The sequence below is a fragment of the Rhodococcus sp. P4_E4 genome, from assembly GCF_056401575.1.
Map to the genome: position 1 here is coordinate 114447 of NZ_JBFUJB010000006.1, position 56320 is coordinate 170766.

Here is a 56320-nt window from a genome sequence, read left to right on the forward strand (position 1 = left end):
TGGCTGAGTCCACATCGGCCGCCAAAGCGTCGACGAACGCCTGCTGACCCGGGTGACCGATCACGAGTGCATTGCCCGCTGCATTTTCGGCGACGGCCAGCGGGCCGAAGTCCCAAGGGCCGTTCCAGGATTCGCCCGCCGTTCGGGCTCCGTCCAGTCCGACGATCGACCCGTCCGCAAGAACCGACCACTGATCGCCGCGTTTCGCGAGCGTCATGGACACTGCCTTGCGAGTGGGCAATGCGTCAACGCCGTCGAGGGCGTATCGCAACAGAACCTGCGCATTCCAGACCTCGACGTCTCCGTCCGGTGCACCGGTTCGCGGCGCCGGTGTCAGGCCGCCGCTGGGAATCTCGTATCCCCAGTCGGAGAAATCGAGCGCTCCCGCTGCGGTGGCTCGTCGAACTTCCGCTTCGAGCACACCGGGTGCCGCAGCACTGTCGACGAACTTCGCCAGCCCCGAGGGATCGTCGGACATCTGCGCCGCAGCCCATGCATCGAGAAATGCTTGTACCTGCGCGGTGCGTTCGGCGTCCTGCTCACTGGCCGCATTTTCGTCGGAATCGGACCTGTTCGTCAGGAAGATCGTCAAACCTAGAACGAGCACCACGGCAACGCCGAGCGCCACGAGGGCTGGATACTCCCAACGGCGTGGTCGATCTGCGCCGACGTCGGGCGTCGTCATCGGTTCAGTCGGCACGGTGCCGAGTGTAGGAGAACTCGACTCGACGCTTCACGGCGGCTGGCCACACGCCGCTCGGGCGCAGCAAGCCGTCAGTAACGACGCGCAGTGGAGAACTCCATGCCTGCCATCGACTGAACCTTCACCGGTACGCCGAACGTCGACGCATGCAGAATGTTTCCGTCGCCGGCGTAGATGCCGACATGCGAGTTGTCGCTGTAGAAAGTCACGACGTCACCGGGCTGCAGTTGGTCCCTCGACACCGGTACACCGCCCTGCGCCTGCGCTTGGCTCGAACGCGGCAGAGTCTTCCCGATTTGCTTGTAGGCCCATACGACCAGACCTGAGCAGTCGAACTCGTTCGGGCCGGTCGCGCCCCAGACATACGGGTCACCGATCCGCGTGAGGCCTGCCTGCAGAGCAGCAGCACCCGAACCAGGCGTCAAGTTAGCTAGAATTTTGCTGAGATCGACGTCCGGCGGGAATGGCGTACCGCTCAGTTGGTTACGCTCGTCGTCGGTGAGGCTCTGGAAAGCTTTGGTCACGTCGGCGATCTGCGTCTGCAGTTCACTCTGCTTGCGCTGCAAATCGTCACTGAGTGCGCGGGCTTGATCGGCGGCGGTCCGCGCTTCTTCGGCCGAACGCTTCGATGCTTCCGAGGCGGCACGCGCTTCGGCAGTGGCTTGGTTGAACTGTGAGACCTGCACTGCCGCGTCGTTGGAAATCACGTCCAGCGCGGACATCTGATCGAGCAACTGCTGCGGCGAGTCGCTCACCATCAACGCAAAGAGGCGATTGGTCCGCGCACCCTGGTAATTCGCTGTGGCAATACGGTTTACCGCCGGAGCGAACTCGGCGACACGTGCCGAAGCCGCGTCGAGAAGACCCTGATCGGCTGCCGAACGCGCGTCCGCATCATTCGCGACCGCCAGCTTCGCGTCGAGGTCGATCTGTGCGTTGTGCAGCGCTTCGTTGGTCTGCTCGGATACCCGGGAGAGTTCACCGAGCTTGTCGAGCGCCTCGGTGGGGTTGGTGATGACGGGGTCGGCACCGGCCTGCATCGAAGGCCCTGCGACGAGTCCGAACGCCAGCACTCCCACTGTCAATGCGGCGCGTACTCGACTGTTGTTTTTCGATGAAACCACGGAATGCAACTCTCCGTCTCGGTGAAGCGACGTCGACCGGGGCCGGTCGACGATCTGTTAGCTGGCTGTCAACTATCCACAGTACCTGTCTCGGCCGCACAATGTCTCGATAAGGTTACGGAACGGCATACGTTTGTGTCTACTCGCCGGTAGGCGTGTCGGGGTGAAGTACCGGGCGAATTGTCGCGAAACGAAAATGTGGGCCTCGAATCAAAGATTCGAGGCCCACATTCGAAGATCCGGAGCTCCCCCGAGCTCCGCCGCCTTGCAGCGGCGGATCGTTCCGACCGTCTACCGGAGACAGCCGTCGAGCGTGTTCAGAAATCAGTAACGGCGAGCACCGTCGTACGGCATCGAGGACACCGGTGCGAGCTTCACGGGCTGACCAGCGGTCGACGCGTGGATGACATTGCCGTTGCCGGCGTAGATGCCCGAGTGCGATCCGCCGTAGAAGGAGATCACGTCGCCGACCTGAAGGTCGGACTGTGAAACGGCAACGCCGGCTGCGGCCTGGTCGTAGCTCGTGCGAGGCAGGTTCAGACCAGCCTGCTTGTATGCCCACTGGACCAGACCGGAGCAGTCGAATGCGTCCGGGCCCGATGCGCCGTACACGTACGGGGAGCCCAGCTTGCTCTCTGCGGCGCGAACTGCCTGCTCACCAACACTGGAGATGGGAGCGGCCGGAGCGGCCGGTGCGATGTCGGTGATGCCCGGGATGACCGGCAACTGAGGAATAGAAACGCCCGGAACCTCGAAGGTGCCGACGCCGGGGATGGTGATGGGGTCTGCCGAGGCAGGTGCAGCGGTTGCGGCAAATGCTCCGACTGCGAGCGCGCCGGCTACTGCCAACTGCGCTGAACGCTTGAAACTCTGTGACGCCACTTAAGGGGTGCTCCATTTCTTCCATTCATCCGCCGACCGAGTTAGCTGACGGGTTCGGGCTGGGAAGATCAGCCCTACCCGCGTGGTCCGCAGCGATCATGCGTGCTGCACCCCAGGCGGGATTCACCCCAGTGGAAACTTGGGTTCCCGGTTCGGGTTCCTCGCGGAGATCCCGATTAGGCGGTTCCTGACGATGCCGGTCCTGTTTGGTCCGGCAAGACTTCGTTAGGTCTCAGGAAGGTTACGAAATGATCGCGACGATGTCGACCGCTTCGTGACAATCGCGCCCGATTCGCCGGAAATCATGCTGCCGCGCCCGCGATACGCCGGACGGGTCACGAAGAGATAACAACAGGTCTGTTCGGCGAGGCTCACCTGGCCCGCAAACCTGCGCTTGCTACCCACTGGCAAGGGTCACCAAACCCGACAATCCGATCTTCCATGCAGTTCAACGCCGATTACTTGAAACTAGAACTCGTTTCGATCAATCAGGCGGTTTCGGCGACTGATCGCCGTAGCAACACCCTCACGAATCGCCCTACCGGTAAGTAGGTAGGAGACCGCATTCGCGAGTTCCCACCGCAAGTGTGATCCTCGTCTCTCATACTTTTGTCGGGGGTCAATCCGTTGCTTTCCCAATGGAAGTCGCAGTGAGCCGGATTCCGCGTATGCACTCTCGAATTCGTGTCGGGGGGTCCTTCTACTGTCTGCGGTGTGAGTCCCGCCTCGGCCCGAGAATTTCCGTCTCCGTCCCCGTTCTCCGACGGGGAGAAGTTCGACGTCGGGCGGCAACTGAGCTTCGACGAGCTGGACACACCGCTGAGCGAAACGACGTTTGTCGTCGTCGACCTCGAGACCACAGGTGGAAGCGCCGACCAGGACTCCATCACCGAGATCGGCGCCGTCAAGATCCGCGGTGGCGAAGTGCTCGGTGAAATGGCAACACTCGTCGACCCCGGCCGATCGATTCCGCCGTACATCGTCGAACTGACCGGAATCACCACCGCCATGCTGATCGGCGCACCTCCCATCGAACGTGTCCTACCCGCTTTTCTCGAATTCGCCGAGGGTGCGGTGCTGGTGGCACACAACGCGCCCTTCGACATCGGCTTCCTCAAAGCAGCGGCGTCACGCAGCGCACGCCCGTGGCCGGCGTTCCGTGTGCTGTGCACTGTGAAGCTCGCCAGGCGCGTGCTCACCCGCGACGAGGCGCCTTCGGTCAAACTCTCCGCACTCGCCCATCTCTTCCAGGTGACCACCCAACCGACGCACCGCGCGCTCGACGACGCGCGTGCGACCGTCGACGTCCTACACGGGTTGATCGACAGAGTCGGGAACCAAGGCGTCCACAGTTACAGCGAACTCGTCGACTACCTGCCCAACATTTCCTCACATCAGCGGGCCAAACGGTCCTTCGCCGCAAACCTGCCGCGAAGCCCGGGTGTCTACCTTTTCCGAGGCCCTTCGGACGAAGCCCTCTATATAGGAACTGCTACCGACCTTCGACGCCGCGTCCGCAACTACTTCACCGGTTCGGAGACCCGCGGCCGGATGAAGGAAATGGTCGCGCTCGCCACCCGTGTGGACCACGTCGAGTGCGCCCATGCGCTCGAGGCAGGGGTGCGTGAACTACGCCTACTGAGCGCGCATGCACCCCCGTACAACCGTCGCTCCAAATTCCCCAAAAGAGGATGGTGGATCACTCTCACCGACGAGGCGTTTCCCAGACTGTCCGTGGTTCGCACGCCTACGGCCGATTCGATCGGCCCGTTCACCTCTCGCGGCGACGCAGTCGAAGTCGCCGACACCGTCGCAGAGTTCAGCCGCCTACGCACGTGCACCAAACGTCTCGGGCGCGGCGCCGTTCACGGCCCTGACTGCCCCGCTCGCGAACTGGGGGCGTGTCCCGCCTCCTGGGCACCGGAACTCACTGCGGAGGACTACGCGGCCGCCCCTGAGACTGTGCGTGGATTCTTCCGGGGAACCAACGACGCTCCCCTCCAACAAATGCAGGCGCGAATAGACGAGCTGTCCGCACACGCGTTGTTCGAGAATGCTGCTCGTCTGCGTGACCGAACGGTCGCAGTCTCTACCGCAGTGCGGCGCACTCAGCGACTCGCAGCAGTCGCGGCGATCGAACAACTAATTCTCGCCCGTCCCACCGGGGACGGCGGCTGGGAGCTGTCGGTGATCCGTTCCGGACGTCTCGCGTCCGCCGGGCTCGCCAGACGTGGAACTCACCCGATGCCCGTCGTCGACGCCATCACCGCGGCCGCCGAAACCGTCCTACCGGACGACGCACCGTTCCGCGGCGCGTCACCCGAAGAACTGGGCCTGATCGCACGGTGGCTCGCATCGGACGGTGTCCGAATCGTGTCGGCGACATCCGGCTACGTCGAACCTGCGGGCGGCGCCGGCAAGTGGGAAGCCTGGTGCCGACTCGCGCGGGCCGGTACCGAATCCGAACATCGATGACGTAACGACGGAGCGACACCCCTAAGCTCGATCGAAACCACCGGGTCATCACAACCCACCGGGAAATCGAGGAGAGAAATGATCAACGCCATCGTCATGATTCACGCCGAGTCCGCTCGGATCCCGGAAACCGCGCAGGCCGTCGCCGACCTGTCCGGAGTCACGGAGGTCTACTCGTGCGCAGGTGACGTCGACTTGATCGCCATCGTGAAGGTACGTGACCACGCCCAGATCGCCGACGTGGTCACCGGAGGAATCAACAAGGTGCCCGGCGTTCTCCGAACCGCCACACACATCGCCTTCCAGTCATTCTCCAGCGCAGACGTCGAGGCCGGTTTCTCGCTGGGCGAGTAGCTCGTCGATCAGGCTTGGTCGGCCAGTTCGGCGGTGAGTGCCGCCCACTTGTGAAGCAGTTCAGCGCCGGCGCCGCTGTCGATCGCGGCAGCGGCTGCAGTCATCCCGGCGGAGATCGCACCCTCGAGATCGTCACCGACACCGTTGAACGCCGCGATGGCCGCTCCCGCGTTCAGCAAGACCGCGTCCCGGACCGGCCCCTTCTGTCCGGAAAGCAGCGTTCGGGCGACGGTGGCGTTGAATTCGGCGTCTCCTCCGCGCAACTCTTCGAGAGGAACGCGGTCGATTCCGAGGTCGCGCGGATCCAGCGTGACAGTTCGCACACTTCCACCGCCGACGATGTGAACCGTCGAAGTCGTCGATGTGGTCAGTTCGTCGAGTCCGTCGTCTCCACGCACCACCAACGCTGAATTACCCCGCTGCGCAAGGACTCCCGCGACAACCGAGATCAGCTTCGGAAATGCGCACCCGATCAGCCCGGCACGCGGACGAGCCGGATTGGTCAGTGGACCGAGCACGTTGAACGCCGTCGGGATGCCGATTTCCTTGCGAGGCACCGCCGCAAAGCGCAGTGCGGGATGGAAGACCGGCGCGAAACAAAAGCCGATGCCGACCTCTTCGACGCACCTCGCAACCTGCTCCGGGCCGAGGTTGATGCGAACGCCGAGCGCCTCGAGCACGTCGGCGCCACCGCTCTTGGACGAAGCAGCGCGGTTGCCGTGCTTGACAACTCGCACACCGGACGCGGCAACCACGATCGAGGCCATTGTCGAGATGTTCACCGTGTTGGAGCGGTCACCACCCGTGCCGACGATGTCGACGACGTCGGAATCGACGGGCACGCGCCGGGAGTGTTCGAGCATCGCGCCGGCGAGCCCTTCCAACTCCCCGGGGGTTTCGCCCTTCATCTTCAGCCCGACGCCGAAAGCGGCGATCTGAGCGGAAGTGGCATTGTCCGACATGATCTCGCCCATCGCCCACCGACTGTCGGCTTCCGACAGATCACTGCCGTCCGTGAGCAGACCGAGAATCATCGGCCACGACCGCACCACTGCACTCGAATCGACGTTCACGGCGTTGGATGCGTCGGTGCCGGCCATAGTGCCTTGGTCCCCTGTCGTTCATGTGGGCTGGATTTCGAACTGTCGTTTCGTGCTGTCGTTTCGAGCTGTCGTTTCGTGCTGCCATTTTGTGCTGCCGATGACCCTCGCAGCCTAGTCAGTGAGGTAGCAAGGAAACCGAATAGGGCCGCTCAGGTCTTTCGGCGACCGCGTTTGGGCGTCGCCTCCGCAAGAATCGGGGGCTGGAGCGCGTCCCACCCGGCGACCGAACCACCGAGTCGCTGCGCCAGACCGGCCATTCGTGATCGCTCCTGGGAGCAATGCAGGGCGTCGAGGATTTGGACACGCTCGAAGATGACGCGAAACGAATTCTCGACCGCCTGAGTCACGTCCTCGGGCCGACTCGCGCCTCGCACATATCCGTCCTGAGCGACGATGTTCTCGGCATCGGCAACCGAGTCCTCCGGAAGGTCGAGATGGTGCCGCAGAACCACTTCGGACTCCGCCCGAAACTCCGGCTCGGTGGAGCCGGCACGTTCGAGAGCGGTCGAACTCGCCTCGGCGTCGTCGAAGCCCTCGGCAACGACGACCAGATCCGACCGCCCTGCGTCGAGCGGCGTCGGAATCTTCGTGCCGAAAATTCTCAGGAACCACGGTCTACTCTTGTGTGTAGCTGCCATCGCGCCAGCATATTCCGACCACGCCACCAGCGCGTTCGCCGCCCGATCCCGCGAACTCGAGCCGAGCGACGCGCCGATGGTGGACCCGAGTGGTCGTCTCTTACGACGAAGCGTCATACTTCTGTCTGTGACGAGCGCAGTAGGGACTTCAGGATCGGCAATCACCCAACGCGTGCACTCGCTGAACCGGCCGAATATGGTCAGCGTTGGCACCATCGTGTGGTTGTCAAGTGAGCTCATGTTCTTCGCAGGGCTCTTTGCCATGTACTTCGTGGCACGAGCTCAGGCGAACGGAAATTGGCCGCCGGAGCCAACCGAATTGAACCTGTATCTGGCCGTGCCGGTGACCTTGGTGCTTATCGCATCTTCGTTCACCTGCCAGATGGGTGTCTTCGCGGCTGAGCGTGGCGACGTCTTCGGACTTCGTCGCTGGTACACCATCACCTTGATCATGGGGGCGTTCTTCGTCTCCGGCCAGGGTTACGAGTACTACCACCTTGTGCACGAGGGCACCACGATTTCGAGCAGCGTGTACGGCTCGGTGTTCTACATGACCACCGGCTTCCACGGTCTGCACGTCATCGGCGGTCTCATCGCCTTCGTCTTCTTGATCGCACGTACCCGGGTCAGCAAGTTCACGCCCGCCCAGGCCACCGCCGCGATCGTTGTTTCGTACTACTGGCACTTTGTCGACATCGTGTGGATCGCGCTGTTTGCCACGATTTATTTCATCCGTTAATCAGCTGTACGCCCCAGGCAGCCCCTGACGTCCAGTTCCGTCCCGACATACCAAAGGGATACAGATGAGTTCATCCCCCCCTCCCGCATCCGATAACTCAGCGAATGCCGCGAAGTCGCGTCGCCAGCGGAAAATCCGCCGGCGCGTTACCGGCGCGCTCGTATTGATGATGGGATTGATCAGCGCAGGTTTCCTCGCTTCGGCGTTGACACCAGCTCCGCAGGTTGCGACCGCCAGCGACGATTCAGCAGCCCTGATTCGTGAAGGCAAGCAGCTCTACGACACGTCATGCATCACGTGCCACGGCGCGAACTTGCAGGGCGTGCAGGACCGCGGTCCCAGCCTCATCGGCGTCGGCGAAGCAGCCGTGTACTTCCAGGTCTCCTCTGGTCGTATGCCCGCAGCTCGCAACGAGGCCCAGGCTGCACGCAAGGACCCCAAGTTCGATGCTGCGCAGACCGACGCCCTCGGCGCTTTCATCCAGGCCAACGGCGGCGGCCCGACGCTCATCCGCGACGAGAACGGCGAAATCGCCCAGTCCTCGCTGCGCGGTGGCGACATCGGACGCGGCAGTGAGCTCTTCCGGCTCAACTGCGCGTCGTGCCACAACTTCACCGGCCGCGGTGGCGCACTGTCCTCGGGCAAGTACGCCCCGGTCCTGGATCCGGCCAGCGAGCAGCAGATCTACGCTGCCATGGTTACCGGCCCCCAGAACATGCCGAAGTTCTCGGATCGTCAGCTGACGATCGAGGAGAAGAAGGACATCATCGCCTACGTCAAGTCGTCGGGCGAGTCGAAGGACCCCGGTGGGTACGGGCTCGGTGGCCTCGGTCCGGCCTCTGAGGGTCTCGCCATGTGGGCCGTCGGAATCATCGCTGTCGTCGGTGCAGCATTGTGGATCGGAGCAAGGTCATGAGCGACGCTGGCCAGCATGGCGGCGATACGCCTAAGAAGTACACAGATGAAGAGCTCGACGCGATGTCACGCGACGACCTGGTCAAGCTGGGTACCAATCTCGATGGCGTCGATGTCGTCTACCGCCGTGATCGTTGGTCGGTAAAGGGCACCAGGGCGGAAAAGCGCGCCGAGCGCAACGTCGCCTTCTGGTTCGGCCTCGCCGGCGTTTCGGCGATCGCATTCATCGCGATCTACCTGTTCTGGCCCTGGGAGTATGCAGGCGCCGGTGACGAGAACTACGGCAAGTACAGCCTGTACACCCCGCTGATCGGCTTGACCATGGGTCTGGCGATCCTCGGCGTCGGCATCGGTGCCGTTCAGTTCACCAAAAAGTTCATCCCCGAAGAGGTCTCGATCCAGGACCGCCACGACGGTGGATCCACCGAGGTCGATCGTCGCACGATCGTCGCCGAGCTCGGCGACACCCTCGATACGTCCACCCTCCCCCGCCGCAAGGCCATCAAGCGCAGCTTGATGTTCGGCGGTGGCGCACTCGGCGTCATGATGGTCATGCCTCTCGGCGGACTCATCAAGAACCCGTGGGCCAAGGGCGACGACTCACCCCTGTGGGTGTCCGGCTGGACCCCGAACTACCCGGGCGAGACGATCTACCTGCGTCGTGACACCGGCCGTCCCGAGGACATCGTCCTCGTTCGCCCGGAAGATCTCGATGCCGGTTCGATGGAAACGGTCTTCCCGTTCCGCGAGTCCGACCGTGGCGACGAGCACGCTCTGCTCGCAGCACTGCGCGGCATTCGTAACTCGGTGATGCTCATCCGCCTCCGCACGGAAGACACCGCGCGTGTCACCAAGCGCAAGGGCCAGGAGAGCTTCAACTACGGCGATTACTTCGCGTACTCGAAGATCTGCACCCACCTGGGTTGCCCCACCTCGCTCTACGAACAGCAGAGCAACCGTATTCTGTGCCCCTGCCACCAGTCGCAGTTCGACGCACTGACCTACGGCAAGCCGATCTTCGGTCCCGCTGCTCGCGCACTTCCGCAGTTGCCTATTACAGTGAACGAAGAGGGCTTCCTGGTCGCCGACGGTGACTTCATCGAAGCACTCGGCCCGGCATTTTGGGAGCGTCGACCGTGACCACAACAACAACCAAACCGTCCAAGATCAGCGCGGCAGCGGCTGGACAAGCGGAGGCTATGGACTCCCGCTACCACCTCGCCGCAGGCATGCGCCGGCAGATCAACAAGGTCTTCCCGACGCACTGGTCCTTCATGCTCGGCGAGATCGCGCTCTACAGCTTCGTGATCCTGCTGATCTCCGGTGTATTCCTGACACTGTTCTTCGATCCGTCGATGGCACACGTCGTCTACCAGGGCGCGTACCAGCCGCTTCGCGGTGTCACGATGTCTCGCGCCTACGAGACGACCCTGAACATCTCCTTCGAGGTGCGCGGCGGTCTCTTCGTTCGCCAGATTCACCACTGGGCTGCACTGATGTTCGCGGCGTCGATCATCGTTCACCTCGCTCGCATCTTCTTCACCGGCGCATTCCGTCGTCCGCGTGAAGCGAACTGGGTCATCGGCTGCCTGCTGCTCATCCTGGCGATGTTCGAAGGCTTCTTCGGCTACACCATCCCCGACGACCTGCTCTCGGGCACCGGCCTTCGCGCCGCCTTCGGTGGTATCACGATGAGTATCCCGATCGTCGGTACCTGGATGCACTGGCTGATCTTCGACGGCGACTTCCCCGGCGACCTCATCATCCCGCGTCTCTACGTCGCTCACGTGCTGCTGTTCCCGGGCATCATCCTGGCTCTGATCGCCGGCCACCTCGCGTTGGTCTGGTACCAGAAGCACACGCAGTTCCCCGGCCCCGGCCGTACGGAACAGAACGTCGTCGGCGTCCGCATCCTCCCGGTCTTCGCAATGAAGGGTGGCGCGTTCTTCGCCATGACCTTCGGCGTGCTCGCACTGCTCGGTGGTCTGTTCCAGATCAACCCCGTCTGGAACATCGGTCCGTACAACCCGTCACAGGTCTCGGCAGGTTCCCAGCCCGATATCTACATGATGTGGACGGACGGCCTTGCTCGACTGTGGCCGGCGTGGGAGATCTACCTGTTCGGCCGCTACACGATCCCTGCAGTGTTCGCCGTCGCCCTGATCATGGGCCTCGTCTTCGCACTGTTGATCGCGTACCCGTGGATCGAGAAGCGTCTCACCGGAGACGACGCTCACCACAACATCCTGCAGCGCCCGCGCGACGTGCCGGTCCGTACCGCTATCGGTGCGATGTCCATCGCGTTCTACCTGGTGCTCACGATCTCCTGCATCAACGACATCATCGCGTACCACCTTCACATCTCGCTGAACGCAATGACGTGGATCGGCCGTATCGGCATGGTCATCCTTCCGCCCATCGCGTACTTCGTGACGTACCGGTTCTGCATCGGCCTGCAGCGCAGTGACCGTGCAGTCCTCGAACACGGCATCGAGACCGGCATCATCAAGCGGATGCCGAACGGCCAGTACATCGAGATCCACCAGCCGCTCGGCCCCGTCGACGAGCACGGACACCCGATCCCGCTCGAGTACCAGGGTGCTGCTGTCCCGAAGAAGATGAACAAGCTCGGCCTCGCCGGCAAGCCCGGTAGCGGTAGCCTGATCACCGCTGACCCAGTCGAGGAGAGCGAGGCTCTCGAAGCCGCTCATCACGAAGCTGAGCACGAGCAGCTTCAGATCCTTCTGGACTACCAGAACCGAACCAACGGCAAGTCCGATGGTTCCAGTGGAGAACTCCACTAAGGACGACAGTTGACCAGTGAGGCCCCGAACCGCATTCCGGTTCGGGGCCTCACTCGTTCTCTGAGCGATTCAGCATGACAACCTTCAGTGGGTCACCACTCCCCCGGTTCGACGTCTGAGCGCCGACAACAGCGGGCACTACGCCTTTGCTAGACCTCGAGCACAGTTGAATAGTGCTCCACCGTCGGGAACGGCTCGTAGAAGTGGTGGAGAAGTTCTCGCCACTTCTCGTATCCCGTGGACTGACGGAACCCGATGGTGTGTGACTCCACGTCTTCCCACTCGACGAGCAGGAGATATCGCTCCGGCGATTCCAGGCAGTGCGAGAGCCGCAACCTGACGAATCCGGGGACCTCGGAGATGATGGTTCGGGCTACATCGAACGCGGCCTCGAATCGCGCTGACTGCGACGGATCGACCTGCAGGACGGCATGTTCGAGGATCATCTACGGAGTGTTGCACGTTCTCGGGAGTCCCCTCGAGGCGTTGCCGCCTGGTGAGATACTCGGACCATGACATCCCATGCACGCGGCACCTTCGAGATCGATCTCCGCCCCGCCGATCCTGAGCTCTCCGGACGCGTCGGGCGCTTCGAGTTCGACAAGACGTTCATCGGCGGCGTCGAAGGCACATCGACCGGACTCATGCTGTCCGCGGGCGATCCGACAACCGGTGAAGCGGGCTACGTCGCTTTGGAGTTTGTCACCGGGCAGGTCGACGAAGCTGTGGGATCGTTCGCACTGCAGCAGTTCGGTCAGATGATCAACGGAACGCAGAAGCTTCTGTACGAGATCGTGCCGGGGTCCGGAACCGGTGAGCTGAAGGGCATCTCAGGCACTCTCGAGCTAGAGATCGTCGACGGTCTGCACCGCTACGACCTCGAATACTCGCTCCACGACTGACAAAGAGCGGTTGGGTAATCGGCACCCTCGTACCGCAACTCGCAGATACGACAACAAAGGCGCCGTACCCGGGTGGGTGCGGCGCCTCTGTTCGAGTGCGGGTGAAACTAGTGCTTCTCAGGTCCGGTGTAGTACTCGAACACCAGGCCTGCGGCTGCGGCGAGCACACAGACAACTGCGACTGCGATGAGCCACGGCTGGAAGTACGCCAGCGACACTGCCGCGAGTGCAGCTGCGGCGGCAAGCAGGATCGGCCAGAAGCTACCCGGGCTGAAGAAGCCCAGTTCTCCTGCACCATCCGAGATTTCTGCGTCGTCGTAGTCCTCGGGACGGGTGTCCAGACGACGGGCAACGAAGCGGAAGTAGGTACCCACGATGAGCGTCAGACCTGCAGACAGGACGATGGCCGTCAGTCCGGCCCACTCGATACCTGTGCGTGACAGAGCGGTGAACACTCCGTAGATGATCGCGACGAGAATGAAGAACATCGTCAGGATCTCGAAGAGCTTGGCTTCGATCTTCATATCAGCACTTGTCCTTGTTCAGTGAAGAGGCTGGCCGGCTCAGTTGCCTGCAGTGGCGACGGTTGCCTGACGGTACTCGCGGTCGGTGTTGAACGGCGTGGTCGACGTAGCCACCGGCGACTGACCGATTGCCTGCAGGGCCTCGGCGGTCGTCAGACCACCCTTGCCCTCCGCGTCACCCTTGCGCAGTTCGATGTACTTGGCGAAGTCCTCGGGCGAAACCGCACGAACCTCGAAGTTCATCATCGCGTGGAACGTGCCACACATTTCTGCACAACGCCCGACGAACGCGCCTTCCTTCTCGATCTCACTGATCTGGAAGATGTTGTCCGAGTGGTTCTCCTTGGGGTTCGGGAGAACGTCGCGCTTGAACAGGAACTCAGGCACCCAGAAAGCGTGGATGACGTCCGAGGAAGCGAGTTCGAACTGGATCCGCTTGCCGGTGGGCAGAACGAGGATCGGGATCTCCTGGCTGGAGCCGACAGTCTCGATCTTGTCGTAGTGCAGGTAGCTCAGGTCCTCGGTGCTGTTGCCGTGGATCGGGCCGGGAACTTCTTCGCCGTGATCGTTGACAGTGGAGCCCTCGGCCTTGGCAGCCTCTTCGGCTTCGACGTCGATGCCGTTGTACTTGGCACTGCCGTCACCGAACTCGATGGAGCGGTAGCCGAACTTCCAGTTCCACTGGAATGCCGTGACGTCTACGACGACGTCAGGGTTGTCCGTCTTGTCCAGAACATGGTTCTGGACGATGACGGTGAAGTAGAAGAGAACCGCGATGATGACGAAGGGAACTGCCGTGTAACCGAGTTCGAGAGGCACGTTGTATGCCGTCTGACGCGGGAATTCCGGCGAGTCCTTCTTCTTGCGGTGGAAGATGACGGCCCAGAAGACCAGTCCCCACACCAGCACACCCATGACGAGGGCGGCTACAACCGACCACGTCCACAGCTCACGCATGCGCGTCGCCTCCGGGGTGATGCCCGAAGGCCACCCGAAACGAAGCACTTCGTTGTCGATGGAGCAACCCGACAGCAGCAAGGCAGCAATGCCCAGAGATACTGCCAGCCCCGCTCGCCGAAGGATCCGACCTTGCGCCACGTTCACGCCTTCCTGATCGCCACAAAATTCAACTAGGGCATGCCCGGAGGGAAGGCCCAATTACTACGCAGCGTAGACCAAAGCCGGGCGCTATCCATCCTCGGGTCCTCGCCCGTGTCGCGGCGGACGTCACACAGCTCTCTCAGGTGCTGCTCAGGAACGGCTCAGGTCGTTTCGGCGACGCACATCACGTCGATTCGTTCCGCCGCGATCGGCAGGGACGTCGATCTGCGGCATACTTTCGACAAGAGTTCGTTGACCTCTCCCCGACACTCGTGTCCGGGAGCCTTCTCTACAAAAATTCTGAATCGAGGAACCGGACGCTGTGTGTGGACTGCTCGGGCTACTGACATCTGGCGGAACCAGCGAGGACGCCGTCTCGCGGGTCGACCAGGCGATGCATTGCCTTCGTCACCGCGGGCCGGACGAACACGGGACGTGGAACGACGACCACCTCGTCTTCGGGTTCAACCGCCTGGCGATCATCGACATCGCTCATTCCCACCAGCCGCTGCGTTGGGGCCCGCCGGAGAACCCGGAGCGTTATGCGCTCACGTTCAACGGCGAGATCTACAACTACCTGGAGATCCGCGCCGAACTGGCCAAGGACCACGACGCCAAGTTCTTCACCGAGGGCGACTCCGAGGCCATCGTCGCTGCATTCCACTACTGGGGTGAGGATGCGGTCCGGCGCCTACGCGGAATGTTCGCGTTCGCGATCTGGGACACCGACACACGCGAGCTGTTCATCGCGCGCGATCCGTTCGGGATCAAGCCGCTGTTCATTGCTACCGGCGCCGGCGGCACCGCGTTCGGCAGTGAGAAGAAGAGCCTGCTCGAACTCACCGATCTGATCGGCATCGGTACCGAGCTGGATCCGCGCGCCATCGAGCACTACACCGTTCTGCAGTACGTACCGGAGCCGGAAACACTGCACAAGGAGATCCGACGCCTGGAGTCGGGCAGCTTCGCCCGGGTGCGTCCGGGCGAGGAACCCACGTTCACGAGGTACTTCACGCCGAAGTTCCCGGCCAAGCCTTTTGCACCTGGCACCGAGAAGGCGCGCTACCAGGAAATCGCCGAGGCACTCGAGGATTCGGTCGCCAAGCACATGCGCGCCGACGTCACCGTCGGTTCGTTCCTGTCCGGCGGTATCGACTCCACGGCGATCGCGGCACTGGCGATGCGCCACAACCCCAACCTGATCACCTTCACGACCGGTTTCGAACGTGAGGGCTATTCCGAGGTCGACGTCGCTGCAGAATCTGCCGCGGCGATCGGCGCGAAGCACGTCGTCAAGGTGGTCTCCCCCGCCGAGTTCGCCGCTGCCATTCCCGAGATCGTCTGGTACCTCGACGACCCGGTAGCCGATCCGGCATTGATTCCGCTGTGGTTCATCGCCAAGGAAGCCCGCAAGCACGTCAAGGTCGTGCTGTCCGGCGAGGGTGCCGACGAGCTGTTCGGCGGCTACACGATTTACCGTGAGCCGTTGTCGCTCAAGCCTTTCGAGTACCTCCCCAAGGGATTGCGTCGGGCTGCGGGCAAGTTGTCCGAACGCATCCCGGACGGTACTCGCGGCAAGAGTCTGCTCAATCGCGGTTCGTTGACCCTCGAGGAGCGCTACTACGGCAATGCTCGTAGCTTCAACGACGCTCAGCTCCGCGCCGTCCTTCGCGATTTCCGCCCCGAGTGGACTCACCAGGACGTCACCGCGCCGATCTACGCGCAGTCACGGGACTGGGATCCGGTTGCCCGGATGCAGCATCTCGACCTGTTCACCTGGCTGCGCGGCGACATCCTCGTCAAGGCCGACAAGATGACGATGGCCAACTCGCTGGAACTGCGTGTGCCGTTCCTCGATCCCGAGGTCTTCGACGTAGCGTCACGCGTGCCGCTCGATCAGAAGATCACGAAGGACACAACCAAGTACGCACTGCGTCAGGCCCTGGAAGGCATTGTGCCGCACCATGTTCTGCACCGTGCGAAGCTCGGATTCCCGGTTCCCCTACGCCATTGGCTGCGCGGCACCGAACTCTTCGACTGGGCACATCTGCAGATCGAGGAGTCGGGTACCGACCACATCTTCGACAAGCAGGCCGTCGTGAAGATGCTCAACGATCACCGCGAGGGCGTGTCCGACCACAGCCGACGCCTGTGGACCGTGCTGACGTTCATGGTCTGGCACGGGATCTTCGTGGAGAAGCGCATCGTGCCGCAGATCCAGGAACCGGTGTACCCGGTCAACATCTAGGCCTTCGGCCCCGTGAGTGGTCAGGGAGTCTCCGGACTCCTCAACCACTCACGGGGCGGAGCCCTACTTCGGCAGGATCGTCGCGATCTCGTCCGCAGCCGCACTGCCGTAAGCGTCGGTAAGGCGCTTGAGGGCCTCGTCGCGATTGAACACCCACTCCTGCGTTCCCACGGTCTCGAGGATCAGCACAGCGACCAAAGATCCCAGCTGTGCGGCGCGCTCGAAGCTCAGGCCAGCGCCGTGTGCGAGCAGGAACCCGGCGCGGAAGCCGTCGCCAACGCCCGTCGGATCCACCTTGCCGGTCTCGGGCACTACGTCGACGCGCACCCAATTACCTTCGGCGTCAACAATTTCCACACCCTTGGAGCCGAGGGTGGTGACACGAATGCCGACCTGCGCACGGATCTCTTCCTCGCTCAGACCAGTCTTCTGCTGAAGCAGACCCCACTCGTACTCGTTGGTGAACAAGTACTTCGCACCGTGGATGAGCGCCTTGGCCTCGTCACCGGACAGGCGAGCAAGCTGCTGCGACGGATCCGCTGCGAACGGGATTCCGAGCAGACGGCATTCGTCGGTATGGCGAACCATGGCCTCGGGGTCGTTGGCGCCGATCAGCACCAACTCGACTGCGCCCGCAGTCTTGGCCACTGCCGCGAGTTCGATCTCGCGGGCCTCGCTCATCGCACCGGGGTAGAACGACGCGATCTGCGCCATGTCCTCGTCGGTGGTGCACACGAAACGCGCCGTATGTGCCTTGTCCGAGATACGTACCGCACTGCAGTCGACGCCGTTGTCCTCGAGCCACGTGCGGTACTCGGCGAAGTCGGCACCGACTGCGCCGACGAGTAGCGGGGACCCACCGAGCACGCCCATGGCGTAAGCGATGTTGCCGCCGACACCACCGCGGCGAATCACGAGATCGTCCACCAGGAAACTCAGCGAAACGTGGGCGAGCTGATCGGCGAGGAGCTGATCGGCGAATCGGCCGGGGAAGCGCATCAAGTGGTCGGTGGCGATGGAACCGGTTACCGCAATAGTCACGGATCGTGGCCTTTCAGCGAAGTGAGTACAAGAATGAAAGAGGAGCAAAAGTTCACGTTACCGCCCGTAGCGCCGTCATCGGCGCCCGAACCGTCAGATCGGAACGGTCTACGTACGAGTCACCACAGACAACTGACGCGAAACCGAATGTCGGTTCCGCGTCAGTTGTTTGTGAATTGAGTTGTGATCGACAGACTCAGTTGAACGAGTCACCGCAGGCGCAGGAGCCTGTTGCATTGGGGTTGTCGATCGAGAAGCCCTGCTGCTCGATGGTGTCGAGGAAGTCGATGGACGCACCTTCGACGTACGGCGCGCTCATCCGGTCGACAACCAGGTTGACGCCGTTGAAGTCGACAGTGAGGTCACCGTCGAGCGTGCGGTCGTCGAAGAACAGCTGGTACTTCAGTCCGGCACAGCCGCCGGGCTGCACTGCGATACGCAGCGCGAGGTCGTCGCGACCCTCCTGATCGAAGAGTGCCTTCGCCTTGGCGGATGCGGCCTCGGTCATCTTGACGCCGTGGGTGGCGGTCTCGTTCTGCACAGTCATGGGCTCTCCCTAATGTTCGTACCAACCCGTGAACGCTTCAACGGTACGCCGCTGCCGACTTATTCCCGCCAGTCCTTACCGGGTGCGATTCGTCTTCATCCTATCCGGTCTTCCCGACACGGCAACGGCGCGTCGACGCTTGTGGATCCTCAGCTCCGGGCGCCGCGCCAGATCTTCCACTCCCGTGCCGTGTGTTCGGCGAGTCCCTCAAGACACGCCGACGCTTCCTCCATCGCACGTTCCACCGACCCGGCGAACTCCGTCACCGATTTTGTCGCGACTATCGAGGTTGACGAATAGTCCGCCGCGTCGAGCGTCACCTGACCGGCAAAGACGAGCGTCGGAACTCCGTGTGCCGCCCCGGCCGAAGCAAGCGTCGTGACGAGTTTGCCGCGCAGAGATTGGTGGTCGAACTTGCCTTCACCCGTGATCACCAGGTCAGCGGAAGCCAATAGCGCCGCCTGGCCGGTGCGATCGGCAACGACGTCGGCCCCCGATCGCCGCTGTGCACCGAGGGCGAACAGCGCAGCACCGATACCACCCGCGGCGCCGGCACCCGGAAAATCCGACACTCGTTTTCCGGTGGCGGACTCCAACTTTTCGGCCCATCTCACGTTTCTCGCTTCGAGGACAGAGACGGCATCGGCGTCGGCGCCCTTTTGCGGGCCGAACACCGCTGCCGCACCGTGCTCGCCGAGAAGTACGTGTTCGACGTCGGTGGCCGCGACCAACGCAATGCCCGCCGTAGCCGCCGTTGCGGCCTCCAGACCGCCCAGCGCCTCCACCAGCCCACGTCCCCCGTCGGTGCAGCAACTCCCACCGAGTCCGACGACAATCGTCTTCACGCCTGCCTCAAGCGCGACAGCGATCAGTTCTCCGACACCGCGACTGTGCGCGGCGAGTGCGCTGTCCCGTGTCGGCGGACCTCCGAGCAGACCGAGCCCGACAGCCTCGGCGGACTCGATGTACGCCGTGTCCGAATCCAACAGCCACGCGGCGTCGACGCCCACGGTCAGTGGCCCAGGCACCCGTGCGGTCCGGATGTCGCCCCCAGCCGTGGCCAAGACGTCGACGAAACCCGGACCACCGTCGGATTGTGGCGCGGTGACGACGTCGTCTTCGGGTCGGCCACGTCGCCAACCGGCAGAAATGGACTCAGCCGCCTCGACGGCCGTCAACGTCTCACCAAACGAATCTGGAGCAACTATTACCCGCATAGCCGAAGTCTAAGAGTCCCGAATGACCCCGATGTTTCACGATCTCGCGCGTTTCAGTGCCTCGGGCGATCGGGTTTTTCAGAAAGACCGAGGTCGGTTTCCCAGACCGTGCACTTATCCAATAGCCTGGAGGTGTGAAATTGCTACGCCGCGGTGACTCAGACAACTCCGACAAACGTGACGTCGAGGGCACTGAGGCATCCTCGGCCTCCGAAGAGGCGCCCATCGAGCAGGTGGGCAAGGGCCGCCCCACACCCAAGCGTCGTGACGCCGAGGCGAAGAGGCGTGGCCCCGTTGCCCCTGCCCCGCTGACCGCGAAGGAAGCCCGCGCCCGCCGTAAGGCGACCCGCGGCTCCAAGGAGGACCGCAAGGCCGAAGCCGCCGAGCGTCGCGCATCGTCGGCAGACCGCCGCGCCCGCATGCTCGCCGGCGAGGACAAGTACCTGCTCCCCCGCGACAAGGGACCGGTTCGCGCCTACGTCCGTGATTTCATCGACGCTCGCCGCAACCTCGTCGGGCTGTTCATGCCGCTCGCGTTGATCCTCATCATGACGATGTTCGTCACGCCCGCGCTCCAGCAGATCGTCACGCTGGCAATGCTCGTGATGATGCTCTTCATGGTCGGTGAAGGCATCTGGCTCGGTCGCATGATCAACAACCGCGTCGCCGAGCGCTTCCCCGACAGCACCGACGGCGGATTCAAGCTCGGCTGGTACGCGTTCGTTCGCGCGTCGCAGATCCGTAAGCTGCGCGCACCGAAGCCTCGTGTGGGGCCGGGCGACGCAATCTGAGCGTGACGAACACCTATAGAACTTTGGTCCTCGGCGGCGCGCGGTCTGGTAAGTCCGCGCACGCCGAGGATTTGGTTTGTGCAGGCCACTTCCCCGAAGGTTCGGCACCGATCCGGTACCTGGCGACAGCCAGACGTGATGTCACCGACGCAGACTGGGAAAGCCGGATCGACCAGCACCGCAACAGACGGCCTTCCCATTGGTCGACTGTCGAAACCGCAGATGCCGGTGACCTCGCGGCGCAACTCGAAAGCGATTCACACACAGCGACGTTGGTCGACGATCTGGGAACGTGGCTGACCACGGAACTCGATCGGCAAGGCGCCTGGGACGCTCCGCGCGGCACCGTCACTCCCGCTGCGGACAGCGTGGTCGCCAGTGTCGAGAACTACCGCGGACACCTGGTGCTGGTCAGCCCCGAAGTGGGTTTGGCCGTCATCCCCGAGACACGGTCGGGACGACTGTTCCGCGACGAGATCGGCACTCTCAACGCTCGTATCGCCGCGGTGTGCGATCGTGTCGTACTAGTGGTTGCAGGGTTACCGCTCATCTTGAAAGATACTGCTGCACAACCGGAAGGCACGATGTGAGTACCGAGGCCAATCCAGGGGCCATTTCAGGGGCGAATCCAGATGCCAACCCTGACGTCGCGCCAGTCAGTAGCGCCGACTTCGAACCCGTCACCCCGCCCGACCGCGAGGTGCGTGCGCAGGCCGATGCGCGTCAGCGTGATCTGACCAAGCCGGCAGGTTCGCTGGGCCGACTGGAGGTTCTCGCCGGCTGGGCATCAGCCTGCCAAGGAGTTTGTCCCCCACACGCTTTCGCTCGGCCTCGCGTCGTCGTCTTCGCGGGTGATCACGGAATCGCCCGCAACGGCGTCTCCGCCTATCCGCCGGAAGTGACCGCACAGATGGTCGCCAACTTCCTCGGGGGCGGCGCGGCAGTCAACGTCCTCGCCGAGGTTGCCGGCGCCACGGTACGCGTCGTCGACATCGCAGTGGACGGCGATACCGATCCGTCCGTCTCGAACCACAAGGTGCGCAGGTCTTCCGGGTCCATCGACCGCGAAGACGCCATGTCGAACGAGGAAACCCTTCAGGCCATCGCCGCCGGCCGAGCGATCGCGGACGAGGAAATCGACGGGGGCGCAGATCTTCTCATCGCCGGCGACATGGGCATCGGCAACACGACGCCCGCAACCGTACTCATCGCAGCCCTGACGGACAGTGAACCCGTCGCGGTCGTGGGTCGAGGTACCGGTATCGACGACGCCGGGTGGATCCGCAAGACCGCAGCGATTCGCGACGCTCTCCGTCGCGCCCGTCCGCACGTTCGCGACACAGTCGCGCTGCTGCGCACGTCTTCGGGTGCCGACCTCGCCGCGATGGCCGGCTTTCTGGCCCAGGCAGCTTCGCGTCGCACGCCGGTGATCCTCGACGGCGTAGTGGTCACCGCAGCCGCCATGGTTGCCGACGAACTGGCTTTCGGTGCACGTGAATGGTGGGTCGCCGGACACCGCTCCACCGAACCCGCCCACACCATCGCATTGACCCGCATGGGTCTCGACCCGATCGTCGAGTTCGACATGCGTCTCGGTGAAGGTTCAGGTGCAGTCACAGCGCTCCCGATTCTTCAGGGCGCAGTGGCAATCCTGGGCAAGATGGCGACATTCTCCGAAGCCGGTGTCAGCACTCAGGGCAGCGCACCTGCCGACGAACCCGAGTCGATCGACCTGACCAAGACCGATACGGCGGAGTGAGCATGGCGGGCCCGCTGTCCGGAGTGCCTCTGGCCTTTTCGTGGCTGACGGTCCTTCCGGTTCGTGGTCCCTCCGACATCGACCGAACTGCCGGTCGTCGCGCCATCGCGGCAGCTCCGCTCACCGGGATCGCTCTCGGCATTGCCGCGACGTTTCTGCTCTGGGGCACAACCAGTATCGGCCTGAATCCCTATCTCGCAGGCTTGCTGACGGTCGGTGCGCTCGCTCTCGGGACACGCGGGATGCACGTGGACGGACTGGCAGACTCCGTCGACGGACTGGGTTGTTACGGTCCACCGGAGCGCGCCCGCGAGGTCATGCACAGCGGCGGTGCCGGACCGTTCGGGGTCGCGGCACTGTTCATCTTCCTTGGGCTGCAATCGGTCTCCTTCGGCGTCCTCGCTGTTGCCGACTCCCCCACGCAGTGGATCGCCGTTCTCGTATCTGTCGCTGCGGGTCGTGTGGCCGTCGTTTTTGCCTGCCGCCGAGGTGTTCTCGCGTCGAGCCCGAGCGGATTCGGTGCGCTCGTCGCCGATTCACAACCGCTGTGGGCCGCAATCGTGTGGTCGCTTCCGCTGATCGCCGCTTCCGGCTTTGCCACCGACCGGTGGTGGCTCGGCCCTCTCGTGACCGCGTCGGCGCTGATGACAAGTGTGCTGTGCGTGCGTCACTGCGTCCGTAGATTCGGCGGACTCAACGGAGACGTTCTCGGATTCGCACTCGAACTCACTGTGACGCTGACGGCCGTCGGACTCACTCTCGGACTGTGATCCGACGTCGTGCGAGTAGGTGTCCTTGCGTACGAAGGTTGCCTGGCGGCCGAGATCTTCGTTTTCACCGACCTTCTCCTGATCGCGAATCGGGTCGCTGATGGAGCGTCCGCCGACCCCTTCGAGGTATCGGTCATCGCAGCGTCGGGCACGCCCGTAGTTGCGGCAGGTGGATTTTCGCTCGGGGTGCAGGAGGGGCATCACGACATCGATCACCTGGTTGTGCCGGGGTTCGACCTCGTGCCGTCCGAAGACCCTACGACGCGTTTGTCGCTGTGGGACAGAGAAATCGAGTTCATCCGTGCGTGCGAGGCTCGCGGCGTTCGGGTGTCGTCGGTCTGCGTCGGCGCGTATCTGCTGGGCGAGGCGGGACTGCTCGACGGACGCCGATGTACGACGTCGTGGCTGTACGGTGCGGACATCGCGAGTCGTTACCCCGGTGCGACGGTTCGAACCGACTCGTTGATCGTCCAGGACGACGGCGTCACCACCACTGCGGCGTTCACTGCCGCGCTCGACCTCGCAACAGCACTCGTGCGCGAGCATCTCGGCGACAAGATTGCTCGAAGGACTGCAAGAATTACTCTGGCGCCCGAAAACCGAACCAGTCAATCTCCGTACATCGTCGACTCGATGCTGCCCGTCAAACACACACAGTTCGCCGACGACGTCGGAAGTTGGCTGGTCGAACGGATGGCGGAGCCTTACGACTTGGATCTGCTGTCCGATGCTTTTCACCTCAGCACCCGAACCATGCTTCGGAAGTTCAAGGACGAGACCGGGGAATCGCCGCGCAGTTACCTGCAGCGGGCACGGATCCGAAAAGCGAAACGGTTGTTGGAATCGACCGACTGGTCTATCGGAAAGATCTTGGGGCACATCGGTTATCAGGATCCCGGAACCTTCCGTCGCCTGTTCACCGACCGCGTCGGCATCAGCCCGGCCGACTACCGAAAGCGATTCCGCAACGGCGGCACCGGATAAGGCGTGTGGCGAGCCAGCCCGAAAACGTGGCGAACCGCCCTCTTCTGTAGTTGATCCCGCCGCCGAAAGACTGTGCAGAGGAATTGTTTCGACTACTGAGAGGGCTCACCGTGCCGAACCGGAGCATGACCGAAGACGATCCGCTCGAAGACTTCGACCGTCGAACGATCACCATCGACGCAGTGGCGAAGTCCGTGTACGTGGCCGGCGCCGGTCCCGCAGTTATCGTCATGCCGGAGATGCCGGGCATCAGCCCGCATGTAGCGCGATTTGCCCGCTGGGTGCGCGACGCCGGTTTCACTGTCTTCGTTCCGTCTCTGTTCGGGCGCGCCGGAGCGGTCCCCACAGTGGACGAGGGGCTGACGGTGTTCAAGAGAGCCTGCGTCAGTGCGGAGTTCCGCGCCCTCGCTGTCGACGAACCGAGTCCGGCGGTCCGTTGGCTGCGTGCACTCGCCGCTTCGGCGCACGAGGAGTGCGGCGGTCCTGGCGTTGGCGTGATCGGGATGTGCTTCACCGGCAACTTCGCGTTGTCGATGATGCTCGAACCCTCGGTCATCGCGCCGGTTCTCGCCCAACCGTCGTTACCGCTCGATCGACCGGACGAAACCGACAGCGGGCCCGAAGAACTCGAAGCCGTGCGCTCGAGACTCGAAGCCGACGACCTCACGGTGCTTGCATACCGCTTTCAAGGTGACCCGTTCTGCCGCGCACAGCGATTTGCGGCCTACTCGAAGGCCCTGGGCGAGCGCTTCGTCGGGAAGGTACTGCCCGACGAAGCGGCCAACGCGACAACGTCACCGTTCTTCGAACACGTCATTGCCAATCCACACAGCGTGGTGACGGCTCATCTCGTCGACGAGGCGGGATCGCCCACCACCGTCGCTCGAGACGAGATTCTGCAGTTCTTCCGCGAGCGGTTGCTCGCGGAACGAACCAGCGATCAGTGAAGCTTGGTCATCCAGCCGTGGGTGTCGGCGAAGGTGCCGCGCTGAATGCCCGTGAGGGTGTCGCGCAGTGCCATCGTCACTTCACCCGGCTCGCCGTCGGCGATGGTGAACTCGCCCTCGGCGGACTTGACACGTCCGACGGGGGTGATGACTGCTGCTGTGCCGCAAGCGAAGACCTCGGTGATTTCACCGCTCTTGCACTTGGTGCGCCATTCGTCGGTGCTGATCTTGCGCTCCTCGACGGCGAAACCGGAATCGGCGGCAAGGGCGAGCAGCGAGTTGCGCGTGATGCCTGGCAGCAACGAACCGGACAGCGACGGCGTCACGAGGCGAGCGTCGGGGCCGGAGCCGAAGACGAAGAACAGGTTCATTCCACCCATTTCCTCGACGTACGTGCGCTCGATGGCGTCGAGCCAGACCACCTGGTCGCAACCCTCGTCGGCGGCTTGCGCCTGGGCGAGGAGCGAAGCGGCGTAGTTGCCGGCGAACTTGGCCGCGCCGGTACCGCCGGGGGCCGCGCGAACGTATTCGGTGGACAGCCACACACTGACCGGCTTGACGCCGCGCGGGAAGTACGCACCGGCGGGTGAGGCGATCAGCAGGTAGCGGTACTCGTCGGCGGGACGGACACCGAGTCCGGCTTCGGTGGAGAACATGAACGGACGGAGGTAGAGCGCGTCCTCGCCACCGGCTGCGGGAACCCAGTCGAGATCGACGTCGATCAGTTCGGTGATGGAATCGATGAACATCTGCGACGGGAGCTCCGGCATGGCCAGACGGCGCGCAGATGCTGCGAAACGCTCGGCGTTGGCCTCGACGCGGAACGAGCTGATCTCGCCACCCGGCTGACGGTATGCCTTGAGGCCCTCGAAGATGGCCTGTCCGTAATGCAAAACCATTGCGGCCGGATCGAGCTCGATGTTTCCGTACGGCAACACCTGGGCGTCGTGCCAGCCCTTGCCCGCGGTGTAGTCGATCGAGACCATGTGGTCGGTGAAGTGCCGCCCGAAGCCGGGCGCCGCCAAAATGTCACGGCGCTCGGCGTCGGACTTCGGGGACGAGCTCTGAACACGAACGAAATCGGCGGCACCTGTCATGGGCGCAATCCTATCGAACGTGAAAAAGCTCTCTACTTGGTGTTGGTCTCCACGAACGGAGGAGACACCACGACGCACCGAAGAGCACGACCACGGACGTCGACTTCGATCTCGTCGCCGGCCGAGACATTGGCACCGGAATCGAGGAGCGCCAACGCAATTCCCACTTTGAGCGAAGGCGAAAACGTCCCCGAGGTGGTCTCGCCGATTGCCTCGCCGTCACGCAGAACACCGAGGCCGGCACGAAGCACGCCGCGATCGAGAGCCTTGATCCCCCAGAGTTTGCGAGCCGGGCCGGCAGCCTTCTCGTCGGTCAAGGTCTCTTTGCCCCAGAATGTCGGCTTCTTCCAACCGATCGCCCATCCGCAGCGCGCTTCGAGCGGAGAAATCTCGAGCGAAAGCTCATGCCCGTGCAGCGGATAACCCATCTCGGTACGAAGAGTGTCACGGGCGCCGAGTCCGGCGGCCTGCCCACCCTCGGCGCGCACTGCCTCGAGAAGCGCACGGAACAACGGTTCGCTGTCCTCCCACCGCGGCAGGAGTTCGTAGCCGACCTCACCGGTGTAACCGCTGCGGCACACACGAACAGGCACGCCGTTCCATTCCGCATCTTCGTACGCCATGTACTCGATCTCGGTGGGAAGTCCCAGCGCCGTCAGAACCGCCACCGATTTCGGACCCTGCACAGCCAGCACACCGTAGGCACGATGCTGATCCTCGACGGTGATTCCGTCCGGTGCGAGGGCGACCAGAGCCGCAACGACGTCCGCGGTATTGGCCGCGTTCGGGACGAGGAAGATCTCGTCGTCGCTGACGTAGTACGCGATGAGGTCGTCGATGACACCACCGGACTCGTTGCAGCACAACGTGTACTGAGCCTTACCCGGCCCGATCTTGTTCAGATCGTTGGTCAGTGCGGAGTTCACGAATTCTGCGGCGCCCGCGCCACGCACGACGGCCTTGCCGAGGTGACTGACGTCGAAGAGTCCGACATTCTCACGCACAGAGGTGTGTTCGGCCACGACGCCGGCGTACGAAACCGGCATCTGCCATCCCCCGAACGGCGCGAACGTCGCGCCGAGTTCGACGTGGACGGGGTGGATCGGGCCCTGCAACAGTTGTTCGTCGGTCATGGCCCACAACCTATCGGACTTCGCCGATCGAAACATGTCCGCAGCGAGAGCTCACCCGGCCGCGACGATCGCCCGTCCGCAAACGGCAAAGGGCCTAACATCGACTCAGGCATCCGCCAGAACCGGACGCATCGCACACTCACCTCACAGGAGACACCTTGAGCACTCGCACAGCCCGATCGTTGGGACCCGACCTCGTTCTCGCCGGCACAGTCGCCAAGCGCGCAGAGATATTGGTCGTCGGTCTGACGTCGGGTCCGGACGGCCCCGAGATCGCACTCAGCGAAGGCATCGTCGCCGAAGACGTGCTCGCCGAGATCCTCGACAGCCTCATCGCCGTCGGCGCCACCGGCAAGCCCGAGCAGCTCACCCGCGTCCCGGCACCGAGCGCGCTGTCGGTCACCAGCGTCCTCGCCGTCGGACTCGGCTCCGCCGACAAGCTCGACAGTGAGCAGATCCGCAAGTCCGCGGGCGCTGCAGCTCGCTCGCTGTCCGGCATCGACACCGTCGCAACCACGCTCTCGATCCTCGATCTCGGCGCAGCCGCCGAGGGATTTGCGTTGGGCGCGTACAGCTTCACCGAATTCAAGTCGTCCATGACGGCTCCCGGTCCTGATTCGCAGCCACTGGCCCGCGTCGAACTTCTGGTGCCCTCGCCGCGCACGAAGGAGACCAAGGCAACGCTGGCACGGTCGGCAGCGATCGCCGAGGCCGTCGCCACCGCACGCGAGTTCGTCAACACTCCCCCGAGCCACCTCTACCCCGCCGAGTTCGCCGCGCGCGCCAAGGCACTGGGCGTCGAGGCCGGGCTCACCGTCCAGGTGCTCGACGAGAAGGCACTCGAGAAGGGTGGCTACGGCGGAATCATCGGCGTCGGCAAGGGCTCGTCACGCCAGCCTCGTCTCGTCCGCCTCGAATACGCGTCGAAGAAGCGTGGAGCCCGCAAGGTCGCACTGGTGGGCAAGGGCATCACCTTCGACACCGGCGGAATCTCCATCAAGCCTGCCGCCGGGATGGAGAACATGACCTCGGACATGGGCGGCGCCGCAGCCGTCATCTCCACCGTCGTGCTTGCCGCCAAGCTCGGTCTGCCCGTCAACGTCGTCGCATACGTCCCGATGGCCGAGAACATGCCGTCCGCGACCGCCCAACGTCCCGGCGACGTGCTGACCCAGTACGGCGGAATCACCATCGAGGTCGTCAACACCGACGCCGAGGGCCGTTTGATCCTGGCCGACGCTATGGTTCGCGCGGGTGAGGACAACCCCGACTACATGATCGACACCGCAACCCTCACCGGTGCGCAGATGGTGGCGCTCGGCAACCGCACCCCCGGCGTCATGGGCACGGACGAGTTCCGTGACCGCGTCGCCTCCATCTCGCAGAGCGTCGGCGAGAACGGTTGGGCCATGCCGCTGCCCGAGGAACTGCGCGGAGATCTCGACTCCAAGGTCGCCGACATGGCCAATGTCACCCCGCACCGCTGGGGCGGCATGCTGGTCGCCGCTCACTACCTCAAGGAATTCGTTCCCGAGGGTGTCCAGTGGGCGCACATCGACGTCGCAGGTCCTGCGTACAACACGTCAGGGCCGTGGGGTTACACCGGCAAGGGCGGCACCGGCGTTCCGGTTCGCACGATGATCTCGGTCCTGGAGGACATCGCGGTCAACGGCTGACCACTTGCTGTGCGCCTTTATTAACCGCGGGAGGTTAATAAAGGCGCACAGCAGTTCAGGCGCCGTCGCGCAATTCCTGCTCTCGGGCCCGCTTGCGTTCGATTCGCTTACGCTCGTCGTGATCGCGCATACGCTGCGGATATCCCGTTTTTCGGACGTCGTAGACCGGAATCTTCAGGTCTTGTCCCAATTTGCGGGCACCACGTTCGCCGCCGACACGACGACGAGTCCACTCCCCGTCCTTCGCGACGAGGACAACGGTCACCTCGGTCACCGTCGTCTGCGGTTCCACATAGGCCTCGACGCCTTCGTGCGAGTGCGCCCAATTCGCCAGATGATCCGCATCACTCTGCGCTGCGGCCTGAGCCGCACTCGGCGGACGCTTGAAACGATCGAACAGTCCCACGGTCGTACCCTCCTCGGTACCGACGCCGCGGATGCACCCCGGCGATATGTCAAGTTTGCCAGGCGATGTCCGTTGTGCCTGCGCACGACATACCGTTTGGTCCGCTTACGACGTTACAGCCGGACCCCCAACGCATACCTACTCGCCAGTAGCCGACACACCCGAAACGGACGGCATCCCCCTCATCGGACACGCCCGGCGTATCAATGGAAAGATGAACGACGGTGACGCCGCGCCCGCGCGTCGACATCGGCAAAATAGCTACAAGTAGCCGCACGTCGCGCGCCACTCGAGCACAATGCATTACGACCACAAGTCGACAAAATTCAACAACCCGAACACAACTGTCGAGGAGTCAAAAGACATGGCCTTCTCCGTCCAGATGCCAGCCCTAGGTGAGAGCGTCACCGAGGGAACTGTCACACGGTGGCTCAAGCAGGAAGGAGACACGGTCGAAGTCGACGAACCCTTGCTCGAAGTCTCCACGGACAAGGTCGACACCGAGATTCCGTCTCCCGTCGCCGGCGTCCTGACCAAGATCGTCGCGCAGGAAGACGACACCGTGGAAATCGGTGGCGAGCTCGCCCAGATCGGTGAAGCCGGCGAAGCCGCAGCACCCGAGGCAGAGGCACCCGCCCCCGCCGCAGAGGAAGCTCCCGCCGAGGAAGCCCCGGCTGCCGAGGAACCCGCCGAAGAAACTCCCGCCGCCGAGGCACCCGCTGCTTCCGGCGGTTCCGCTGAAGGCACCGCCGTGACGATGCCCGCCCTCGGCGAGTCGGTCACCGAAGGCACCGTCACCCGCTGGCTCAAGGCCGTCGGCGACGAGGTTGCCGTCGACGAGGCGCTGCTCGAAGTCTCGACCGACAAGGTCGACACCGAAATCCCGTCCCCCGTCGCCGGAATCCTGCTCGAGATCAATGCGCAGGAAGACGACACCGTCGAGATCGGTGGCCAGCTGGCCGTCGTCGGATCCGGCGCACCCGCCGCAGCTCCGGCACCCAAGGCCGCTCCCGCAGCACCGGCCGCTCCGCCGGCACCCAAGGCTGAAGCACCGAAGGCTGAAGCACCGAAGGCTGAGGCACCCAAGGCCGAGGCACCCAAGCCTGCTGCCGCACCGGCCGCACCCGCTCCGAAGCCTGCTGCAGCTCCCGCACCGGCGGCCGCACCCGCAGCTTCCGGCGACAGCAGCCCGTACGTCACCCCGCTCGTGCGCAAGCTCGCCACGGACAACGGCGTCGACCTCGCGACCGTCACCGGCACCGGCGTCGGCGGCCGTATCCGCAAGCAGGATGTGCTCGCCGCTGCGGAGGCCAAGAAGGCTCCCGCCGCCGCTGCTCCTGCTGCAGCACCCGCGGCCGCACCGGCCGCCACCGCAGCCGCAGGCGTCCGACCGGAACTGGCACACCTGCGCGGAACCACGCAGAAAGCCAACCGTATTCGGCAGATCACGGCCACCAAGACGCGTGAGTCGCTGCAGAACACCGCTCAGCTCACGCAGACCTTCGAGGTGGACGTCACCAAGATCGTCGCCCTGCGGGCCCGTGCCAAGGCCGGCTTCATCGAGCGCGAAGGCGTCAACCTGACGTTCCTTCCGTTCTTCGCCAAGGCAGTCGTCGAGGCGCTGAAGTCGCACCCGAACATCAACGCCAGCTACGACGAGGCTGCCAAGCAGATCACCTACTACGACGCTGAGCACCTCGGCATCGCAGTAGACACCGATCAGGGCTTGCTCTCCCCCGTCATCCACAACGCCGGCGATCTCGGCCTTGCCGGTTTGGCTCGCGCCATCGCCGACATCGCGAAGCGTGCACGCTCGGGTGGCCTGAAGCCGGACGAGCTCTCGGGTGGAACCTTCACCATCACCAACATCGGCAGCCAGGGCGCGCTGTTCGACACCCCGATCCTGGTACCGCCGCAGGCGGCCATGCTCGGAACCGGCGCGATCGTCAAGCGCCCGATGGTGGTCACCGACGAGAACGGCAACGAGTCCATCGGCGTTCGCTCGATGATCTACTTGCCGCTGACCTACGATCACCGTCTGGTCGACGGCGCCGACGCCGGCCGATTCCTCACCACTGTGAAGCAGCGGTTGGAAGAAGCCTCGTTCGAAGCTGATCTGGGCCTGTAAGCAACTGCTCGGCCGGCCGGGGCGTCATCTCCATCAGGAGGTGGCGCCCCGGCTTTTTCAGTACGGTCGGATATACACGGTCGGATATCGAAGCAGGCTGAATCGAAGGAGGCTTTCCGAATGCGAGTAGTCATCGCCGGCTCGTCCGGTTTGATCGGAACGGCCTTGGTGTCATCGTTGCGCTCCGACAACCACGACGTCGTACGTCTCGTGCGACGCTCGACCGCTGGACCCGACGAATCGCGTTGGGACCCGGACCAGGACCGTCTGGACCTCTCCGTCCTACAGGGCGCTGACGCCGTCGTGAACCTCTGCGGCGTCGGCATCGGCGACAAACGGTGGTCGGGTTCCTACAAGCAGGCGATCCGTGACAGCCGCATCGTCGCGACCGATGTCCTGGCCGAAGCTGTCGCAAGTCAGAAGGTTCCCGTACTCGCCAACGCGAGCGCCGTCGGCTATTACGGCGACACCGGCGACAAGATCGTCGACGAGGATTCGCCGGCGGGCACCGACTTTCTCGCCACGACGTGTCGCGATTGGGAAATTGCCACCGAGCCCGCACGCAAGGCGGGAGCCCGCGTGGTCAATCTGCGCTCGGGCGTCGTGATTTCACCCCACGGCGGCATGCTCGGTCGGCTTCGGCGCCTTTATTCGTTCGGTCTCGGTGGGCGATTGGGCAACGGTCGCCAGTACTTTCCGTGGATCTCACTCGAGGACGAGTGCGACGCGATCAAGTTCGCGCTCACGAATTCCGAAATCTCCGGTCCCGTCAACCTGACCGGTCCGGCACCTGTCACCAACGCCCAGTTCAACGACGCCATGTCCCGTGCGGTCCACCGACCGGCTCCCTGGATCGTTCCCGGGTTCGCACTCGAAGCGTTGATCGGAGAATTCGCCAAGAGTGGCATCCTCGGTGGCCAGCGCGCCATTCCCGCGGCCTTGGAAAAGGCGGGATTCTCCTTCCGCCACAACACGATCGGCGAAGCGCTGGCGGCCGCACTCGGATGATTCCGAAGTCGGGCGTAATCTCTACGTCCATGAGCAGCGCTGACGTTTCCGCCCGGTTCTCGAAACTGCCGATCACCGTCGAGCAACTCGGTTTGACTGACTACAACGCCGCGTGGGACCGCCAGCGTGAGCTCGCGGCAGCGCGGGCAGACGACATCGGACCGGACACGCTACTGCTCCTCGAACACCCGCCGGTGTTCACGGCAGGACGACGCACGGAACCCGAAGACCGTCCCGTCGACGGCACACCTGTCATCGACGTCGACCGCGGCGGGAAGATCACCTGGCACGGCCCCGGCCAGCTGGTCGGATATCCGATCGTGAAACTGGCCGAGCCGATCGACGTGGTGCGGTATGTCCGACGCATCGAGGAAGCACTGATCACGGTGTGCACGGACCTCGGGCTGAATTGCGGGCGCATCGACGGCCGCTCCGGCGTCTGGCTGCCCGCCGAACTCGCAAACGGGCAATGGAAGCCCGAGCGCAAGGTTTCTGCCATCGGCGTGCGCGTCCAACGTGGCGTGGCACTGCACGGCTTCTCCCTGAACTGCAATTCGGTCCTGACCGGATTCGACAACATCATTCCCTGCGGCATCCGTGACGCCGGGGTGACGACGCTGTCGGACGAACTCGGTCGCGACGTCACCGTGGACGAAGTCACTCCCGCTGTGACCGAGGCAGTGATCGCTGCTCTCGACGGAACCATGCCCGTCACCGAACGGAACGTCGAGCGCGTCACCTTCGAAAGCGCCTCGCCTACTCCGACTTTTACTACCGTTCAGTACAGCTGACGGGCTCGCCCGAACCCCGTTGCAGTAATCACCGGGCGTAGGATCGTCCCCGTGACTATCGCCCCAGAAGGACGTAAGCTGCTCCGCCTCGAGATCCGAAACGCGGAGACGCCCATCGAACGCAAACCCAACTGGATCAAGACCCGCGCAAAGATGGGCCCCGAGTACACGGAGCTCAAGGGCCTGGTCAAGCGTGAAGGTTTGCACACCGTCTGCGAGGAAGCAGGCTGCCCCAACATCTACGAGTGCTGGGAAGACCGCGAAGCCACGTTCCTGATCGGCGGCGAGCAGTGCACACGCCGCTGCGACTTCTGCCAGATCGACACCGGCAAGCCCGAGGCCCTCGACCGCGACGAGCCCCGTCGCGTCGCGGAAAGCGTTCAGGCCATGGGGCTTCGGTACTCCACGATCACCGGCGTCGCCCGCGACGACCTCCCCGACGGAGGCGCCTGGCTCTACGCCGAGACCGTCCGCAAGATCCACGAACTCAACCCGGGCACCGGCGTCGAGAACCTGGTTCCGGACTTCAACGGCAAGCCGGAACTGCTCGACGAGGTCTTCGCCTCACGCCCCGAGGTACTCGCACACAACCTCGAGACCGTCCCCCGCATCTTCAAGCGGATCCGTCCGGCATTCCGGTACCAGCGCAGCCTCGACGTCATCACCGCAGCACGCGACTACGGACTGGTCACCAAGTCCAACCTGATCCTCGGTATGGGCGAAACCCCTGAAGAGGTCACCGAGGCGATGGCAGATCTCCACGCCGCCGGCTGCGACATCCTCACCATCACCCAGTACCTGCGCCCCTCGCCCCGGCACCACCCCGTCGAGCGGTGGGTCAAGCCCGAGGAGTTCGTCGCACACTCCAAGGCTGCAGAAGAGATGGGCTTCGCCGGCGTCATGGCCGGTCCGTTGGTTCGCTCGTCGTACCGCGCCGGCCGCCTGTATGCGCAGGCCATGGCACATCACGGCCGTGAACTGCCCGAGGCGCAGCGTCATCTGACCGAGGGCGGAGACGCTTCCCAGGAAGCCAGCTCACTCATGGCGCGCCTGAATCGCTGATCCACTTTTTGCTGTGCGCCTTTATTAACCGCGGGCGGTTAGTAAAGGCGCACAGCAATGGACGTATCCTGGGTACATGGCGAACGGCAGCAAATCCGGTAAGGGCAAACCCACCAAAGAGGCAAAGGCTGCAGCGAAGGCTGCCCGCAAGCAGGCTTCCAAGGAACGTAGAACTCAGCTCTGGCAGGCATTCCAGATGCAGCGCAAGGACGACAAGCTCCTCCTGCCGCTGATGATCGGCACCCTCGTCGGTGCTGCTCTGGTCTTCTTCCTGGTCGGTCTCATCTGGGGCCTTCAGTGGTTCCTGCTGCCGATCGGCATCGTTCTCGGTCTCCTCGGCGCCTTCATCATCTTCGGTCGCCGCGTCCAGAAATCGGTGTACAAGAAGGCTGAAGGCCAGGCCGGTGCCGCTGCGTGGGCACTCGACAACATGCAGGGCGCGTGGCGCGTCACGAATGCCGTCGCCGGCACCACCCAGCTCGATGCCGTTCACCGCGTCGTCGGACGGCCGGGTGTCATCCTCGTCGCCGAGGGTTCGCCGCAACGCGTCAAGGGCCTCCTCGCGCAGGAGAAGAAGAAGACTGCCCGCCTCATCGGCGACACCCCGATCTACGACATCATCATCGGCAACGACGAGGGCCAGGTTCCGCTCTCGCAGCTCCAGCGCTACTTGAACAAGTTGCCCCGCAACATCGACACCAAGCGCATGGACAACATCGAAGGGCGCCTCGCTGCGCTCAGCGCACGCGGCGGCGGAGCGGCGCTTCCCAAGGGCCCGATGCCCGGAGGCGCGAAGATGAAGGGAATGCAGCGAACCATTCGTCGTCGCTGACACTCCCCCACAGCAAAACGAAAGACCCGGGCCCATACGGACCCGGGTCTTTCTTCGTTCGAGAAGTTTGTGTCAACGCGACTTCACGAGCAAAGTGCCGGTCGCGCGGTCCTGCATACCGCGACCGTCGATGTCGGTGATGGTCGCGGGAATGACGAACACCAGCAGCGCCTGACGCCCCAACGCGCGCACGAGGCCCACTCGGATCGGGCCTTCGATTCGCGCAACCTGAAGTCCGAGGACGAACTGCCCCGGGGTGAAGTTGAACAGAGCCACGGTGACGACACCGACGGCGAACCACACCATCAGCGTGACCGTCGAGGTCATACCGTCGAAGAAGTCTCCGGTGATGAGCGAGGCCACTCCCACGGCCATGACCCAATCCACCAACAGTGCGGCGATACGACGGCCCGAACCGACCAGCGAACCCGGCCCCTCCTGAGGGAAACCGAGGAACTCGCCACGGTACGACTGCTCACGGCCGTCCGTGCTCTTCGGCAAAGCTGCTTGCGGCCCAGAGAGCCAAGTTCCGGTGATACGTGCCATGCTGTCCAGGATAGGCGTCGCAGCACCGTAGTCCAGATTTGCCGGGTTTTAACTGTGTGGCCGGTCACATGGACTTCGGAAATCCCCAGGATGCTGCGACGCGTAACACTGCCGAAACAAAGGGTTGACGAGCGGGCAACACCAGCTCCCTACCGTCTGCCTCGACGGATTCAACCGACATCACTTGGCTGAAGCGACTTAAGGAGCACAAGCGTGGCGTTCACCACGGCCGAAGAGGTCATCAAGTACATCGCGGACGAGAACATCGAGTACGTCGACATTCGGTTCAGCGACCTGCCCGGCGTCCAGCAGCACTTCTCGATCCCGGCGTCTGCTTTCAACCAGGACGTGTTCGAGGACGGCCTCGCATTCGACGGATCTTCGGTCCGCGGATTCCAGTCGATCCACGAGTCCGACATGATGTTGCTTCCCGACGTCACCACGGCGCAGATCGACCCCTTCCGCAAGGCGAAGACCCTCAACATCAACTTCTTCGTGCACGACCCGTTCACCCGTGAGTCCTACAGCCGCGACCCGCGCAACGTTGCCCGCAAGGCCGAGGAGTACTTGGTCAGCACCGGCATCGCGGACACCGCATTCTTCGGCGCCGAGGCCGAGTTCTACATCTTCGACTCGGTTCGCTACGACTCCGGCATGAACTCCGCGTTCTACGAGCTGGATTCCATCTCCGGTTCCTGGAACACCGGCGCAGAGACCAACGCCGACGGCTCCCCGAACCTCGGCTACAAGGTTCGCGCCAAGGGCGGCTACTTCCCCGTCGCTCCGTACGACCACTACGTGGACCTGCGCGACGAAATCTCCACCAACCTGACCAACGCGGGCTTCGAGCTCGAGCGCGGCCACCACGAGGTCGGCACCGGCGGACAGCAGGAGATCAACTACAAGTTCAACACGCTGCTCGCAGCCGCTGACGACCTGCAGCTGTTCAAGTACATCGTCAAGAACACCTGCTGGCAGCACGGCAAGTCCGCGACCTTCATGCCGAAGCCGCTCTTCGGTGACAACGGCTCGGGCATGCACGTCCACCAGTCCCTGTGGAAGGACGGCAAGCCCCTCTTCCACGACGAGTCCGGCTACGCAGGCCTCTCGGACATGGCTCGCCACTACATCGGCGGCATCCTGCACCACGCTCCGTCGCTGTTGGCCTTCACCAACCCGACGATCAACTCGTACCACCGTCTGGTGCCGGGCTACGAAGCCCCCATCAACCTCGTGTACAGCCAGCGCAACCGCTCGGCAGCTGTCCGTATCCCGATCACGGGCAACAACCCGAAGGCAAAGCGTCTCGAGTTCCGCGCACCCGACTCCTCGGGTAACCCGTACCTCAACTTCGCTGCACAGATGATGGCCGGCCTGGACGGCATCAAGAACAAGATCGAGCCGATGGCTCCGGTCGACAAGGACCTCTACGAGCTTCCCCCGGAGGAGGCTCGCAACATCCCGCAGGCTCCGACCAGCCTCGAGACGGTCATCAACCGCCTCGAAGCCGATCACGAGTACCTGACCGAGGGTGGCGTCTTCACCACCGACCTGATCGAGACCTGGATCTCGCTCAAGCGCGAGCAGGAAATCGCTCCGGTCAACCTGCGTCCGCACCCGTACGAGTTCGAGCTCTACTACGACGTGTGATCCGCATCCTGACGTAAGTCAGACCTGCGAGTACCGAGTCCACCCGTCCCGCTTCTGCGGGGCGGGTGGACTTGTTTCGGTCCGAGGGAAACCCCTCGGACAGATGATGACCGGCCTTCATACCGGACGCGGTCGAATCGCGGATCAGCCGCGAGCACGTTCGCCGATGGCCGCATTGTTGACGATATGGGCGATTCGACCTGCCCGTGTTGCGTCTCGAGCGGCACAGACTATCCACCACAGCATCTGTTTGCGGGCGCTGGGCGGAAAACTGTCCCAGTTGCTTCGCGCTTGCGGGTCCAGGTCCAGCGCCGCCTGCAAGTCAGATGGTTCCTCGAGGTCTTCGACCTGGTCGAGAATCGTCCACCAACCAGTGGATTTCGCGGCAGCAATGGCACCACGACCAGCAGCGGTCATGAGGCCACGCGCCTCCATATCCGCTGCGCGTTCGCGGTTGAGTCGGGTCCACGAACTCTTGCGTCTACGCGGCGTGAACAGTTGCAAATTGCGCTCTTCGTCGAAGATGGTGTTGGTGGAATCGATCCAACCAAAGCAGATGGCTTCCTCAACGGCCTGAGGGTAGGGGCAGCGTGGTCGGCTGGTGGTGGTGCGCCAGGAGCACAACCACACACCTCGGCCTGACGTGTGATTGTCCGTCAGCCAAGTTCGCCACTGTTCCCGAGTCTCGGCGTGGATGATCGGGTAGTCGAACTTCCACGTCGGGGGGTGGATGGAAGCCGGCGATGATTTCGAATTGGTCAATTACTCTCCAAGCTCACAGGGGAACGGATACGTGTCTCGATAGACGAGGGGCCTGCGCGGGGAACACGTCCCCGCGGCAACCTGGACATGAATGGTTCTGTCGCACAATCCTCTTCTGACTGTCATGGTGGCGAGACCCTGAGGTGAAGGGCGAGCCGACTGACGGTGTCGGCAAGCTCGGTTGGTTCGATGACGACCACTGGGGCGGTGAGCGCAATGCGCGCAACCGTCATGGCGAGCCTGCCGAGATCTTCGCTGCGGATCTCGACAAGGCAGCGGTCCGCTGCCACCTCGATCGGTGTGTGGTCTATCCATCTGAGTACGCCCTCGAGGTCGGCGAACGTAGCTTCGATGGCGAGTTTTGCATCGTGGTGACGGGGTGGCGAGCCGACTGATCTCGCGACGAAGGCTGCCGCGTCACCGCCCGGGATCTCGCGTGGCGTGAAATGACTGCCTGCCAGCCAGGGCTCCGAGAGCCGGTCCAGTCGAAATGTTCGCCAATCCGCACGATGGTGGTCCCATGCTACGAGGTACCAACGACGTCCCGCCGTGACAAGGCGGTGCGGCTCGACGAGCCGTCTGCTGCTCTCGCCGTCACCTCGCCGGTAGTCGAAACGAACGTGCTCGTGGTCGCGACATGCCGCAGCGAGCACACTGAGTGCTTCGGGGTCGACGATGTCGTCATCTGCCCGCCGCATGGAACTGACGCTCGAATGCAGTGCCGACACACGTCGGCGTAGTCGATGGGGCAGGAGTGCTTCGATCTTGGTCAGCGCGCGCAGCGATGTTTCTTCGATGCCTCCGATGGCGGCCTCGGCGGCGTAGCGCAGTCCGACGGCTACCGCCACGGACTCGTCATCGTCGAGGATCAGGGGCGGCACGTGTGCCCCCGTTGCAAGTCGGTAGCCCCCGTACTTTCCGGACGTGGAATCGACCGGATAACCGAGGTCGCGTAGGCGATCGATGTCGCGGCGCACCGTCCGCTGCGTGACATCGAGTCGTGCGGCAAGTTCGGCACAGTGCCAGAAGCGATGGGTCTGAAGGAGCGAGAGCAATTGCAGTGCTCGGCCTGTGGGATCGTTCCGCATTTCTTCAGATTGCCAGCGATCTAGGACTTTATGTGTCCACGATGCTCCCTAACGTCGGAGCAACCGGTCGATCCAGACACGAGATCGGTACTCAACTCAAAGGAGCATCCGTGAATCCATCCGACTTCCCCAGGCCCGTCCTCATCCAAGTCAACGGCGTGGAACTCGAAGTCTTCGAGGCAGGGCGACACAATGCCGGGAAACCCATCGTGTTGTGTCACGGATGGCCAGAGCACGCCTATTCCTGGCGATACCAGGTGCCCGCCCTTGTCGAGGCGGGCTACCACGTCATCGTCCCGAACCAACGCGGCTACGGCAATTCATCACGTCCGACCGAAGTGACGGACTATGACATTGAACATTTGACGGGTGATCTCATCGCACTTCTCGATCACTACGGCTACGAAGATGCCACCTTTGTCGGTCACGATTGGGGTGCCTTTGTCGTGTGGGGCCTGACCCTGTTGCACCCGGACCGGGTAAACAAAGTGATCAACCTGAGCCTGCCCTACCAGGATCGCGGAGAGCAGCCCTGGATTGAGTTCATGGAAGCCGTGCTCGGCGGTGATTTCTACTTCGTCCATTTCAATCGACAGCCGGGCGTCGCGGACGCGGTGTTCGAAGACAACACCTTCCGGTTCCTCCGCAACCTGTACCGGAAGAACGAACCCCTCAGGGAGCCTCAGCCGGGTATGGCACTGATCGATCTCGCCAGAGCAGAGACACCACTCGGTGAGCCTCTGATGAACGATAGCGAATTGGCCGTTTTCGTCTCCGCCTTCGAATCGACAGGATTCACGGGCAGTTTGAACTGGTACAGGAACCTTGACCGCAACTGGCATTTGCTGGCGGAGGTGGACCCGATTATCCAACAGCCCGCACTTATGATCTACGGCGACCGTGACGCGATCGCGAGAGCTGAGAACCTGACAGAGTTCGTGCCCAATGTGGAAGTAGTCAATCTCGACTGCGGTCACTGGATCCAGCAAGAAAGACCCGAAGAGACCAACCAAGCGATCTTGAACTGGCTGGAGCGGCAGGATGCCACATAGTTTCAAGGCTAGGTGCGGGTCTCAGTGAAAATGTCAGTCTCATTCAAGTCCGATAGGGGGCGTGATCCGGACCCACCTTGTGTGTATCAAGCGGATTGCTGAGCTCGGATGTGGACGAGTCGGTAAGAGTCGGTGGCGGTTTCGATGATGTTGCCGCCGCAAGGTGAGCCGATCCACGATGGCGGCGCAAGGTCGTGGGTCGGTGAACATTGTCGTCCAGCCGGAGAACGACGCGTTGGAGGCGATGGCGACGGAGTTCTTTTCCTCCCGTTCGGTCAACACCTGGAAAAGCAGCTCAGCGCCTCGTTTGTCGAGTTCCATGTAACCGAGTTCGTCGATGCCGAGCAGATCCACTCGGCCGTAGCGGGCGGTCCCGACCACCCACTGCCAGTTGGCCCAGGCCCAACCAGTTCCGGCATGGCCTGGATGGACGTTGTCGCCTGCTGCATCGACAAGAGCCTCCCGCCACAATTCAAATCGCCTCTGATCCAACAAGTTACCGGGCTCCGGAAACGCGTCTACCTCTCCGGGTCCACTTTCGAGAATTAACGAGAGCGTCGGAAAACAAGCCATGCACTCAACCCGGCGATGGGCACAAGCCAAATCCCGAAAAAGAAGGCGACTGCTCGCCACACACCGATTCGCCGGGACACGGAAACCACATCGGCTGTTCCGACAAGGCACACGGAAATCCATATCAAGGCGAGAGTGAATCCGCCGACGTACAGAAGAACGAACGCCCCAAATCCGTCCATACAGTCCATTCCACTGTCGGCGCAGTCCTGAAGCCCCGCCGCACCGAGTAGAGAAATGTTCACAGTGGCGATGCTACGGACCAGGGCGTCCCGAACTTCCAAACGACCCGGCGGATTCGGCAATGCGAACGCCGGTCAGCCCGTACAAAGTAGAAGCCCCACCCCCGTGGGGAGGGCGGGGCTTCATTCGATCCGGCGCTCACGCACAGTGGGAGGGTGGTGGACATGCCGGACCGACGACACGGCAGGGAGTCAAGCTGCCGCGCCCAAGCGCTGACCTGAAGGAATGCGCCTGAGATTGTGGTTACGAGAACCATCAAACCAGACAAACTGGACGCATGTTCAGGAATTGAAAGATTCGACCCCGCACGTCAGAAAAGATCTCACTGCACCCGATAGGTTTCGCTGCGGCCAGGATCAACCAACCGACGCATGATCTCGTACGCACGGTCCGGATCCGTGTACGGCGGAATCATCATCAGAACGAGTTGACGACCATAGATGTCGTCGAGATACATCAAATCGTGAGGCTGGCCAGGGTACGGACCCCGCACTTCCAGTCCGTCGACCTCGTCGATACGACGCTGCGCGCTGCTGATCGTGTTCCAGTCGAACGCAACCCGCGCGATCGGCCCCAACCTCAGCGAAAGTGCGGATATCAGATCGTGAAGCTCCGCCGTGACGTTGGTGGTCCATGGGAACCACGCGCCGTCTACCGATGCCTTGACGGCGCCTTGACCACGAAGCAGGAACCGCGGAGTCCGCGTCGGCGACGGGAAAGGTTGCCCGACATGGCGCTGCGGCGCTTCCATTGCATAGTCGAGAGTGCTGATGTGCGCCATGACGAGGCTCCTTAACGGAGGATTCGTGGAACCGTCAGGCAGAGGCGCCCGGTCGTGGGTTCCATACTTTCAGGCTACTCCGCTGCGCAATCCCGACTACGCATCGACGGAAATGATCACGCCGGTGTCGCCATACGGGAACGGACCATTACCGATGTGACCGAGGGTGTTGAAGAATTTCGAAATAGGCACCATCACACCGTATTTCGCGTTCACTTTGCTGCGGATCTCGTCGAATTCAGGTCCGCCGCTCACCAAGTGAGCGGTCCCGGCAACCAGCAAAGAGCCGTCGGCAACCTTTCCGTGGTTGTTGCACGGCACGACGGTGACGCGTGGGTTGTTCCGCAGCCGCTTGGCCTTACCCGATTTCGAGGAAGTCCAGAACCCGATACGTCCGTCCGGCAATTGGCGTATGCCTCCACAAACTCCACGACCATGCACACGAATGAATTTTCTATGCCTCGCGCGTTTCGAAACGGACAATTATCCGGACGAAGATGAACAACAGGTGCCGAGTGATGGAAATGTCGCGGAACGACCACGTCTCAGGTCGATTTGTGGCCCGCAGGTGTTGGAACATGACTTCTCGTGAATGCGGAACTCATCGTTCTCCTCGTCGTCGTCGTAACCGCTCTGGGGTTCGACTTCACCAACGGTTTTCATGACACTGGCAACGCTATGGCCACGTCGATTGCAACCGGCGCCCTCAAGCCCAAGGTGGCAGTCGCTCTGTCTGCTTCCTTGAACCTGGTCGGAGCTTTCCTCTCGGTAGAGGTTGCTGCCACCGTGGCCAAGGGCGTGGTGAACCTCGGAAATGTGGGTGGCCAAGCGCTGCTCACCATCGTCTTCGCCGGCCTTGTCGGCGGCATCATCTGGAACCTGGCAACGTGGTTGCTCGGCATCCCCTCGAGTTCCTCACACGCACTGTTCGGCGGCCTGATCGGCGCCGCCATCGCGTCCCTCGGAATGAGCGGTGTCGCCTGGAGCGGCGTGCTCAGCAAGGTTGTCATCCCCGCAGTTCTCGCTCCCGTCGTAGCCGGCTTGGTTGCAGCGGCCGGAACCTGGCTCATCTACCGCATCACCTCCAACGTCGGTGAGGAAACCAAGGACAAGGGTTTCCGACTCGGCCAGATCGGTTCGGCTTCACTCGTTTCCCTCGCCCACGGCACCAACGACGCTCAGAAGACAATGGGCGTCATCTTCCTCGCCTTGGTCGCCCATGGAACCATCTCCGCCGACGCGGACATGCCGTTCTGGGTCAAGCTCACCTGCGCACTCGCGATCGCTGCCGGAACCTACCTCGGCGGGTGGCGAGTCATCCGCACACTCGGCAAGGGCCTGGTCGAGATCGCCGCGCCGCAGGGCATGGCGGCCGAAGCATCTTCTGCTGCCATCATTCTCACCTCCAGCCACCTCGGTCTTCCACTCTCGACCACCCATGTGGCGACGGGTTCCATCATGGGAACCGGTCTGGGACGCAAGGGCGCCGAGGTTCGTTGGGGCGTCGCCGGACGTATGGCGGTCGCCTGGTTGATCACTCTCCCGTCCGCTGCGATCGTCGGCGCTCTGTGCTGGGGACTGGCCAACATCGTCGGCGGCCTGCCCGGTGTCCTGGTCGTCTTCGCTGTGCTCATCGCCCTGGCCGGTTGGATGTACCTGCGCTCCCGCAAGGAGCCCATCGATCCGAGCAATGTCAACGCCGAGTGGGACGGCGGCCTGGTGCCTGCAGAGGTCCCCGGTCCGGACGCCCGCGTCACCACCGACGTCAAAGCCTGAAAGAGGGAATCGACATGGATATCTTGAAAAACACCGTCGACTCGCTCTGGCAGGTCGTACTTGTCGGCCTCCTGCTTGGCGCCGGACTTCCGGCGATCTTCGCAATCGGACTGAAGTCCCTCGACGCCGGGCAACGTGGCAGTGGCGGCGCGAGCACGGCCGTCGCGGCTCGCAGTCCGTTGGCCGTGGCAGGCGCAGTGGTGTGCTTCGCGGTAGTGCTCATCGCGATCGTCACCGGAATCCTCTTCATCATGCAGGGCTTCCTCAGCCACACATTCGGCATCGAGATCTTCTGATCCCTTGCGCCCTCACGAGCGGAAAGACATCACCGTGACTGCACCGACTCCATCCCTTCCTCAGTCCATTCTGGAATGGCTTCGCGCCGGCTACCCCGAAGGCATACCGCCCAAGGACCGCATTCCGCTGGTCGCATTGCTACGACGCAAGCTCTCGGACGCGCAAATTCGAGACATTGCCATCGGCGCTGCACTCGCAGAACTGAGCGACGTCAACAGCGACCAGGTGATCTCTAGCGACGAGATCAGCGCTCAGATCGCCGATCTCACGAGCCAGACTCCCTCGGACGAGGACATCGCGCGCGTTGCCTCCGTCCTGGCCGCCGCCGGGTGGCCCCTCGCTGATCTCGACAACGACTGAAGCTCGATTCGTTGAGTCTTCCACCACTTCTGGCTTCGATACTCGGCTGGCTCCGTGCCGGGTATCCGAACGGCGTGCCGGAGCAGGACTACGTCCCTTTGATGGCCCTGCTCCGGCGACAGCTGTCCGACGACGAGATCGCCGTTCTTGCCGACGATCTCGTCGCCGACTTTCCGGTTCCGGTCGATCCGATCGACTTTCCCGGTTCGGTCGATCCGATCGACATCGGCGTCCTCATCACCAAGGTCACCGACGATATTCCGCACGAATCGGACGTCGCCCGGGTACGTGAACACCTGATTCGTGGAGGGTGGCAAATCGACGCGCAACCTCCGGTCGACGACGCATGACGGCGCTACCTGAATCAGACCAGTTTGATAACGAAACGGTAACGGAGCCGTCGACGTCAATACAGACCACTTAGTGTCATCAGGAATTCCGTGCCTCGGGGGGCTCGGTCGGATTTCGGTGTGCAAGCACCTTTGGGGCGGGAGTAATACATGCACGAGGCTCACACAGATTTGGCGAAGAACCCAGATATTTCGAACCCGGATATTTCGAGAAACCGCATTTCGAAACGAATCAAGCGTCGGATCCTCGGCCTCGCCGCGACAGCACTCGCACTCCCCCTGACCGCAGGCCTGATCAGCGGATCAGTAGCGACCGCAGCGCCCGCGCGCACCGCCCCGGCCGGTGGATACGAGGAAGTGTTCGTCGACTCCTCGATGGGGCCGATCAAGGTTCAGATCCAGTGGGCTTCGCGCGGCGGCAACGCGGCGCTCTATCTTCTCGACGGTCTACGAGCACTCGACGACCGAAACGCATGGAGTTTCGAGACCAACGCTCTCGAGCAGTATCGCGGCGACAACGTCACCCTGGTCATGCCGGTCGGCGGGCAGTCCAGCTTTTACTCCGACTGGTATGCGAACAGCAATTTGAATCGCCAGCCGGTCACGTACAAATGGGAAACCTTCCTCACCCAGGAACTTCCCGCCTATCTGGAATCGCGCGGCGTCTCCCGAACCAACAACGGTGTGCTCGGATTGTCCATGGGTGGCAGCGCGGCACTGACGCTCGCCGCCTATCACCGCGATCAGTTCAAGTTCGCCGGATCGCTCTCGGGATACCTCAACATCTCAGCTCCAGGCATGCGTGAAGCAATCCGCGTGGCCATGGTCAGCGCAGGGTCCTTCAATGTCGATGCCATGTGGGGACCGCCATGGAACCCCGCTTGGCTCCGCAACGACCCCTTCGTATTTGCACCCGAGCTGGCTGGGCTCTCTCTGTACATCTCCGCCGCGAGCGGCCTACCCGGGCAGTTCGATCAACCTCGTCGTCCCGTCGACTTCGTGAATACCGGTAGCGCCATCGGCCTCGAAGCCCTTGCCCTGATGAACTCACGGGCATTCCAGCTGCGCATGAACTCCCTGGGAATTCCGGCAACGTACAGCTTCCCGGCCAACGGCACTCACTCGTGGCCGTACTGGGGCGCGGAACTGTGGAAAGCCCGAGGCCAGATCCTCGACACCCTCAACGCTTGGTGAACTGACAACGACTCGATCACCGACAATCGCAGGCCCCGACCGAATTTCGGTCGGGGCCTGCGTCGTTCGAAATCAGAGCGCGGCAAAGAGATCCACGGTATTGCCGTCGGGATCGAGAAGAACGGCGTAACGCTGGCCCCACACGGCATCAAATGGCTCTTTATGTCCGGGGAAGTCGGCTGTGATGCGCTGATACGCCTCGTCGACTGCAGCGGGTGTCCCGAAATCGAAGGCCAAAGCGACGGGGTGTCGACCTTCCCCGACGACGAAGTCAGGATCGAAGCTCGCGATGGTGGACAGCGCGTCCCAGGCCAGCCGAAGCCCACTGTCGAAAGTGAACTCCACGTGTGGAGCGTCAGCGGGTGTTTCCGGAATGTCGAGCCCGAGGGTTCGGTAGAACGCGAGGGAACGCGCGAGATCGTTGGTGACGATTCCGACGAGATCGAGTCTCGGAGAGACGGACACGGTATTTCTCCTGTTTCGGGTCGAGAAGTGATCGGCGAGTGTGTGACGATGATCTGATGACCGGCACTGACACCCTCGCTCTTGACGGTAGTCGGACGGTAGCGTCGAGTCTTGAACAAAACGGCCACACCTATGTCGAGACTCGGATCACCGGTTCGGCCGGCCTCTTCAGTTGCACGTGGAAAAGCACTACCGACCCCCATGCGCCCACGGAAGCAAAGCGGATTCTTCCCGATCTCTGCGCAGACTTCATCGTCGACAGCACCGGAAAGTCGTGGCTCGTCGGACCCGCAACCGGTGCCGATCTGGTTTCGGTCGCCGCCGGTACAACCATGTGGGGCATCCGGATCAATCCGCCGGCTCTGCGGAGCCTGCTCGGCACAGCGGCCGACGCGGTGCAGGATTCGAAGATCGCCTTCGACGACATCCTCACTTCCAGACAAGCGCGGGTACTTGCCGACGCCCTTAGCCACGAGGCAGTCGACGCTCACCTACTGGGCCAGTTGTGGCGCGGACTGGAACCCGACCACGGAATCGAGCGTGGTTACTCCGCGCTCATCTCCTCCCCTTCGACTCCGATACGAGAGATCGCCGCAGACCTCGGTGTTTCCGAACGTCATTTTCGACGCTCGATCACGTCGTCGATCGGGCTGTCCCCCAAAATGATTCAGAAAGTGCAACGTATCCAGGACGTGTTGACTCTCAGCCGCGATGCAAATCTCACGCTGTCGTCGCTGGCCGGTCGCGCCGGCTACGCCGACCAAGCCCACCTCGCGCGCGATACGCGAGCGCTGACAGGCCTGACACCGACTCAGCTACTGCGCGAGCACCGATAACGATGAGCGAAGACCTGTTCTCCGCCCTCGATCACCTGGCTGCCACGTCAACTGTCGTGATCGATCGCCCCCGAGGGTCGGCACACCCGCGTTACCCCGCTGCGATTTATCCGCTCGATTACGGCTATCTCGACGGGACCGTCAGCGCGGACGGCGACGGGATCGATCTGTTCCGAGGCTCTGCCGTCGGCAACGGCGTTGTTGCCATGGCCGTTATTGCCGACATCGACAAGAAGGACGTGGAAGTCAAGATCCTTCTCGACTGCACTGCCGATGAAATCGGCACTGCCGCAGCATTTCTCCGCGACACTTTGGGTCTCGGTACCACTGTCTTGCGGCGCGAAGTCAGCTGAGTTCGTCGAATCGCGGAACAAGATGCTCCGCAACCCACTTCGCTTCCTCGATCAGCGGCCAACCTGCCAGGATCAGTGCAGTCAAACCGGTTCGGCCGCGAAGCGTGCGTACCGAGTCCGTGATCGAATCCGGATCGCCGACGTAGTACACCGCCGATGACCCGGTGCCGAAGATGTCGAGAGGCGACCACGCTGTGATACCCGCGTACAGCCCGTCACCGACGTACAACTCCTCCGGTTCCGGAAGTCGGCCGGAAGCAATCTTGTCCGCCCAGCCCTGCCGCTGTGCGTCGCGAGCGGTGAAAGTCTTGAGGTCTTGCTTCCCCTGAGTACGACGACGCACTGCGTTGTCCAAGACATGAGCGATCTGCTCGACGCCCGTCTTCTCGAACAACGAACGGAACCGGTCGTGCGCCTGCGCCTTGGTGGGGCGAACGATCACACCGGTCAGCGCACCGAAGTCGGTGAACTCGCGCCCGGCTGCCTCCGCCGCCGCTCGTGCGGCAGAGAATTTGTCTTCGATGAACGAAGTCTCGCGCAACATCGCCAGATAGGTGTCGAGCACCTTGCCTGAATTCGCCAGGCCTGCAGGCGAATCACCGGTACCCCACAGCGGAACCTGATGCCCAGCGGGCGCATCGATACGCAGTGGTGTGTTGGGAAAGTTCGACTCCGTGCCTTCGGCGTAGATGCGGCGGAAGTCCGCCCAGTACTGCTCCCCCAACTCGTAACGGTCGTCGTGGGGCACGTTCATGTCGTACTTGGTCAGGATGTTCTCGCGTCCGTTGACCGAGTTGATCAACAGTCGGCCACCGCTGAAGGCGTCGAAAGTCAATGCCTTCTCCGCCAGCAGTCGCGCCGGCGTCATGTTCGCGTAGACGGCGACGAGGAACTTCATGCGCACGGTGTGCGCTGCCGCCCACGTCGCCGAAATGAACGGATCGTTCGGCCAGGTGGCAACAAGCGCACCTTCGAATCCGCCGTCGTCGATGGTCTTCGCGAGCTCGATCTGCCTGGCCCCGTCCACGGGGAACAGCCCGCCGGGGCTCCACGGGTAGTCCCCGTCGGCCTGGGTGAGATACCAGAATGTCTTGACGCCCATCAGTTCTGCACTCCAGCCGGCAGGTCGAACGATTCGATTCGGGCACGTGAGCGGATGGTGTCCGCACTCACGGTGTAGAGCGCGTCGAGGTACGCGACCGCGAAAGAACCAGGACCTGAGGCTTTTTCCTCGGCGATCTCCGATGCCACGGCAACATGCGTATGCGCGGCAACCAATCCGTCCAGCGCGGTCGGCGTAACGGCGAGGTAGGCAGCGACCAGGCCTCCCAGAGAGCAACCGGTACTGGTCACGCGCGGCAACAGAGCGCTGCCACCGGAGACTCGGATGCCCCGAACGTCGCCGCCACCATCGCGGCCGACGATGTAGTCGACCGGGCCTGATGCCGACACGGCATCCGCATGCTTCAGGAGTGACAGAGCGGCGGGCACTGCGTCGGCGGAGTCGGAGGCACTGTCGACGCCGCGGGTGTCACCGCCGAGTCCGGCCAGAGCGATGATCTCCGATGCGTTCCCGCGGATGGCGCTGGGGTGAAAGCGCAGCAGATCCACAGCAATACCGCTCCGCCAGGGTAGTCCGCCGACACCGACTGGATCCAAAACCCATGGCGTACCGGCAGTTCGGGCCGCTTCTGCGGCAATCAGGAAGGCTTCGGCTGTCCCGTCGTCCGGCGTTCCGAGGTTGACGAGCACTCCCCCGGCGACGGCAGCGAACCCACCCACTTCATGAACGTTGTCGATGTGAGCGTTGCTTGCGCCGGCAGCGAGCAGAACATTGGTCAAGAAGTTCGCCGAAACGATGTTCGTCAGCGACTGGACGAGCGGTACCTGATCGCGGAGTGCGTCGATCGCCGACGCGACGGTTTCGACAGAGACAGTGTCAGACATGAGAATTCCTTCAGGACGGGAGGTATTTGGGGACTGCGGCGATTCAGGACCGCGGACATCGCACATCCGGATTCGCGCCACCGGGCTCACTGCCGACAACCATCGGCAAAACCGGATCTGCAGTCCATTCCTCTAACGAACCGTCGTAGACTTTGACGTCCGCGTGGCCGCTGCGGATCAGCGCAAGTGCGGTCAAACACGCCGAAACTCCGCCACCGCAATAGATCACGACAGGGCCGGTGGCGGTTGGTAGAACGTCGGCCGATTTCGACAAGACTTTCTCGATCGGAAGCATCCGGGAGTCGGAGTCGAGAAGACTCTTCGCGGACAGATTCACGCTTGACGGAATGTGTCCGCGTCGCGAGTATCGCGTCTTCTCGGTTCCCTCGTACTGCTCAGGCGCGAGAGCGCACACCAGCGTTCCGGCTTCGCCTCCGCTGGACAGCGACGCAACGCGAGGTAAATCGACCCACAGACCCAGATCCGTCACGCTCCAACGCGTCGACGCCGACGTGTGGGTTTCGTCGTCGCCGCTCGCGAGCGCGAAGCCGCGTCGAGTCCATTCGGCGAGGCCACCGTCGAGAACTCTTGCTTCGATGCCGGCGTTGCGAAACACCCACCAGAGCCGTGATGCCCAGGTGGTCGATCCCTGGTCGTAGATCACGATTGTCGCGCCCGGCTCGATACCACTGGATTGGAGATCGGAAACCAACTGCTCCGTTGACGGGCGTGTGAAATGCAGCGCCGCTTCCCTTTCGGAGAAGACGTCCATGAGGTCGACATGTCGCGAACCCGGGATGTGCGAGGAGACCCAGCCGCCGTACCCGGATTCCGGGCGGTAGTCGCCGTCAAATCGCGCGGGAGGAAAATGAACCGTCGCGTCGAGCACGGCGACGCCTCCCTCACGCAGCATCGCGTCGAGTTCAACGGCACTCACCAGCGGCGACGCGGTCTCTCCAGCCACTTCGGACCCTCTCCCTCGGAAACGAACAAGCACGAACCTAAATGAGTACTAGCGTATACGCAAGTACTCACTCGTCGTCGATGGCATAATCGAACGCGCTCTACTTGCATGCACAGGAATGGGGACACATGGATCTCGACGCCGATACGAGCACCACCGATCTGCTGGTGCCGGAGGCTGCGCTCGGCCGGTCCGATCAGACCTCGCGGCAGTACCTGCGCCTGCGAGCCGACATCCTGGCCGGCAAGTTCCCCCAGGGCGCTCCGCTGCACGAGACTCAATTGTGCGAATCGTACGGCGCATCCCGCACCCCGATCCGGGAAGCACTCAACTGGCTCGCACACGACGGACTACTCGAACGAGCCGCTCGCGGTTTTCGTGTCCGTTCCGGCACACCCGAGGACGTCATCGAGATCTACGCGGCGCGGGTAGCCCTCGAATCGGAAGCGGCAGGCGCCGCGGCACTACGCCACAGCGATCTCGACCTTGCTCGCCTGGACGGATTACACGAGTTCTGCTGCACTGCAACCGAAGGCACCGAGGCGCGTTCCGGGAACTTCAAGTTTCACGAGGCCCTCTGGCAGGCCGCCCACAATTCCACGATCACGGCACTGCTGATCCGCCTCACCACCCAATTGCGAATCTACGACAGCGGCCCGCCGTCGAACTACGGCGAACCGGACCTGCTCAATTCGGAACATCAAGAGATCCTGAACGCCATCCGCGCCAGGGACGAATCGTCCGCGCGTGGCCACATGCGCAACCATCTCGAGCGCAGTCGCGACCAGCGGATAAGGATGTTCGCCAGCCGCTGACTTCAGACAGCCCCGAGTTATGCACACTGACGCCTACCCGCCGTCAGTCAGGCGGGGAGCGTGCCGATCTCGACGTCGTACACGCTCTCGGCCGGGCTCGACATCACTCGGTCCGCCATCTCCTGCTTGAGCACTGTCAGCCGTGACTCGTCTTCGGCTGTCCGGTCAGTCTTGCGGGAGAGAGTGATCAACTCGTCGACGACAAATCCCTCCCGAACAGTCAGCGTGGCGCTCGCGCCACGATAGCCGACCCGAAAGACATACAGTGCGAGCGTATTTCCTCGTTCAGGCCGGGCCAGGGAACTGTCGACGGCGTACCGCCCTTCGGTCACTGCGCGCGTGACCAACTCGAACGCGTCGCGCACTCCTGGTCCGCCGTGTGCAGTGGTGACGACCAACTCGCGACGCTCGACAGAGCCTTCCCCGCCGAGCACACCGAGTGCGCGCTCGAGGACTTTGTAGGCATGCGCCACCCCTCCCGGCGCCTGCGGCCCGTGATAGCGCAGAGCATCCTCGTACGTGAAGTCGAGCGTCATACCGTGATCGGTCACGATCAGCGAGTCGGTCATGATGGGCGTCCTTGCCGGTCAGTGCTGGCGGTCGATCGGATTGTTGCGCGAGACAATGAGCGGATCGACCGGCGTGAAAGGAAATTGCGGCAGATCGCGTTCCGGAACACCGAACGAGGCCGAGAGAACGCCGCGCGAGAACGCGGAAGCCGTTGCACGGTAGCCTATGTCGCCCGGCGTCGGCTGGTCGAAGAAGATGAGGAAGTTGATGTCCTTGTCACCTAAAACCTCGATGTGATGGGGGTAGGCACGCGGAACGAAATACACCTGACCGGGCTCTAGTAGGTAGGTGTCGAGCGAACCGTCCGGATCGAGGACCGTCATCCGCCCGTGACCACGATGCACGTATCCCATTTCGGCAGTGACGGGATGCCAGTGTGGCTCACGCATCCCACTCTCGCCAATAGTCAACGAGTACATCGAAAGATCCTCCAGCGCCGCCCAATACTGCTTGCGCGCCACTTTCGCCTGTCCGTACGGGTATGCGAGAGGCGCGATCTGGCCGTCGAGATCGAAGAGATGCGCGTTGGGAAAGCCGGCGGTATCGGGAACGACGGCGGCGCCGTCCCGCCGAACTATCTGGCACGCATCGGCCCTACCGAAGACGTCGAAGGCTGACGCGGCGAGGTCGTAGGTATTGCCGAGCACCGCGTTCGACATTGCGCTGACGCTACTCTGCAACGAAAAGTGCTGCGGGAGAGACGTTCGCAAAGCAGCGATGATCTCCGCCTCCTCCCCTCCGACATTCTCGATGTGATAAATCGCGCCGGATTCGACGTGATACATCTGCCCCGTTCGCACCACGAAACTGGCGAATTCGTCGGCATTGCCCAACATCGAGACGAGCACGGTTCCGCTGGTGGCGTAGGCGATCTGGTTCGCATTGACGTTCCATTGTGGTTCGCGGATCGCGCCGGGGCCGAGAACAATTCGTTTGATCGACAGACCGGACAGGATCGGCAACGAACTCGTGTCGAGTTGCGAGATCGATCCGAGTTCGTTCTCGAAGACACTGGGACCATCGCGCAGCGAGGCAACGTGTGTGGACATGGCCTTTGATCCTTTCGACTCTTATCCTTCCGAATCGCTGACGTCAGTCCTCGATGAAGGCAAGGATGTCCCGGTCCAGGGTCTGCTGATACGAGCCGTAAATTCCGTGCGGTGCGCCCGGATACACCTTCAGCGTGCCCTTCTTCACCAGCTTGATCGCCTTCTCCGCCGCTGCGCCGATCGGCACGATCTGATCGTCGTCGCCCTGAGCGATGAGGAACGGAACGTCGATGGCTTCGAGATCGGAGGTCTGATCCGTCTCCGAGAATGCCTTGACGCAGTCGTAGGCCGCGGCGAGGTTGACCAACATCCCCTGTCGCCAGAAGTCGTCCTTCGCCCCTTGCGAGACGTCGGCCCCTTCGCGGTTCGCGCCGTAGAAGCTCTCGCTGAGATCCTTGTAGAACTGCGATCGATCTCGCAAAACTCCCTCACGAATGCCGTCGAACACCTCGATCGGTGTGCCTTCGGGGTTGCCGTCCGACTTGACCATGATCGGCGGAACGGCGCCGGCGGTGATCACCTTGTCCACGCGCCCCTTGCCGTGCTGCGCCGCGTAGCGGACCACTTCCCCGCCGCCGGTCGAATGGCCCACCACGATCAGGTCTTTCAGGTCGAGCGTGTCGATCAGCTCAGCCAGGTCCTTGGCATATGTATCCATGTCGTTGCCGGTGTACGTCTTCGACGAGCGACCGTGCCCTCGACGATCGTGCGCGATGGTCCGGTATCCGGCGTCGGCGAACAGCTTCATCTCGACCTGCCACGCGTCGGAACTCAGCGGCCACCCGTGGCTGAGGACGATCGGCCGGCCGACGCCGTGCTCGGTGTAGTAGATCTCGGTTCCGTCGGAAGTGGTGATGTAGGGCATGTTCTGCTCTTCTCTGTCGAGTCGTGGACTGAGGTCTGGACACGGTGCCCGGTTTCCTCACTCTGCGATTGCCCACTATCGGGGCAGTCGACTCATCGATCGACAGAAATCTGCATGGGGGCAGAAGACTCCGGCCCSACACCACGAAGTGTGGTGTCGGGCCGGACCCTTCAGTCAGAGGGGGAACGATCAGTAATCGTCCTCCGTGTAGACGATCATTCCGCGCAGGTTCTTTCCCTCGAGCATGTCGGCGTAACCCTCGTTGATCTCCTCGAGCTTGTAGGTCTTGGTCACCAACTCGTCGAGTTTGAGTGCGCCGCTTCGGTAGTGATCGAGCAACTTGGGAATCTGGGACCGTGGTCCTACCCCGCCGAAGATGGCTCCCTGCAAACGCTTCTGTAGAAGGRTCAGCTCGAAGAGGCTGAGCGTCACCTGCGAATCCGCGTAGTGCCCCATTCCGACGACTACGACCTGCCCGCCCTTGCCCGTCGCGCTGAGCGCGGGCTGAATGATGTCGCCGTGAATCTCGCCCACGGTGATCACGGTGACGTCGGCCATCTTGCCCCAGGTGATCTCGCCGATCACCGGTAGCGCTTCCTCGAGGGAGGCAAACGTGTGTGTGGCGCCGAATTCCTTTGCCTTGTCACGCTTGAACTCGACGGGATCGATCGCGATCACAAATCGTGCTCCGGCTGACGCCGCACCCTGCACCGAGTTGATTCCGACGCCGCCGACGCCGACGACCACCACCGTGTCGCCGACCTTGGCTCCACCGATCGCGGTGGCCGATCCCCAACCGGTGGCAACACCGCAGCCGAGCAAGGCCGCCTTGTCGAGCGGGATGTCCTTCTCGATCTTGATCACCGACGCCTCGTTGACGGTCACGTACGGCGAAAATGTTCCGAGCAGGCACATCTGGATGACCGGCTCGTCGTTGAGGGTGACGCGGTACGTCTTGTCCGAGATCGCCTGCCCGGTCAACAGGCCGGCTCCCTCGTCGCAGATGTTCTGCAAACCCTTCGCGCAAGACGGACAACGTCCGCACGCCGGGATGAAGGCGAGAACCACGTGGTCGCCTTCTTCGACGCTCGCGACACCCGGGCCGACCTTCGTCACCACTCCGGCGCCTTCGTGCCCGCCCAAGGCCGGGTAGAAGGGCAGCGGGCTGGCGCCCGTACGCAAATGTTCGTCCGAATGGCACAGCCCCGATGCGGCGAGTCGGACCTGTACCTCACCCGAGACGGGGTCCCCCAGCTCGACCTCTTCGATCTCCCATGCCTGACCTGGCGCCTTGACTACCGCTGCCTTGACCTTCACCTGCACTCCTCGAAATTCTTCGTGATGCACGGACGACGAAAGAACGCGCCGGCATTTGTGTCGCCGATCACACTCCACCTACGAGTGTGCCTGAAACTACTCGAGAATACCGCCGGTCCGTGCGCCTTTTTGGTACTCGGCGCTACCGGAAACGCGCACGGCTAGTATCAACACAGTGGCCAAGGGAACTCGCAAGACAAGAACTCGCAGCGGTACTCCCGAGCGAGGCGAGTCCGGTCCCGTCGCCGGTACTTTTCCGATCGATACCGGGACGTGCGAACTTGTCCGCGACCAGTACTCCGACGACAGCTGGATCATCCAGATCAACGGAGTGCCCAGTTCCCACGTGAACGTCGCAGATCCGACGGTGCTCGATTTCGAGTACATGCGGTGGATCGCGCATCTGGTCGATTCCGAACGTGACAAGACCGAGCGTCTGCGGGTTCTGCATCTCGGCGGCGGAGCCTGCTCCATGGCCAGGTACTTCGCCGCCACTTACCCCGACGCGCGTCAGGTGGTTGTCGAAATCGACGGCGCCCTGGCCGAACTGGTGCGCGATTGGTTCGACCTACCGCGCGCACCGCTGCTGCGCATTCGTGTCGGTGAAGCCCGCGCCGTCACCGAAACTCTCACCGAGTCCACCCGAGACGTCGTGATTCGAGATGTCTTTGCCGGCAACACAACTCCGACTCCGCTGACAACAGCGCAATTCACCACCCACGTACGACGCGTGCTGGCACCGGGCGGTATCTACATCGTCAACTGCGGCGACACCCCGGATCTTCAGGGCGCGCGCAGTGAAGCCGCAACGATCGGTGCGCAGTTCGAACACATGGCGATCATCGCCGATCCCGCGATGCTCAAGGGCCGTCGCTACGGCAACATGATCATCGCGGGCAGCGACGTACCGATCGGCGGGCAACCCGCGCTCGCGCGCGAGCTACTCGGCGGCGGCGTGCCCGCCCACGTGTGGCAGGACGCCGAAGTCCGCAAGTTCGCCGCGAACGCGCCGGTTCGGCAGGACTGAGCGAAAACGCTACTCCCCGCCGAAGACCCTCTCCACCACAGCTTTTGCCCGTCGTGTGATGCGCAGGTAGTTGTCGAGGAACTCCCCTGCGTCGTCGCCGTATCCAGCGACCTGCGCCACCGCCGCGAGAACACGGCCCGGGCCGGGAAGCTGATCGGTCGGCTTGCCTCGCACCAGAACGAGGCAGTTGCGTGCCTTCGTCGCGGTGATCCAGGCGTCACGCAGCAGTTCGACGTCACCTTCGCTGAGCAGTTCCGCGGCGCCGATGGCGTCGAGAGTCTCGAGCGTCGATGTGTTGTGCAGCGACTCGATCTTGTCCGCGTGGCGCAGCTGCAGCAATTGCACAGTCCACTCGATGTCGGCCAAGCCACCGCGACCCAGTTTGGTGTGCGTCGCCGGATCGGCTCCGCGAGGAAGCCTTTCGGAATCGACGCGCGCCTTGATGCGCCGGATCTCGCGCACCGCCGCGTCACTGACGCCGCCTTCGGGGTAGCGCGTCTTGTCGATCATGTGCAGGAACCGCAGTCCCAGTTCAGGATCACCGGCAACCGGGTGCGCACGAAGCAGCGCTTGAATCTCCCACGCCTGAGCCCACTTCGCGTAGTACGCGTCGTACGACTCGAGCGTGCGAACCATCGGTCCGTTGCGGCCTTCCGGACGCAATCCGGTGTCGACTTCGAGCGGAGGATCCGTGCTCGGTGCCCCGAGAAGCTTGCGCACCTTGTCGGCAATGCTGTTG

The 56320-nt window shown here is 63.0% G+C and carries 59 protein-coding genes, 1 pseudogene and 1 riboswitch (2 of these 61 only partly in view); of the genes and pseudogenes, 31 read left to right on the forward strand and 29 right to left on the reverse strand.

Going from position 1 to position 56320, the window contains the following annotated elements; all coding sequences use genetic code 11:
* From AC1DVN_RS09265 to AC1DVN_RS09275, 3 genes are all read right to left on the reverse strand, one after another.
* Positions 1-700, reverse strand: the 5' portion of a protein-coding gene (locus AC1DVN_RS09265) for a gluzincin family metallopeptidase (protein ID WP_477993736.1). It extends 659 nt beyond the left edge of the window; 700 of the gene's 1359 nt are visible here — the first part of the coding sequence; it begins with the start codon at positions 698-700; its stop codon lies beyond the left edge, outside the window.
* Between the two features lie 74 nt (positions 701-774).
* The gene (locus AC1DVN_RS09270) at positions 775-1827 is read right to left on the reverse strand and encodes a C40 family peptidase (protein ID WP_020969878.1); all 1053 of its coding nucleotides are present in this window, start codon (positions 1825-1827) and stop codon (positions 775-777) included.
* Between the two features lie 324 nt (positions 1828-2151).
* On the reverse strand, positions 2152-2709 hold the full coding sequence (locus tag AC1DVN_RS09275) for a C40 family peptidase (RefSeq protein WP_019748904.1): 558 nt from the start codon (positions 2707-2709) through the stop codon (positions 2152-2154).
* A 14-nt stretch (positions 2710-2723) separates the two neighbouring features.
* Positions 2724-2902, reverse strand: a riboswitch (cyclic di-AMP (ydaO/yuaA leader).
* A 521-nt stretch (positions 2903-3423) separates the two neighbouring features.
* Here AC1DVN_RS09275 and AC1DVN_RS09280 point away from each other — a divergent pair.
* A complete protein-coding gene (locus tag AC1DVN_RS09280; RefSeq protein ID WP_195791317.1) occupies positions 3424-5184 on the forward strand; it encodes a DEDD exonuclease domain-containing protein in 1761 nt (586 codons plus the stop codon).
* A 78-nt stretch (positions 5185-5262) separates the two neighbouring features.
* Positions 5263-5538 (forward strand): Lrp/AsnC family transcriptional regulator, encoded by a 276-nt coding sequence (locus tag AC1DVN_RS09285; protein WP_003941677.1) that lies wholly within the window; start codon positions 5263-5265, stop codon positions 5536-5538.
* 8 nt (positions 5539-5546) lie between these two features.
* On the opposite strand, the gene trpD is transcribed toward AC1DVN_RS09285, so the two are convergent.
* Both trpD and AC1DVN_RS09295 read right to left on the reverse strand, forming a co-directional pair.
* Positions 5547-6638 carry an anthranilate phosphoribosyltransferase gene (gene trpD / locus AC1DVN_RS09290; RefSeq protein WP_477993737.1) on the reverse strand — a complete coding sequence of 364 codons (1092 nt, stop codon included), beginning with the start codon at positions 6636-6638 and terminating at the stop codon, positions 5547-5549.
* A gap of 152 nt (positions 6639-6790) precedes the next feature.
* The gene (locus tag AC1DVN_RS09295; protein WP_133727505.1) at positions 6791-7279 is read right to left on the reverse strand and encodes a hypothetical protein; all 489 of its coding nucleotides are present in this window, start codon (positions 7277-7279) and stop codon (positions 6791-6793) included.
* A gap of 127 nt (positions 7280-7406) precedes the next feature.
* Between AC1DVN_RS09295 and ctaE the strand changes: the two genes are divergently transcribed.
* The 4 genes from ctaE to qcrB all read left to right on the forward strand — a co-directional run bounded on the left by ctaE (position 7407) and on the right by qcrB (position 11737).
* Entirely contained in the window at positions 7407-8018 is a 612-nt protein-coding gene (gene ctaE, locus AC1DVN_RS09300) for an aa3-type cytochrome oxidase subunit III (RefSeq protein ID WP_020908101.1), read from the forward strand.
* A 64-nt stretch (positions 8019-8082) separates the two neighbouring features.
* Positions 8083-8934, forward strand: coding sequence for a cytochrome bc1 complex diheme cytochrome c subunit (gene qcrC, locus AC1DVN_RS09305; RefSeq protein ID WP_020908102.1), 852 nt, complete (start codon positions 8083-8085; stop codon positions 8932-8934).
* Positions 8931-10073, forward strand: a complete 1143-nt coding sequence (gene qcrA, locus AC1DVN_RS09310) for a cytochrome bc1 complex Rieske iron-sulfur subunit (RefSeq protein WP_020908103.1) — start codon at positions 8931-8933, stop codon at positions 10071-10073. The genes qcrC and qcrA overlap by 4 nt, the downstream gene beginning before the upstream one ends.
* Positions 10074-10132: 59 nt before the next feature.
* The gene (qcrB, locus tag AC1DVN_RS09315; RefSeq protein ID WP_044480654.1) at positions 10133-11737 is read left to right on the forward strand and encodes a cytochrome bc1 complex cytochrome b subunit; all 1605 of its coding nucleotides are present in this window, start codon (positions 10133-10135) and stop codon (positions 11735-11737) included.
* Between the two features lie 149 nt (positions 11738-11886).
* Here the strand turns inward: qcrB and AC1DVN_RS09320 are convergent, their stop codons facing one another.
* Positions 11887-12183 carry an antibiotic biosynthesis monooxygenase family protein gene (locus AC1DVN_RS09320; protein ID WP_477993738.1) on the reverse strand — a complete coding sequence of 99 codons (297 nt, stop codon included), beginning with the start codon at positions 12181-12183 and terminating at the stop codon, positions 11887-11889.
* A gap of 66 nt (positions 12184-12249) precedes the next feature.
* Here AC1DVN_RS09320 and AC1DVN_RS09325 point away from each other — a divergent pair, with 66 nt between their 5' ends.
* Positions 12250-12639, forward strand: coding sequence for a DUF3224 domain-containing protein (locus AC1DVN_RS09325; RefSeq protein ID WP_020908106.1), 390 nt, complete (start codon positions 12250-12252; stop codon positions 12637-12639).
* A 107-nt stretch (positions 12640-12746) separates the two neighbouring features.
* On the opposite strand, the gene AC1DVN_RS09330 is transcribed toward AC1DVN_RS09325, so the two are convergent.
* Positions 12747-13163: a cytochrome c oxidase subunit 4 gene (locus tag AC1DVN_RS09330; RefSeq protein ID WP_003941723.1), complete on the reverse strand. Its 417-nt coding sequence runs from the start codon at positions 13161-13163 to the stop codon at positions 12747-12749.
* A 39-nt stretch (positions 13164-13202) separates the two neighbouring features.
* Positions 13203-14267 (reverse strand): aa3-type cytochrome oxidase subunit II, encoded by a 1065-nt coding sequence (gene ctaC / locus AC1DVN_RS09335; RefSeq protein ID WP_019748910.1) that lies wholly within the window; start codon positions 14265-14267, stop codon positions 13203-13205.
* A 319-nt stretch (positions 14268-14586) separates the two neighbouring features.
* On the opposite strand from ctaC, the gene asnB reads away from it, so the two are divergent.
* Positions 14587-16512 (forward strand): asparagine synthase (glutamine-hydrolyzing), encoded by a 1926-nt coding sequence (gene asnB / locus AC1DVN_RS09340; protein WP_477993739.1) that lies wholly within the window; start codon positions 14587-14589, stop codon positions 16510-16512.
* Between the two features lie 63 nt (positions 16513-16575).
* On the opposite strand, the gene AC1DVN_RS09345 is transcribed toward asnB, so the two are convergent.
* From AC1DVN_RS09345 to AC1DVN_RS09355, 3 genes are all read right to left on the reverse strand, one after another.
* Positions 16576-17553 (reverse strand): carbohydrate kinase family protein, encoded by a 978-nt coding sequence (locus AC1DVN_RS09345; protein WP_003941700.1) that lies wholly within the window; start codon positions 17551-17553, stop codon positions 16576-16578.
* A gap of 196 nt (positions 17554-17749) precedes the next feature.
* Complete coding sequence (locus AC1DVN_RS09350; RefSeq protein ID WP_007730053.1) at positions 17750-18100, reverse strand: HesB/IscA family protein; 351 nt, start codon at positions 18098-18100, stop codon at positions 17750-17752.
* Positions 18101-18249: 149 nt separating this feature from the next.
* Positions 18250-19317 carry a glycerate kinase family protein gene (locus tag AC1DVN_RS09355; RefSeq protein ID WP_477993740.1) on the reverse strand — a complete coding sequence of 356 codons (1068 nt, stop codon included), beginning with the start codon at positions 19315-19317 and terminating at the stop codon, positions 18250-18252.
* Between the two features lie 134 nt (positions 19318-19451).
* On the opposite strand from AC1DVN_RS09355, the gene AC1DVN_RS09360 reads away from it, so the two are divergent.
* The 6 genes from AC1DVN_RS09360 (at position 19452) to AC1DVN_RS09385 (ending at position 24568) form a co-directional block, all read left to right on the forward strand.
* A complete protein-coding gene (locus AC1DVN_RS09360) occupies positions 19452-20108 on the forward strand; it encodes a DUF3043 domain-containing protein (protein WP_007730051.1) in 657 nt (218 codons plus the stop codon).
* A 2-nt stretch (positions 20109-20110) separates the two neighbouring features.
* Entirely contained in the window at positions 20111-20698 is a 588-nt protein-coding gene (gene cobU, locus AC1DVN_RS09365) for a bifunctional adenosylcobinamide kinase/adenosylcobinamide-phosphate guanylyltransferase (RefSeq protein WP_477993741.1), read from the forward strand.
* A 23-nt stretch (positions 20699-20721) separates the two neighbouring features.
* Complete coding sequence (gene cobT, locus AC1DVN_RS09370; protein WP_477993776.1) at positions 20722-21867, forward strand: nicotinate-nucleotide--dimethylbenzimidazole phosphoribosyltransferase; 1146 nt, start codon at positions 20722-20724, stop codon at positions 21865-21867.
* Between the two features lie 2 nt (positions 21868-21869).
* Positions 21870-22637 carry an adenosylcobinamide-GDP ribazoletransferase gene (locus AC1DVN_RS09375; protein ID WP_477993742.1) on the forward strand — a complete coding sequence of 256 codons (768 nt, stop codon included), beginning with the start codon at positions 21870-21872 and terminating at the stop codon, positions 22635-22637.
* Between the two features lie 9 nt (positions 22638-22646).
* Positions 22647-23621 carry a GlxA family transcriptional regulator gene (locus tag AC1DVN_RS09380; protein ID WP_477993743.1) on the forward strand — a complete coding sequence of 325 codons (975 nt, stop codon included), beginning with the start codon at positions 22647-22649 and terminating at the stop codon, positions 23619-23621.
* Positions 23622-23746: 125 nt separating this feature from the next.
* On the forward strand, positions 23747-24568 hold the full coding sequence (locus tag AC1DVN_RS09385) for a dienelactone hydrolase family protein (protein WP_081098373.1): 822 nt from the start codon (positions 23747-23749) through the stop codon (positions 24566-24568).
* Here the strand turns inward: AC1DVN_RS09385 and AC1DVN_RS09390 are convergent.
* Both AC1DVN_RS09390 and gcvT read right to left on the reverse strand, forming a co-directional pair.
* On the reverse strand, positions 24562-25665 hold the full coding sequence (locus AC1DVN_RS09390; RefSeq protein WP_003941766.1) for a branched-chain amino acid aminotransferase: 1104 nt from the start codon (positions 25663-25665) through the stop codon (positions 24562-24564). The genes AC1DVN_RS09385 and AC1DVN_RS09390 overlap by 7 nt on opposite strands.
* Before the next feature lie 32 nt (positions 25666-25697).
* Positions 25698-26798 (reverse strand): glycine cleavage system aminomethyltransferase GcvT, encoded by a 1101-nt coding sequence (gene gcvT / locus AC1DVN_RS09395; protein ID WP_003941726.1) that lies wholly within the window; start codon positions 26796-26798, stop codon positions 25698-25700.
* Between the two features lie 158 nt (positions 26799-26956).
* Here gcvT and AC1DVN_RS09400 point away from each other — a divergent pair, with 158 nt between their 5' ends.
* Positions 26957-28474 (forward strand): leucyl aminopeptidase, encoded by a 1518-nt coding sequence (locus tag AC1DVN_RS09400; protein WP_020908114.1) that lies wholly within the window; start codon positions 26957-26959, stop codon positions 28472-28474.
* Between the two features lie 55 nt (positions 28475-28529).
* Here AC1DVN_RS09400 and AC1DVN_RS09405 read toward each other — a convergent pair whose 3' ends face one another.
* Positions 28530-28880 carry a hypothetical protein gene (locus AC1DVN_RS09405; RefSeq protein ID WP_003941713.1) on the reverse strand — a complete coding sequence of 117 codons (351 nt, stop codon included), beginning with the start codon at positions 28878-28880 and terminating at the stop codon, positions 28530-28532.
* A 364-nt stretch (positions 28881-29244) separates the two neighbouring features.
* Between AC1DVN_RS09405 and sucB the strand changes: the two genes are divergently transcribed.
* The 5 genes from sucB (at position 29245) to AC1DVN_RS09430 (ending at position 34701) form a co-directional block, all read left to right on the forward strand.
* Positions 29245-31008 (forward strand): 2-oxoglutarate dehydrogenase, E2 component, dihydrolipoamide succinyltransferase, encoded by a 1764-nt coding sequence (sucB, locus tag AC1DVN_RS09410; RefSeq protein ID WP_283309785.1) that lies wholly within the window; start codon positions 29245-29247, stop codon positions 31006-31008.
* Between the two features lie 120 nt (positions 31009-31128).
* Positions 31129-32016: a TIGR01777 family oxidoreductase gene (locus AC1DVN_RS09415; protein WP_019748921.1), complete on the forward strand. Its 888-nt coding sequence runs from the start codon at positions 31129-31131 to the stop codon at positions 32014-32016.
* 29 nt (positions 32017-32045) lie between these two features.
* Positions 32046-32807, forward strand: coding sequence for a lipoyl(octanoyl) transferase LipB (lipB, locus tag AC1DVN_RS09420; protein WP_477993744.1), 762 nt, complete (start codon positions 32046-32048; stop codon positions 32805-32807).
* Positions 32808-32858: 51 nt separating this feature from the next.
* Positions 32859-33869 (forward strand): lipoyl synthase, encoded by a 1011-nt coding sequence (gene lipA / locus AC1DVN_RS09425; protein WP_003941610.1) that lies wholly within the window; start codon positions 32859-32861, stop codon positions 33867-33869.
* Between the two features lie 76 nt (positions 33870-33945).
* A complete protein-coding gene (locus AC1DVN_RS09430) occupies positions 33946-34701 on the forward strand; it encodes a DUF4191 domain-containing protein (RefSeq protein WP_003941625.1) in 756 nt (251 codons plus the stop codon).
* 72 nt (positions 34702-34773) lie between these two features.
* Here the strand turns inward: AC1DVN_RS09430 and AC1DVN_RS09435 are convergent, their stop codons facing one another.
* On the reverse strand, positions 34774-35247 hold the full coding sequence (locus AC1DVN_RS09435) for an RDD family protein (protein WP_477993745.1): 474 nt from the start codon (positions 35245-35247) through the stop codon (positions 34774-34776).
* 213 nt (positions 35248-35460) lie between these two features.
* Between AC1DVN_RS09435 and glnA the strand changes: the two genes are divergently transcribed.
* Entirely contained in the window at positions 35461-36897 is a 1437-nt protein-coding gene (gene glnA, locus AC1DVN_RS09440) for a type I glutamate--ammonia ligase (protein WP_003941609.1), read from the forward strand.
* Positions 36898-37041: 144 nt separating this feature from the next.
* Here the strand turns inward: glnA and AC1DVN_RS09445 are convergent, their stop codons facing one another.
* Both AC1DVN_RS09445 and AC1DVN_RS09450 read right to left on the reverse strand, forming a co-directional pair.
* Positions 37042-37659: a YdeI/OmpD-associated family protein gene (locus AC1DVN_RS09445; protein WP_047887990.1), complete on the reverse strand. Its 618-nt coding sequence runs from the start codon at positions 37657-37659 to the stop codon at positions 37042-37044.
* 122 nt (positions 37660-37781) lie between these two features.
* Complete coding sequence (locus tag AC1DVN_RS09450; protein ID WP_020969896.1) at positions 37782-38747, reverse strand: helix-turn-helix transcriptional regulator; 966 nt, start codon at positions 38745-38747, stop codon at positions 37782-37784.
* 110 nt (positions 38748-38857) lie between these two features.
* Between AC1DVN_RS09450 and AC1DVN_RS09455 the strand changes: the two genes are divergently transcribed.
* Positions 38858-39799: an alpha/beta fold hydrolase gene (locus AC1DVN_RS09455; RefSeq protein WP_477993746.1), complete on the forward strand. Its 942-nt coding sequence runs from the start codon at positions 38858-38860 to the stop codon at positions 39797-39799.
* Positions 39800-39885: 86 nt separating this feature from the next.
* Here the strand turns inward: AC1DVN_RS09455 and AC1DVN_RS09460 are convergent.
* From AC1DVN_RS09460 to AC1DVN_RS09470, 3 genes and pseudogenes are all read right to left on the reverse strand, one after another.
* Positions 39886-40168 (reverse strand): annotated as a pseudogene (locus AC1DVN_RS09460) (ATP-binding protein); the annotation flags it as partial.
* Between the two features lie 769 nt (positions 40169-40937).
* Positions 40938-41396, reverse strand: coding sequence for a DUF5994 family protein (locus AC1DVN_RS09465; RefSeq protein WP_003941615.1), 459 nt, complete (start codon positions 41394-41396; stop codon positions 40938-40940).
* A 96-nt stretch (positions 41397-41492) separates the two neighbouring features.
* Complete coding sequence (locus tag AC1DVN_RS09470) at positions 41493-41801, reverse strand: PNPOx family protein (RefSeq protein WP_019748929.1); 309 nt, start codon at positions 41799-41801, stop codon at positions 41493-41495.
* Between the two features lie 183 nt (positions 41802-41984).
* Between AC1DVN_RS09470 and AC1DVN_RS09475 the strand changes: the two genes are divergently transcribed.
* The 5 genes from AC1DVN_RS09475 (at position 41985) to AC1DVN_RS09495 (ending at position 45373) form a co-directional block, all read left to right on the forward strand.
* The gene (locus tag AC1DVN_RS09475; protein ID WP_003941590.1) at positions 41985-43172 is read left to right on the forward strand and encodes an inorganic phosphate transporter; all 1188 of its coding nucleotides are present in this window, start codon (positions 41985-41987) and stop codon (positions 43170-43172) included.
* A gap of 14 nt (positions 43173-43186) precedes the next feature.
* On the forward strand, positions 43187-43468 hold the full coding sequence (locus AC1DVN_RS09480; protein WP_019748930.1) for a hypothetical protein: 282 nt from the start codon (positions 43187-43189) through the stop codon (positions 43466-43468).
* Positions 43469-43502: 34 nt separating this feature from the next.
* On the forward strand, positions 43503-43829 hold the full coding sequence (locus AC1DVN_RS09485) for a DUF3349 domain-containing protein (RefSeq protein ID WP_020908123.1): 327 nt from the start codon (positions 43503-43505) through the stop codon (positions 43827-43829).
* A gap of 11 nt (positions 43830-43840) precedes the next feature.
* Positions 43841-44179 carry a DUF3349 domain-containing protein gene (locus AC1DVN_RS09490; protein WP_019748932.1) on the forward strand — a complete coding sequence of 113 codons (339 nt, stop codon included), beginning with the start codon at positions 43841-43843 and terminating at the stop codon, positions 44177-44179.
* A gap of 150 nt (positions 44180-44329) precedes the next feature.
* The gene (locus tag AC1DVN_RS09495; protein WP_477993747.1) at positions 44330-45373 is read left to right on the forward strand and encodes an alpha/beta hydrolase; all 1044 of its coding nucleotides are present in this window, start codon (positions 44330-44332) and stop codon (positions 45371-45373) included.
* 72 nt (positions 45374-45445) lie between these two features.
* Here AC1DVN_RS09495 and AC1DVN_RS09500 read toward each other — a convergent pair whose 3' ends face one another.
* Complete coding sequence (locus AC1DVN_RS09500) at positions 45446-45838, reverse strand: VOC family protein (RefSeq protein ID WP_019748934.1); 393 nt, start codon at positions 45836-45838, stop codon at positions 45446-45448.
* 56 nt (positions 45839-45894) lie between these two features.
* On the opposite strand from AC1DVN_RS09500, the gene AC1DVN_RS09505 reads away from it, so the two are divergent.
* A complete protein-coding gene (locus tag AC1DVN_RS09505) occupies positions 45895-46674 on the forward strand; it encodes a helix-turn-helix domain-containing protein (RefSeq protein WP_244891358.1) in 780 nt (259 codons plus the stop codon).
* A gap of 2 nt (positions 46675-46676) precedes the next feature.
* Entirely contained in the window at positions 46677-47027 is a 351-nt protein-coding gene (locus tag AC1DVN_RS09510; protein WP_019748936.1) for an inorganic pyrophosphatase, read from the forward strand.
* Here AC1DVN_RS09510 and AC1DVN_RS09515 read toward each other — a convergent pair.
* The 3 genes from AC1DVN_RS09515 to AC1DVN_RS09525 are packed head-to-tail and all read right to left on the reverse strand — an operon-like array spanning position 47020 to position 49938.
* Positions 47020-48129: an LLM class flavin-dependent oxidoreductase gene (locus tag AC1DVN_RS09515; RefSeq protein WP_141488795.1), complete on the reverse strand. Its 1110-nt coding sequence runs from the start codon at positions 48127-48129 to the stop codon at positions 47020-47022. The genes AC1DVN_RS09510 and AC1DVN_RS09515 overlap by 8 nt on opposite strands.
* A complete protein-coding gene (thiM, locus tag AC1DVN_RS09520) occupies positions 48129-48974 on the reverse strand; it encodes a hydroxyethylthiazole kinase (RefSeq protein WP_019748938.1) in 846 nt (281 codons plus the stop codon). Before thiM ends, AC1DVN_RS09515 begins: the two co-directional genes overlap by 1 nt.
* A gap of 43 nt (positions 48975-49017) precedes the next feature.
* On the reverse strand, positions 49018-49938 hold the full coding sequence (locus AC1DVN_RS09525; protein WP_084326252.1) for a sulfurtransferase: 921 nt from the start codon (positions 49936-49938) through the stop codon (positions 49018-49020).
* A 128-nt stretch (positions 49939-50066) separates the two neighbouring features.
* Here AC1DVN_RS09525 and AC1DVN_RS09530 point away from each other — a divergent pair, with 128 nt between their 5' ends.
* Positions 50067-50753 carry a GntR family transcriptional regulator gene (locus AC1DVN_RS09530; RefSeq protein WP_021344625.1) on the forward strand — a complete coding sequence of 229 codons (687 nt, stop codon included), beginning with the start codon at positions 50067-50069 and terminating at the stop codon, positions 50751-50753.
* 47 nt (positions 50754-50800) lie between these two features.
* On the opposite strand, the gene AC1DVN_RS09535 is transcribed toward AC1DVN_RS09530, so the two are convergent.
* The 4 genes from AC1DVN_RS09535 to AC1DVN_RS09550 form a co-directional block, all read right to left on the reverse strand.
* Positions 50801-51322 carry a hypothetical protein gene (locus AC1DVN_RS09535; protein ID WP_019748941.1) on the reverse strand — a complete coding sequence of 174 codons (522 nt, stop codon included), beginning with the start codon at positions 51320-51322 and terminating at the stop codon, positions 50801-50803.
* Between the two features lie 18 nt (positions 51323-51340).
* Positions 51341-52372, reverse strand: a complete 1032-nt coding sequence (locus AC1DVN_RS09540; RefSeq protein WP_477993748.1) for a cupin domain-containing protein — start codon at positions 52370-52372, stop codon at positions 51341-51343.
* Positions 52373-52415: 43 nt separating this feature from the next.
* Positions 52416-53237: an alpha/beta fold hydrolase gene (locus tag AC1DVN_RS09545; RefSeq protein ID WP_019748943.1), complete on the reverse strand. Its 822-nt coding sequence runs from the start codon at positions 53235-53237 to the stop codon at positions 52416-52418.
* A gap of 189 nt (positions 53238-53426) precedes the next feature.
* Complete coding sequence (locus AC1DVN_RS09550) at positions 53427-54554, reverse strand: NDMA-dependent alcohol dehydrogenase (RefSeq protein ID WP_477993749.1); 1128 nt, start codon at positions 54552-54554, stop codon at positions 53427-53429.
* 166 nt (positions 54555-54720) lie between these two features.
* On the opposite strand from AC1DVN_RS09550, the gene AC1DVN_RS09555 reads away from it, so the two are divergent.
* Complete coding sequence (locus AC1DVN_RS09555) at positions 54721-55581, forward strand: spermidine synthase (protein WP_029255610.1); 861 nt, start codon at positions 54721-54723, stop codon at positions 55579-55581.
* A gap of 9 nt (positions 55582-55590) precedes the next feature.
* Here AC1DVN_RS09555 and AC1DVN_RS09560 read toward each other — a convergent pair whose 3' ends face one another.
* Positions 55591-56320, reverse strand: the final stretch of a protein-coding gene (locus AC1DVN_RS09560; RefSeq protein ID WP_019748946.1) for a bifunctional [glutamine synthetase] adenylyltransferase/[glutamine synthetase]-adenylyl-L-tyrosine phosphorylase. 2285 nt of this gene lie beyond the right edge of the window; the window shows 730 of its 3015 coding nt (coding positions 2286-3015); its start codon lies off the right edge, out of view — the gene reads right to left on this strand; it ends in the stop codon at positions 55591-55593.

Excerpts from the sequence above, each read along its gene's own strand:
- AC1DVN_RS09435 (WP_477993745.1), bottom strand. The coding sequence starts at position 35,247 with ATGGCACGTATCACCGGAACTTGGCTCTCTGGGCCGCAAGCAGCTTTG.
- AC1DVN_RS09510 (WP_019748936.1), top strand. The coding sequence starts at position 46,677 with ATGAGCGAAGACCTGTTCTCCGCCCTCGATCACCTGGCTGCCACGTCA.
- thiM (WP_019748938.1), bottom strand. The coding sequence starts at position 48,974 with ATGTCTGACACTGTCTCTGTCGAAACCGTCGCGTCGGCGATCGACGCA.
- AC1DVN_RS09480 (WP_019748930.1), top strand. The coding sequence starts at position 43,187 with ATGGATATCTTGAAAAACACCGTCGACTCGCTCTGGCAGGTCGTACTT.
- AC1DVN_RS09320 (WP_477993738.1), bottom strand. The coding sequence starts at position 12,183 with ATGATCCTCGAACATGCCGTCCTGCAGGTCGATCCGTCGCAGTCAGCG.
- AC1DVN_RS09495 (WP_477993747.1), top strand. The coding sequence starts at position 44,330 with ATGCACGAGGCTCACACAGATTTGGCGAAGAACCCAGATATTTCGAAC.
- AC1DVN_RS09535 (WP_019748941.1), bottom strand. The coding sequence starts at position 51,322 with ATGACCGACTCGCTGATCGTGACCGATCACGGTATGACGCTCGACTTC.
- AC1DVN_RS09530 (WP_021344625.1), top strand. The coding sequence starts at position 50,067 with ATGGATCTCGACGCCGATACGAGCACCACCGATCTGCTGGTGCCGGAG.
- AC1DVN_RS09515 (WP_141488795.1), bottom strand. The coding sequence starts at position 48,129 with ATGGGCGTCAAGACATTCTGGTATCTCACCCAGGCCGACGGGGACTAC.
- qcrA (WP_020908103.1), top strand. The coding sequence starts at position 8,931 with ATGAGCGACGCTGGCCAGCATGGCGGCGATACGCCTAAGAAGTACACA.
- gcvT (WP_003941726.1), bottom strand. The coding sequence starts at position 26,798 with ATGACCGACGAACAACTGTTGCAGGGCCCGATCCACCCCGTCCACGTC.
- AC1DVN_RS09450 (WP_020969896.1), bottom strand. The coding sequence starts at position 38,747 with ATGCGGAACGATCCCACAGGCCGAGCACTGCAATTGCTCTCGCTCCTT.
- AC1DVN_RS09390 (WP_003941766.1), bottom strand. The coding sequence starts at position 25,665 with ATGACAGGTGCCGCCGATTTCGTTCGTGTTCAGAGCTCGTCCCCGAAG.
- AC1DVN_RS09545 (WP_019748943.1), bottom strand. The coding sequence starts at position 53,237 with ATGCCCTACATCACCACTTCCGACGGAACCGAGATCTACTACACCGAG.
- AC1DVN_RS09330 (WP_003941723.1), bottom strand. The coding sequence starts at position 13,163 with ATGAAGATCGAAGCCAAGCTCTTCGAGATCCTGACGATGTTCTTCATT.
- qcrB (WP_044480654.1), top strand. The coding sequence starts at position 10,133 with ATGGACTCCCGCTACCACCTCGCCGCAGGCATGCGCCGGCAGATCAAC.
- AC1DVN_RS09430 (WP_003941625.1), top strand. The coding sequence starts at position 33,946 with ATGGCGAACGGCAGCAAATCCGGTAAGGGCAAACCCACCAAAGAGGCA.
- AC1DVN_RS09540 (WP_477993748.1), bottom strand. The coding sequence starts at position 52,372 with ATGTCCACACACGTTGCCTCGCTGCGCGATGGTCCCAGTGTCTTCGAG.
- AC1DVN_RS09355 (WP_477993740.1), bottom strand. The coding sequence starts at position 19,317 with ATGCGGGTAATAGTTGCTCCAGATTCGTTTGGTGAGACGTTGACGGCC.
- AC1DVN_RS09415 (WP_019748921.1), top strand. The coding sequence starts at position 31,129 with ATGCGAGTAGTCATCGCCGGCTCGTCCGGTTTGATCGGAACGGCCTTG.
- AC1DVN_RS09385 (WP_081098373.1), top strand. The coding sequence starts at position 23,747 with ATGACCGAAGACGATCCGCTCGAAGACTTCGACCGTCGAACGATCACC.
- trpD (WP_477993737.1), bottom strand. The coding sequence starts at position 6,638 with ATGGCCGGCACCGACGCATCCAACGCCGTGAACGTCGATTCGAGTGCA.
- AC1DVN_RS09505 (WP_244891358.1), top strand. The coding sequence starts at position 45,895 with ATGACCGGCACTGACACCCTCGCTCTTGACGGTAGTCGGACGGTAGCG.
- qcrC (WP_020908102.1), top strand. The coding sequence starts at position 8,083 with ATGAGTTCATCCCCCCCTCCCGCATCCGATAACTCAGCGAATGCCGCG.
- AC1DVN_RS09350 (WP_007730053.1), bottom strand. The coding sequence starts at position 18,100 with ATGACTGTGCAGAACGAGACCGCCACCCACGGCGTCAAGATGACCGAG.
- AC1DVN_RS09295 (WP_133727505.1), bottom strand. The coding sequence starts at position 7,279 with ATGGCAGCTACACACAAGAGTAGACCGTGGTTCCTGAGAATTTTCGGC.
- AC1DVN_RS09465 (WP_003941615.1), bottom strand. The coding sequence starts at position 41,396 with ATGGCGCACATCAGCACTCTCGACTATGCAATGGAAGCGCCGCAGCGC.
- sucB (WP_283309785.1), top strand. The coding sequence starts at position 29,245 with ATGGCCTTCTCCGTCCAGATGCCAGCCCTAGGTGAGAGCGTCACCGAG.
- AC1DVN_RS09325 (WP_020908106.1), top strand. The coding sequence starts at position 12,250 with ATGACATCCCATGCACGCGGCACCTTCGAGATCGATCTCCGCCCCGCC.
- lipB (WP_477993744.1), top strand. The coding sequence starts at position 32,046 with ATGAGCAGCGCTGACGTTTCCGCCCGGTTCTCGAAACTGCCGATCACC.
- AC1DVN_RS09285 (WP_003941677.1), top strand. The coding sequence starts at position 5,263 with ATGATCAACGCCATCGTCATGATTCACGCCGAGTCCGCTCGGATCCCG.
- AC1DVN_RS09375 (WP_477993742.1), top strand. The coding sequence starts at position 21,870 with ATGGCGGGCCCGCTGTCCGGAGTGCCTCTGGCCTTTTCGTGGCTGACG.